This window comes from Streptomyces sp. NPDC033845, assembly GCF_055576225.1.
On sequence record NZ_JBVIRI010000003.1, the window covers coordinates 171,738 to 228,868 of the forward strand.

Here is a 57,131-nt window from a genome sequence, read left to right on the forward strand (position 1 = left end):
ATGCACCAGCTGGAAAAGGATCTCCAGCCCTTCGGACTCACCAACAACGACTACGAGATCCTGGTGAACCTCTCGGAGTCGGAGGACCACCGGATGCGGATGAGCGATCTCGCGACCGCCACCCTCCAGTCCAAGAGCCGGCTCTCGCACCAGATCACCCGGATGGAGGCGGCCGGGCTGGTCCGCCGGGTGAACTGCGAGTCGGACCGGCGCGGGCTGTACGCGGTGCTGACCGACGAGGGCATGGAGACCATGCGGAAGGTGGCCCCGCACCACGTGGCCTCGGTCCGCGCCCATTTCATCGACCTGCTGCCGCCCGAGGCGCTGGCGGCGCTGCGCGCCTCCCTCACCCCGGTGGCCGACCACCTGCGCGACCGCCGCGGCAAGGGCTGACCCCGCCCGGACGGGCGGGTGCGGCCCCCGCTCCCTAGACTGGCGTACGCCCCGAATCCCCGGAAAAGGGAGATCTGCGCCATGTCCAAGCGAGGGAACAAGCGACGGGCCCGCAAGAAGAAGGGCGCCAACCACGGCAAGCGCCCGAACACGTAGCCGCCCCGGACGGGGCCGCACCACCACGGTGCGGCCCCGTCCGTGCGTCAGGATTCCGTGAGGGTGGCCAGCAGGGCGTCCGAGGCCGCGTAGGGGTCCAGCTCGCCGACGGCCACCCGGGCCGCCAGCGCGTCCAGGTGGGCGTCCCCGCGCAGGTCCGCCAGCCGGGCCCGCAGCGCGGTGATCGTGATCGTCTCGATCTCGCGGGCCGCCCGGGCGGCCCGCCGCTCGGCCAGCACCCCGTGCTCGTCCATCCAGGCCCGGTGCTTCTCCAGCGCCTCGACCACCTCGTCGATGCCCTGGCCCCGGGCCGCCACCGTCTTGACGATCGGCGGCCGCCAGTCGCCGGGCCCCCGGGACTCCCCCAGGCCCAGCATGTGGTTCAGCTCGCGGGCCGTGGCGTCGGCGCCGTCCCGGTCCGCCTTGTTCACCACGTACAGGTCGCCGATCTCCAGGATGCCCGCCTTCGCGGCCTGGATGCCGTCGCCCATGCCCGGGGCGAGCAGCACCACGCAGGTGTCCGCCTGCGCGGCGATCTCCACCTCCGACTGCCCGACCCCGACCGTCTCGACCAGCACCACGTCGCAGCCGGCCGCGTCCAGGACCCGGATGGCCTGCGGGGCCGCCCAGGACAGGCCGCCCAGATGGCCCCGGGTGGCCATCGACCGGATGTAGACCCCCGGGTCCGAGGCGTGGTCGGACATCCGGACCCGGTCGCCGAGCAGCGCCCCGCCGGAGAACGGCGAGGAGGGGTCCACGGCCAGCACCCCGACCCGCTTGCCGGCCCGCCGGTAGGCGGAGACCAGGGCGGAGGTCGAGGTCGACTTGCCGACCCCGGGCGAGCCGGTCAGGCCCACCACGTACGCCCCGCCGGTGAGCGGGGCCAGCGCCGCCATCACCTCGCGGAGCTGTGGGGACGCCCCCTCGACCAGGGAGATCAGCCGGGCCACGGCCCGCGGTCGGCCCTCCCGGGCCTGGGACACCAGCGAGGGGACGTCCACCGTCATCGCGTACCGCTCCCTTACTTGCCGGCGCCCGCGCCCGGCACCCGGACGATCAGCGCGTCACCCTGTCCGCCACCGCCGCAGAGGGCGGCCGCGCCGACCCCGCCGCCGCGCCGCTTGAGCTCCAGCGCCAGGTGCAGGACCACCCGGGCGCCGGACATGCCGATGGGGTGGCCCAGGGCGATGGCGCCACCGTTCACGTTCACCTTTTCCGGGGTCACGCCGAGGTCCTTCATTGACTGCACGGCCACCGCGGCGAAGGCCTCGTTGATCTCGATCAGATCGAGGTCGGCGACCTCCAGGCCCTCCTTCTTCAAGGCGTGCAGGATCGCGTTCGAGGGCTGCGACTGGAGCGAGTTGTCCGGACCGGCCACATTGCCGTGGGCGCCGATCTCGGCGATCCACTCCAGGCCCAGCTCCTCGGCCTTGGCCCGGCTCATCACGACCACGGCGGCGGCGCCGTCGCTGATCTGCGAGGAGGTCCCGGCGGTGATGGTGCCGGCCCTGTCAAGGGCACCACCAGCGAAGGCCGGGCGCAGCTTGCCGAGGGACTCGGCGGTGGTCTCCGGGCGGATGCCCTCGTCCTGGGAGAAGACCACCGGGTCGCCCTTGCGCTGCGGGATCTCCACCGGGGTGATCTCCGCCTCGAAGACCCCGTTCTTCTGGGCGGCGGCGGCCCGCTGGTGGGAGGCGGCGGCGAACTCGTCCTGCGGGGCCCGCTCGATGCCGAGGCGGGTGTTGTGCTTCTCGGTGGACTCGCCCATGGCGATGTTCTCGAAGGCGTCCGTGAGGCCGTCGTAGGCCATCGCGTCGAGCATCTCGACCGCGCCGTACTTGTAGCCCTCGCGGGACTTGGGCAGCAGGTGCGGGGCGTTGGTCATGGACTCCTGGCCGCCGGCGACCACGATGTCGAACTCCCCGGCGCGGATCAGCTGGTCGGCCAGGGCGATGGCGTCCAGACCCGAGAGGCAGACCTTGTTGATGGTCAGCGCGGGCACGTTCATCGGGATGCCGGCCTTGACGGCGGCCTGGCGGGCGGGGATCTGGCCCGCGCCGGCCTGGAGCACCTGCCCCATGATCACGTACTGCACCTGGTCGCCGGAGATACCGGCCCGGTCCAGCGCGGACTTGATGGCGAAACCGCCGAGATCGGCACCCGAGAAGGACTTCAGCGAGCCGAGCAGCCGCCCCATGGGCGTGCGGGCCCCTGCGACGATCACTGAAGTGGTGTTGTTCGTTCCGGACATGAGGCACGGCCCCTTGGATGAGGAGTGAACGAGGGTTTACCTGAATGTACTGAGCGGTACCGGTGGCGTCACCGGGCCGTCGGTGTGATCGCGCGCACGTTGCGTAACCACCCTCGGTGGCAGTGCACTGGTCCCATGCTGACAAGAATCGACCACATCGGGATCGCCTGCTCCGACCTCGACAAGACCGTCGAGTTCTACCGTGCCACGTACGGGTTCGAGGTGTTCCACTCCGAGGTCAACGAGGAGCAGGGCGTCCGCGAGGCCATGCTGCGGATCAACGGCACCTCCGACGGCGGTGCCTCCTACATCCAGCTCCTGGAGCCGACCCGGGAGGACTCCGCGGTGGGCAAGTGGCTGGCGAAGAACGGCGAGGGGGTCCACCACATCGCCTTCGGCACCGAGGACGTCCAGGGGGACTCCGAGGCCATCCGCGGCAAGGGGGTGCGCGTCCTCTACGACGAGCCCCGCACCGGCTCCATGGGCTCGAAGATCACCTTCCTGCACCCCAAGGACTGCCACGGCGTGCTCACCGAGTTGGTCACCGCCAACCCCGACCACTGACCCCCCGATTCCCCGGCCGGTAGAGTGACGGTGGCTCGGCCGGGGTTCGGTGCGGAAGGGGTCGGGGCCTGTGACCCGTACCCCGCCATCTGACACCATTCCCCGGGGGCGTCGTTCAGCGGGCGGACGGCGCTCATTGGGAGTGAGCTTGCGACCAGGGGACGGATGGGACCGCGCTGTGCGGGGCTACGAAAGCCAGGAGAGCCATCAGGCCGAGGCCGATCATCTCTCGCTCTTCGAGGCCGAGATGGAGCGGCTGAAGAAGGAGCGCGGGAAGGCCGTCCAGCACGCCGAGGACCTGGGGTACCAGGTCGAGGTGCTGCGCGCCAAGCTCCACGAGGTGCGTCGCGCGCTCGCGTCCCGCCCCGCCTATGACAGCCAGGACCTGGGCTACCAGGCCGAGCAGCTGCTGCGGAACGCCCAGGTCCAGGCCGACCAGATGCGCTCGGACGCCGAGCGCGAGCTCCGTGACGCCCGGGCCCAGACCCAGCGCATCCTCCAGGAGCACGCCGAGCACCAGGCGCGGCTCCAGGCCGAGCTGCACTCCGAGGCGGTCAGCCGCCGTCAGCGGCTGGACCAGGAGCTCAACGAGCGCCGGCAGACCGTCGAGGCGCACGTCAACGAGAACGTGGCCTGGGCCGAGCAGCTCCGGGCCCGTACCGAGGCCCAGGCCCGGCGGCTCATGGAGGAGTCCCGGGCCGAGGCCGAACAGGCCCTGAACGCGGCCCGCGCCGAGGCCGCCCGGGTCGCCGAGGAGACCCGCCGCCGGCTCACCGAGGCCACCGAGGCCGGCCGGGCCGAGGCCGAGGCCACCCTGCTGCGGGCCCGCAAGGAGGCCGAGCGGCTGCTGGCCGCCGCCTCCTCGCAGGCCCAGGAGGCCACCGAGCACGCCGAGCGGCTCCGCTCCACCGCCTCCGCCGAGTCCGAGCAGACCCGCCGGCAGACCATGGACCTGGGCCGGGTCGCCGACCAGCGGGTGCAGGAGGCCGAGGGCGCGCTCCGCGAGGCCCGTGCCGAGGCCGAGAAGCTGCTGGCCGAGGCCAAGGAGGCGGCCACCCGCCAGGTGGCCTCCGCCGAGTCCGTGAACGAGCAGCGCACCCGCACCGCCAAGGAGCAGGTCGCCCGGCTGGTCGGCGAGGCCACCAAGGAGGCCGAGGCACTGAAGGCGGAGGCCGAGCAGCAGCTCGCCGACGCCCGCGAGCAGGCCGAGCGGCTGCGCACCGAGGCCGGCGAGCAGGCCCGCACCGCCGCCGCCGAGGACACCGCCGCCCAGCTGGCCAAGGCCGCCCGGACCGCCGAGGACGTCCTCAACAAGGCCTCCGAGGACGCCCGCGCCACCACCCGGGCCGCCGCCGAGGAGGCCGAGCGGATCCGCCGCGAGGCCGAGTCCGAGTCCGACCGGCTGCGCGCCCAGGCCGCCGACAGCGCCGAGCAGCTCAAGGGCGCCGCCAAGGACGACACCGCCGAGTACCGGGCCAAGACCGTCGAGCTCCAGGAGGAGGCCCGCCGGCTGCGCGGCGAGGCCGAGCAGCTGCGCGCCGAGGCCGTCGCCGAGGGCGAGCGGATCCGCGGCGAGGCCCGCCGCGAGGCCGTCTCGCAGATCGAGGAGGCGGCCCGGACCGCCGAGGAGCTGCTGAGCAAGACCAAGGCGGACGCCGACGAGCTGCGCCGCGGCGCCGGCGCCGAGAGCGAGCGGGTCCGCGCCGAGGCCATCGAACGGGCCGGCACCCTGCGCGCCCAGGCCGAGGAGACCCTGGAGCGCGCCCGGGCCGAGGCGGAACGGCTGCGGACCGAGGCCGAGGAGTCCGCCGAGGCGCTGCGCACCGAGACCGACGCCGCGGTGCGCGAGCGCCGCGAGGAGACCGACCGGGCGCTGGCCGCCCGGCGGGCCGAGGCCGACACCGAGCTGGAGCGGCTCCAGCAGGAGGCCGAGGCGAGGCTGGCCGGGGCCGAGCAGACGCTCAGTGACGCCCGGTCGGCCGCCGAGGGCATCCGCCGGGAGACCGGCGAGGACGTGGACCGGCTGCGGGCCGAGGCGGCCGAGCGCATCCGGACCCTCCAGGGCCAGGCCGAGGCCGAGGCCGAGCGGCTGCGCACCGAGGCGGCCGAGGACGCCGGGCGGGCCCGGGCGGAGGCCGAGCAGGCCGCCGTACGGCTCACCGGCGAGGCCGAGGCCGAGGCGGAGCGGGTCCGGGCGGAGGCCCAGGAGACCGCGGACCGGCTGCGCGCCGAGGCGAAGGCGGCCGCCGAGCGGGTCGCCCAGGAGGCCGCCGAGGCCCTCGGGGCCGCCCAGGAGGAGGCCTCGCGCCGCCGCCGGGAGGCCGAGGAGACCCTGTCGGGGGCCCGCGAGGACGCGGAGAGCGAGCGCGCCCAGGCCCGCGAGCAGAGCGAGGAGCTGCTGGCCGCCGCCCGCAAGCGGTCCGAGGAGGCGCAGGCCGAGGCCGCGCGGCTGGTCGAGGAGGCCGACCGGCGGGCCGCGGAGCTGGTGGCCGCCGCCGAGAACACCGCCCGGGAGGTCCGCGAGTCCGTCGCCGGGCTCCGCGAGGAGGCCGAGGAGGAGATCGCCGGCCTGCGCAGCGCCGCCGAGCACTCGGCGGAACGGATCCGCACCGAGGCGGAGGCGGAGGCCGAGCGGGTGCGCGCGGACGCGCACGCGGAGCGGGACCGGGCGACCGCGGACGCGGACCGGATCCGTACCGAGGCGCGGACCGAGACGGACGCCGCGAAGGCGCTCGCCGAGCGGACCGTCGGCGACGCGATCGCCGAGGCCGAGCGGCTGCGGACGGAGACCGCGGAGGAGACGGGCCGGCTGCGGGCCGAGGCCGCCACCGAGACCGAGCAGCTGCGGGCGGACACCGCCGAGTACGCCCAGCGGGTGCGGACCGAGGCCACCGACGCGCTGTCGGCCGCCGAACGGGACGCCTCCCGGACCCGGGCGGACGCCCGCGAGGACGCCAACCGGATCCGTTCCGAGGCCGCGGTGTCCCTGGAGGACGCCCGGGCCGAGGGCGCCCGGATCGCCGCCGAGGCCACGGCCGAGGCGGACCGGCTGACCGCCGAGACCCGGGCGGCCAACGAGGCCACCGTGGGCGCCGCCGCCGCCGAGGCCGAACGGCTGACCGGCGAGGCGGCCGCGGCCGCCGAGGCGACGCGGGCGGCGGCCGACGAGGCCCTGGAGGAGGCCCTCACCGAGGCCGCGAACGCGCTGGACGAGGCGCGGGCCGAGGGCAACCGGCTGCGCACCGAGGCCGCCGAGCAGGCGGACCGGCTGCTGGCCGAGGCCGCCTCGGAGGCCGAGAAGCTCACCGCCGAGACCGGGGCGGCCAACGAGGCCACCGTGGGCGAGGCGGCGGCCGAGGCCGCACGGCTGGTCTCCGAGGCCGAGCAGGCCCTGGAGCGGGCCCGGGCCGAGGCCGGGGAGCTGACCGCGCGGGCGGCCGAGACCCTGGCCGGCGCGGAGCGGGACGCCGCGACCACCCTGGCGGACGCCCGTGCCGAGGGTGCCCGGCTGATCGGCGAGGCCACCACCGAGACCGAGCGGATGACGGTGGAGACCCGGGCGGCCAACGACCGTACGGTCGGCGAGGCCACCGAGCGGGCCGAGGCGCTGAAGGCCGTCGCGGAGCGGATCCTGGAGGACGCCCGCAACGACGGCGGGCGGATCATCGGCGAGGCCACGGCCGAGGCGGAGCGGGTCACCCTGGCCGCCGCCGCGACCCTGGAGAGCGCCGAGCGGGAGTCCGAGCAGACCCTGGACGAGGCGCGGGCCGAGGGCAACCGGCTGCGCACCGAGGCGGCCGAGCAGGCGGACCGGCTCATCGGCGAGGCCGCCTCGGAGGCGGAGAAGCTCACCGAGCGCACCCGCAAGGAGAACGAGCGTACGGTCGGCGAGGCGGCCGCCGAGGCGGAGCGGCTGCGGGCCGAGGCCGCCGAGGCGCTGGGCTCGGCCCAGGAGCACGCCACCCGGACCCGGTCGGAGGCCGAGCGGGTCAAGGCGGACGCGGCCGGCGAGGCCGAGCGGGTCCGCGGCGAGGCCCGCGCCGAGTCCGAGCGGCTGCTGGACGAGGCCCGGGAATCGGCCAACAAGCGGCGCAGCGAGGCCGCCGAGCAGGCGGACCGGCTGCTCGCCGAGGCCGCCTCGGAGGCGGACAAGCTGACCACCGAGGCGCTCCAGCAGGCCCTGGCGGCGACCACCGCGGCCGAGGAGCAGGCCGACGCGATGGTGGACGGGGCGCGCAAGGAGGCGGCCCGGATCACCTCGGAGGCGACCGTGGAGGGCAACTCCCTGGTGGAGCGGGCCCGTACGGACGCGGACGAGCTGCTGGTGGGCGCGCGCACGGACGCCGCCGCCATAAGGGAGCGGGCGGAGGAGCTGCGCGGCCGGGTGGAGTCCGAGGTCGAGGAACTGCACGAGCGGGCCCGCCGGGAGTCGGCCGAACAGATGAAGTCGGCCGGCGAGCGGGTGGACAAGCTGGTGAAGGCCGCCACCGAGCAGAGCGCCGAGGCCGAGGCGAAGGCCAAGGAGCTGGTTTCGGACGCGAGCAGCGAGGCCTCGAAGGTCCGGATCGCGGCGGTCCGCAAGGCCGAGCAGCTCCTCAAGGAGGCCGAGCAGAAGAAGGCCGATCTGAGCCGGGAGGCCGAGGAACTGCTGGGCGAGGCACGGTCGGAGGCGGACCGGCTGGTCGAGGAGGGACGTCGGGAGCTGGAGGTGCTGGTGCGCCGCCGGGAGGACATTCAGGCGGAGATCTCCCGTGTCCAGGACGTTCTTGAGGCGTTGGAATCATTCGAGGCGCCTACCGGTGGCGGGAAGTCATCGGTGGGCGGCCAGGGTGCTGGTGGAGTGAAGGCGGGAGCGGCCTCGGGATCCACTCGTTCGGGTGGCAAGACGTCAGAGGGGTAGCCAAGACCCGTATGCATGTGCTCCTGATGGGAGTTCAGGCGGACGGGTGACCAGCATTCCGATGCCTTGCCACTCAAAAGGGGTGTCATTGTCCAGATCAAACGCGGATTGACTCGATGACACGCCGCTCCGGCGCCTAGGATTCCCCTTAACACCTCACGTAGCACCTCATCGGTCTCATTCGACAGGAACCCCATGAGCGACACATCCTCCCCCTTCGGCTTCGAGCTCGTGCGGCGTGGTTACGACCGCGGTCAGGTGGACGACCGCATTACCAAGCTCGTCGCCGACCGTGACAGCGCCCTCGGACGTATCAACTCCCTGGAGAAGCGCATCGAGGAACTCCACCTCGAAACGCAGAACGCGCAGGCCCAGGTCAACGACGCCGAGCCCTCGTACGCAGGGCTCGGCGCGCGCGTCGAGAAGATCCTGCGGCTGGCCGAGGAGGAGGCGAAGGACCTGCGCGAGGAGGCCCGTCGCGCGGCCGAGCAGCACCGCGAGCTGGCCGAGTCGGCGGCCCAGCAGGTGCGCAACGACGCCGAGTCGTTCGCCTCCGACCGCAAGTCGAAGGCGGAGGACGAGGGCGTCCGCATCGTCGAGAAGGCCAAGGGCGACGCCACCACCCTGCGCGCCGAGGCCCAGAAGGACGCGGCCTCCAAGCGCGAGGAGGCCGACGCCCTGTTCGAGGAGACCCGCGCCAAGGCCGCCCAGGCCGCCGCGGACTTCGAGACCAACCTGGCCAAGCGCCGCGAGCAGTCCGAGCGCGACCTGGCCGGCCGTCAGGCCAAGGCCGAGAAGCGCCTCGCCGAGATCGAGCACCGGGCCGAGCAGCTCCGCCTGGAGGCCGAGAAGCTCCGCACCGACGCCGAGCGCCGGGCCCGCCAGACCGTGGAGACCGCGCAGCGCCAGGCCGAGGACATCGTGGCCGACGCCAACGCCAAGGCCGACCGGATCCGCAGCGAGTCCGAGCGCGAGCTGGCGGCGCTCACCAACCGCCGCGACTCCATCAACGCCCAGCTGACCAACGTCCGCGAGATGCTGGCCACGCTGACCGGCGCGGCCGTGGCCGCGGCCACCCCGGTGATGGACGACGAGCCCGTCACCCGCGGCGTGCCGGCCCAGCAGACCCGCTGAACCAGGCCGCCGCATCAGGCCGCCGGGCCACAGCTCGGTCTCGAAGGCCCCGTCCCACCGTTTCACGGTGGCGCGGGGCCTTCGGCCGTTCTAGCGTGAACCGCATGATCGAGCTTGAGGGACTTACCAAACGATTCGGCGCGAAGACTGCTGTCGACAACCTCAGCTTCCAGGTCAGACCGGGGGTGGTCACCGGCTTCCTCGGCCCCAACGGGGCCGGGAAGTCCACGACCATGCGCATGATGCTCGACCTCGACAACCCGACCAGTGGCACGGTCAGGATCGACGGCAAGCACTACCGGGACCTGCCGGAGCCGCTGAAGTACATCGGAGCACTCCTCGACGCCAAGGCCATGCACGGCGGCCGCAGCGCCTACAACAACCTTCTGTGCCTCGCCCAGTCGAACCGGATTCCGCAGAGCCGGGTCGGCGAGGTGCTGGACCTGGTCGGACTGACGGCCGTGGCGAAGAAGAAGTCGAAGGGCTTCTCGCTGGGCATGGGCCAGCGGCTCGGCATCGCCGCCGCGCTGCTCGGCGACCCCGAGGTCCTGATGTTCGACGAACCCGTCAACGGTCTGGACCCGGAGGGAATTCTCTGGATCCGGAATCTGATGAAAGCGCTGGCGGCAGAGGGCAGGACGATCTTCGTTTCCTCCCATCTGATGAGCGAAATGGCACTGACCGCCGAGCATTTGATCGTGATCGGACAGGGTCGGCTGCTCGCCGACACCTCGATGTCGGATTTCATCCAGCAGAACTCGCGGAGTTTCGTCCGACTGCGCTCGCCGCAGCAGGAACGTCTGCTGGACGTCTTGAACGACGAAGGAATTCAGGCCATCAGCGTTCCCGGCACCGGGACCCTGGAGATCGACGGGTCGACCGCCGAACAGCTCGGTGAGCTGGCGGCACGGCACCAGATCGTGCTCCACGAACTGAGCCCGCAACGGGCCTCACTGGAGGAAGCGTTCATGCGCATGACGGCGGACGCGGTCGAGTACCACGCCCACGCCCCCGGATCCGGCGGCGCACCGCGCCCCGGCACGGCGGCCGACAACCCGGCCCGCCCCGCCGACGTCCCCGCCTGGGGCGCCGGCTTCGACGCGACCCGCAAGGGCGGCGAGTGACCATGAGCATGACCGCCGTCCTCAAGTCCGAGTGGACCAAGATCCGCACGGTCTCCTCCACCAGCTGGAGCCTGGCCCTCGTCTTCCTCGTCACCGTGGGCTTCTCCGCGCTGTTCAGCGCCACCATCGACCCGAAGGCCACGGAGGGCTTCGACCCCACCGCGCTGAGCTTCAGCTCCATGCAGTTCGGCCAGCTGGCGATCATCGTCTTCGGTGTGCTGGTGGTGAGCACCGAGTACAGCACCGGCATGATCCGCACCTCGCTGGCCGCGGTGCCCAACCGCAGCACCTTCCTGCTCGGCAAGCTGGCCGTGGCCACCGGGCTGGCCCTGGCCGTCGGCCTGCTGACCAGCTTCGTGTCCTTCTTCCTCACCCAGGCCCTGCTCGGTGACGACGGGATCGGCCTCGGCGAGGAGAACGTGCTGCGCGCCGTGGTCGGCGCCGGCCTCTACATGGCGCTGCTCGCGCTGTTCTGCATGGGCGTGGCCGCCATCCTGCGCAGCTCCATCGCCGCGATCAGCATCCTGATCCCGTTCTTCCTGATCCTCTCGAACGTCCTCGCGGGCTTCGAGGCGACCCGGACCGTCGGCCAGTACCTGCCCAGCAACGCGGGCTCGCGGATCATGCTGGTCGTGCCCGAGGCCTTCGGGTCCGTCGAGACCCCCTACGGTCCCTGGGGCGGGCTCGGGATCATGCTGCTCTGGGTGATCGCGGCCGTGCTCGGCGGACTGCTGGTGCTGCGGAAGCGGGACGCCTGAGGAACCCCTGGTCCGGGCCGGTCTCAGGGGTGTCTCAGGGATACCTCCGGGATCCGGTCCGGGACGGAACCGCACGGCACTCGATATCCTCTTAAGCCTTACTCGGGTGAGAGCCGCCCGGCCGGCAAGGGGCAGAGCATGATCGAGGCAGTCGGACTGACCAAGCGCTTCGGCGCGAAGACAGCCGTCGACCAGCTGTCCTTCCAGGTCAGGCCGGGTCAGGTGACCGGCTTCCTGGGCCCCAACGGGTCCGGCAAGTCCACCACCATGCGACTGATCCTGGGCCTGGACCGGCCCACCTCCGGCCGGGTGACGATCAACGGCCACCCGTTCCGGGAGCTGCCGCACGCCCAGCGGAACGTCGGCGCCCTGCTCGACGCCAAGGCCGTGCACGGCGGCCGGCGGGCCCGCAGCCACCTCCTCGCCCTGGCCCAGCTCTCCGGCATCCCGGAGCGGCGGGTGGACGAGGTCCTCGGGGTGGTGGGCCTCCAGGAGGTCGCCCGGCAGCGCACCAAGGGCTTCTCCCTGGGCATGGGGCAGCGCCTGGGCATCGCCGCCGCCCTGCTCGGCGACCCGCAGGTGCTGCTGTTCGACGAGCCGGTCAACGGCCTCGACCCGGAGGGCATCCTCTGGGTCCGCAATCTGATGAAGCAGCTGGCCGCCGAGGGCCGGACCGTGTTCGTCTCCTCACACCTGATGAGCGAGATGGCGCTGACCGCCGACCAGCTGATCGTGATCGGCCGCGGCCGGCTGCTGGCCGACATGGGCGTGCAGGAGTTCATCGCCCACAATTCGGCCGGATTCGCTCGGGTCCGGACCGCCGGCACCGACCCCGGCGACCGGCAGGTGCTGGCCACCGCGCTCGAAGAGGCGGGCGGCCGGGTGCTCCAGGAGCCGGACGGGGCGCTGCGGGTGACCGGGCTGGAGCTGCCCCGGGTCTCCGACCTGGCGCACGCGGCCGGGATCCGGCTCTGGGAGCTGTCCCCGCACCGGGCCTCCCTGGAGGAGGCGTACATGCGGCTGACCCAGGGGGCCGTGGAGTACACCTCCACCGACGACCCGCGGGCCGAGCTCCTCGCGGAGGATCCGCTGGCCCTGCCGCCCTGGCAGGACGGTACGGCGGCGGAGCTGCCGGCCACCGCCGCGGCGAACTTCTTCGCCCCGCCGCCGCCCGGCGCGGCCGCCGCGCCCTTCCTGATGCCGGGCAGTCCCGGCGAGCTGGCGGGCACCCCGGGCGGCTCGGGCGGCTCCGGCACCCCGGGTGCCTCCGGGACCGCGACCGAGACCCCGACCCCCGCGACCCCCGCGAAGGACAGCAGATGACCGGCCGCCCGGCGGACACCGCCACCCAGGACCGGCGGGTCCCCTACCGCTCCCAGCTGCCGGCCCCCCGGCCCAGCCTGGCGCACGCGCTGGCCTCGGAGTGGACCAAGCTGATCTCGGTCCGCTCCACCGTGCTCACCCTGGCCTCGCTGGTGGTGCTGGTCGTGGGCATCGGCGGGATCGCCGTGGTGCAGACCCGGGCCATGGACTACGAGCAGATGCCGTTCACCGCGCCCGCCATGTTCGGGCTGATGGTCGGGCAGGTGTCGGTGATCGTGCTCGGGGTGCTGACCATCTGCCCCGAGTACGGCACCGGGCTGATCCGCTCCACCCTGACCGCGGCCCCCGACCGCTACCGGGTGCTGACCGCCAAGTACCTGGTGTTCGCCGCGGTGGCGTTCGCCACCGTGCTCGGCTCGGTGGCCCTGGTCGGCTTCTGGTCCGCCCTGATGCACTCGGGCCCCGGCTCCGGGGTGCACTCCGCGAGCGAGTGGTTCGGGGTGTTCGGCGGCAGCTTCTACGTCACCATGCTCGGGGTGCTGTCGGTGGCCGTCGGCGCACTGCTGCGGCACTCGGCCGGCGGGATCGCCGTGATGCTCGCCGCGGGGACGGTGCCGCCGATCCTGGGCGCCATGCTCTCCGCCTGGGACGCCACCGCCTCCCTGGGCGCGACCCTGGTCAACTACAGCTCGCCGGTCGCCCTGATCCAGCTGTTCGGGGCCAACGGGGAGCTGGACGGCAAGCCGATGCCCGGCGACCTGGCCCAGCTGGGGCTGGTCAGCCTGGTGGCGGCGGCCGCGGTGGCCGCCTCGTACGTGGTGGTGGGCCGCCGGGACGTCTGACCGCCCCGCCCGGCGTCAGTGCCGGGGCGCGTTCCGGGACCGCTGCACCTTGGTGGTGCGGCGGTCCTTGGCGTTCCAGCAGGCCTTGTGCCAGTGCCGGCGGTCGTCCACCCCGCCGTACTCCGGCCAGGCCACCAGGTGCGGGGTGCCGGAGGGGATCTCCTGGTCGCAGCCCGGGCAGCGGTACCGTTTGCCGACCGTGCTGGCGCCGGCCACGTGTCTGATCTTCCAGTTCTCGCCCTGCCACTCCTCGCTGTTCTCCAGCCCGAAGCGGCCGAGCTCGCCGCGGGGGCCGTCGGCAGGGTTCTCGCCGCCCCTGGGGCGGTTGTTGCGCGGTGACACGTATACCTCACGAAGCAGCGTGCGGACGGGACTTTCCTCCAGACTACGCGGAGCGGGGTGGCCGGGCCCCAAAGTGTCCACAAGGGTGTGGAACCCCCGCTGACCGAACCGACAATCTCAATAACCTTCCTGCCAGGCCGTGCCTTTGGCACGTGTCAGACGTTGTTGCCAGGGAGGGGGAACCCGCGTCAGCCGCGAGGAGGCAGAGGGCGATGCGCGTAGGAGCGTTTGTACTGGCGGCCCAGTTCCCGGGCCAGGGGCAGGGGGAGGCACTGCACCGCGCGGTGCGGTCCGCGGAGGTGGCGGAGGAGGCCGGGCTGGACTCGGTCTGGCTCGCCGAACATCATTTCGTGCCCTACGGGGTGTGCCCGTCCGCGGTGACCCTGGCGGCCCTGCTGCTGGGCCGGACCCGCCGGCTGCGGGTGGGCACCGCGGTGAGCGTGCTGCCCAACACCCACCCGGTGGCCCTCGCGGAGCAGACCGCGCTGCTCCACCTGACCTCCGGCGGCCGGTTCAGCCTGGGGGTCGGCCGGGGCGGGCCCTGGGTGGACCTGGAGGTGTTCGGCGGCGGCCTGGAGGCGTACGAGGAGTCCTTCCCGGAGGCCCTGGACCTGCTCCGGCGCTGGCTCGCCGAGCCCGCCGTGGGCGCGGACGGGGAGCGCTACCGGTTCCGCGAGGTGCCCGTGGTGCCCAGCCCCGCGGAGTCCCTCAGCGCGGACGGGAGTCGTCCGGAAGTGATCGTCGCGTGCACCTCCCCCGGCTCGGTCCGGCTGGCCGGCGCCCGCGGACTCCCGATGCTGCTGGGCATGCACTGCGGGGACGAGGACAAGGCCGCCATGGTCGCGCTCTGGCGGGAGACCGCCCGGGCGGCCGGCCACGACGAGGAGTCCGTCCGGCGGGCCGGCCACGTCTCGGCGGGCGTCTGCCAGCTGGCGGACCGCACCGAGGAGGCCCGGGAGACCCTGCTCAAGGCCATGCCGGGCTGGCTGCGCACCGGCCTGGACGCCCATGTGACCGTGGACGGCCGGCAGCGCGCGATGCGGGACCCGGTGGCGTACACGGAACTGCTGTGCGCGCTGCACCCGGTCGGCACCCCGGAGCTCGCCGCGGACCGGCTGGCGGCCACCGCCGAACGGACCGGGATCACCCGCTTCGCCCTGCTCACCGAGGGTTCCGGCGACCTCGCCGGAACAGAGGAGAACATCCGGCGGCTGGGCGCCGAGGTCCTGCCCCGCCTCGGCACGGCCTGAACGCCTCGGCACGGCCTGAACCACGGCACGGCCCGAGCCGCGGCCGCCGCTCCGGTGCGGTCCACACCCCCCTGAGATCCGGAGCGACGACGCAAGAGCCTCGGGACCCGTGGGCGGCTAGCAGTCCCGGAGTTCCGGGGACTGGTTCAGCAGCTGCCCCCGGATCGACGTGAACTTGGCGTGGCGGTCGTCGGAGGCGGCGTCCAGCGGGAACACCGCCACCCGGTGACAGTTCTGGAAGGCGAGCCGCACCCCGAAGTGCCGCTGCAGCGCACCACGTATCGCGTCACTCGCGAGCGCGCGCAGCAGCTGGCCGCGCGCCTGCTCGTCCGGCGGCGGCGTCTGGTTGTCGGCGAACTCTCCGCCGTCGACCTTCAGCTGGGCCACCAGCGAGCTGACCATCTCCCAGGCGTAGGGCAGGGAGGTCCGGACGCAGTCGACGAAGGCGGCTTCGTCGACCTCGCCTCGCTCGGCCTGTTCGAGTAGGGCCGGTGAGACGTCGAGCGACATGGGTTCTCCTCTCGCGACCCCGGCCGTTTCGGTGACCGGAGTCTTACGGGCAGGGAAAGAGGACCGCGACGCGCGGCAACGCAGTGTGCGCGTTCGGCAACCTCCTGCTCACCACGGTAGGCGTCCCATGGGGTGCGCACCAGGAGAATGCGCATACAACGCGCCATCCGCGAAGGGGGCTTTCGGGGGCGAATCGCGTGCGGGCCGCTCCGTCGAGTAGCGTTGCCGACCATGCGTCTCGTCATTGCCCGCTGCTCCGTCGACTATGCGGGCCGGCTCACCGCCCATCTGCCCTCCGCGCCCCGTCTGATCCTCGTGAAGGCGGACGGGAGCGTCTCCATCCACGCGGACGACCGGGCGTACAAACCCCTCAACTGGATGTCGCCGCCGTGCACCCTCAAGGAGGGGAAGGGCGATGAGGCCGGCGTCTGGACCGTCGTCAACAAAGCGGGCGAGAAGCTCATCATCACGATGGAAGAAGTCCTCCACGACTCCTCCCACGAGCTGGGCGTGGACCCGGGCCTGATCAAGGACGGGGTGGAGGCGCACCTCCAGGAGCTCCTCGCGGACCGCATCGAGACCCTGGGCGAGGGCTACACCCTGATCCGCCGCGAGTACATGACGGCGATCGGCCCGGTGGACATCCTGTGCCGTGACGCCTCCGGCGCCACCGTGGCCGTGGAGATCAAGCGGCGCGGCGAGATCGACGGGGTGGAACAGCTCACCCGCTATCTGGAACTGCTGAACCGGGACCCGCATCTGGCCCCGGTCCGGGGCGTGTTCGCCGCCCAGGAGATCAAGCCGCAGGCGCGGGTGCTGGCCGGGGACCGCGGGATGGACTGCGTGGTCCTCGACTACGACGCGATGCGCGGCATCGAGGACGACAAGCTCCGCCTGTTCTGAGGCCGGGTCCGGGCGGCCTTCCGGTCCGGGCCGTCTAGCCGGTGGTGTCCGACTCCCCGCCGGTGGCCGGTGCGGTCTCCGTCGGGGTGGCGACGGGCGTGGTCGGCGGCTCCGGGGACTCCGTGGGCTCCGACTCCGACGGGCTCGGGGTCAGGCTCGGGGACGGGGACTGCGAACCGGACTCGCCCGGGGACGGCCGCGGTGAGGTGGACCGCGAAGGGCTGGGCAGCGGACTGCCGGACGGGGACCGGGTCGCGGACGGGCTGCCGGACGGCGACCCCGAGGCCGAGGGGCTGCCGCTGTCGCTCGGCGAGGCCGAGGCCGAGCCGGAACCGGAGTCGGTGGGGGTGCCCTCGGTCCCCTCGGAGGGCTCGGGACCGGGATCGGTCCAGCCGCCGCCCGGGGACAGCGTGGCGGAGGTGCCGGTGCCGGGCCGCGGGCCCGGTGAGCCGCCGTCGCCGGAGGTGAGCATCAGGCTGGCGGCGGTGCCCAGCAGCGCCACCACGAGCACGGCCGCGCCGGCCAGCACCACCGGGTCCCGGCGGCTTCCGCGACCGCGGGCCGCACCGGCGGGCCCGGGGGCGCCGGGTCCGCCGGGCGGACCGATACGGACCTCGTCCTCGGCCTTGGCCACCGCCGCCGCGGGTACCGCCGAGCTCATCAGCGGCACGATCTGTGTGACGGCCTCGCCGCCGCCCGCTCCCCCGCTCGCGGGCCGCGGCACCACCGGCCAGCCCGTCTTCGGTCCGGCCGCCGGGCCGGTGCGGCCCGGTTCGGCGCGGGTCCCCGCGGCGTCGGCCGCCGGGGACCGTGCGGGCGCGGGCTCTTCCGCGGGGTCCGGCCAGCCGGCGGGCCAGCCCGCCGGGGTGCCGCCGCTGCCGGCCGGGGTGCCCGGGCGGGCGGTGGACGGCGGCGGGGTGGCGGCGGGCAGCCGGGTGGTCCGGGCCGCCCGGCCCTCGGCCTCCCGTCCCGGGAGGGCGTCGGCCGGTGCCGGATCGGCGGGTGCGGCGGCGGCGTCCGCCCCGACGGGTCCGGCCGCGGCGGTGGGGCCGGTGGCCGGTGCGCCGGCGGGCCCGGTGGCGGGTGCTTCCAGCCGGAGCGGCGGGGAGAGCTCGGCGCCGCCGCGCTCCCGGTCGGTCACCAGTGCCAGGGCGCGCCGGCCCGCGACCGTGCCGTGCTTGTCGGCCAGGGCGCCGCGCAGCCCGATGGAGGCCTCCAGCTCGGCGCGGGCCCGGTCCAGCCGGCCGCCGCAGAGTGCGAGGACTCCCAGTTCGTGGTGGAAGTAGGCCTGTTCGGCGACCTCGCCGGCCGTGCGGGCGGCCTCCGATCCGGCCCGGAGCACCCGTTCCCAGGCGCCCCAGTGGAGGGAGGCGGCGAACGCGGGGGCGGCCGTGCGGGCCAGCATCACCCCGGCGACCACGTCCGCGCCGGCCAGGGCGGCCAGGACGGCGTCGGCCTCGGCGGCGACCCGGTCCGGGGTGACCGAGGCGTGTCCGGTCCACCAGGCGTAGTGCCGGGCGGCCGTACGGGCCTCCTCGGCGGGCTCCCAGCCCGCCTCGGCGAGCTGCCGGGCCACTCCGGCGGCCAGCCGGTAGCGCGGTCCGGCCGGGGTGAGCAGTCCGCAGGCGAGGAGTTCTCCGACGGCGGTGTCCGCGTGGGTGTCGCCGACCAGGGCGGGCAGGTGCGCGTGGTGCGGCATCTCGCCGCCGAGGGCGCAGGCGAGGCGGAGGGCGGCGCGGGCGGCCTCGCCGGCCCGGGCGGCCAGCAGTTCGGCCGGGGCGGCGGCCTCGGCGAGGGTGGGCAGCGGGACCTCCGCCGGGTCGCGGGGCCGCTCCTCGAAGACTCCGGGTTCCTCCTCGTCCTCCTCCGTGCGCGCCGCCCGGCGGTTGAGCTCGTCGCACTGCCGGAGCAGGGCGGCGGCCTGGACGAAGCGGAGCGGCAGCCCTTCCGAGGCGAACCGCAGATCGCCCGCCCAGGCGGTCTCGGCTTCGGTGAGGGGCCGTCCGGTGGCGGCGGCGAGGAGTTCCAGGCAGCCGGCCCGGCCGAGGCCGGCCAGGAAGACCTCCTCCAGATGGGAGTCCTCGGAGGGGGCGGGGGTGTCGGGGGTGGCGGCCAGCAGGAAGGCGCACTCGGGGGTGGCGCGGAGCAGTTCGTCGAGGGCCGTGCCGCCGAAGTCGAGGTCGTCGACGAGCACGACCGCGCCTATCTCCCGGACCCGGGCCAGGAGTTCCTCGCGGCCGGGCCGGAGCTGGTCGGCGCGGTAGACGTGGGCGTAGAGGGAGTGCAGGAGTTCGGTGGTGCTCTGCCGCTGGCCGGAGAGGCGGACGACCCCGTCGGGGGCCAGACCGGCGCAGTCCTCGGCGATGGTGTCGAGCAGCCGGGTGCGGCCGGAGCCGGACGGGCCGGTGAGGCGGACGGAGCGGCCCCGGCCGAGCAGCCGGACCAGGCGTTCGCGTTCCTCCTCGCGTTCCAGCAGCGGGAGCGCGGGCAGGGCGGGGCCCGGCGGGACCGGCGGCCGGGCGGCGGCGGTACGGGCGGCCCGGGCCTCGGCGGTGCGCCGGGCGACCGGTTCCGCGGCGGTCCCGTCGGCGGCGGTGCGGTCGGTGCCGGGGGTGCGGTCGGTGGCGGGGCGGTGCGGTTCTATCTCGCTGCCGTCCACCGGGTTCACGGTGAGGGAGAAGCCCCCGGCGATGAGCCGGACCACCCGTGCGGGCCCGCCGCCGGGTCCGGGAACCTCGGCTCCGGGCGCCGGCCCCGACGCGTCGTCCGGCGGGGCGGGCACGGCGGACGGCGGCCCGGCCGGACCGCTTCCCGGACCGGCCGCCGGTTCCTCGCTGCCGTGTCCCTGTGTGCGGTCCATGCCCCAGCCCCCCGATCGCGTCGTGCGGCCCAAACCTAGACGGTGGGCGTTACACCGGGAACCGCAGGGTGGCCATCACCACCGGACCGTTACGTTTCGCCCGGGCCGGGCTCCGGTCCGGGCTCGGCACGGGGTCCGGTCCGGGAGCCGGGGCCGGGCTCCGGAGGGGGTTCAGGCGCGGGGCAGGGATTCCGCTTCGAGGCCGCCCTCGATGGCGAGGATCCGGTGCAGCCGGGTGGCCACCAGCAGCCGCTGCATCTGCGCCGGGACCCCGCGGAGCACCAGCCGCCGGCCGCTCCGGCCGGCCCGCCGGTGGGCGCCCATGATGACGCCGAGTCCGGTCGCGTCCCAGGAGTCGAGCGCCGTGAGGTCGAGGACGAGGTCCCCGGCGCCGTCGTCGAGGGCGGAGTGCAGGGCCGTCCGGGCGTCCGCCGCGCTGCGCACGTCGAGGCGGCCCCCGACAGCGAGTTGGGCGTGGTCGCCCCTGATGTGCATGTGTGCTCCCCGGCAAGACTGCGTACGCGTGCAACTCTCACTGCAACTGACTGCCGCACGGGCAGGGAAGTTGCCGACCGTGAGCGAACCGATACCTAATTCACCCCGGGGGGTGAAGGGAACCGAACAGAGGTCCGCCCGCCCGTGCGCCCCGTACCGGCGCTCAGTGCTTGTAGAAGCCCTGGCCGCTCTTGCGGCCGATGTCGCCCGCGTCCACCATGCGGCGCATCAGCTCCGGCGGCGCGAACTTCTCGTCCTGGCATTCGGTGTAGATGTTGGACGTGGCGTGCAGCAGGATGTCCACGCCGGTCAGGTCGGCGGTGGCCAGCGGGCCCATCGCGTGACCGAAGCCCAGCTTGCAGGCGATGTCGATGTCCTCGGCGGAGGCCACGCCCGATTCGTACAGCTTCGCCGCCTCGACGACCAGCGCGGAGATCAGACGGGTCGTCACGAAACCGGCGACGTCACGGTTGACCACGATGCAGGTCTTGCCGACGGACTCGGCGAAGGCCCGGGTGGTGGCGAGGGTCTCGTCGCTGGTCTTGTAGCCGCGGACCAGTTCGCAGAGCTGCATCATCGGGACGGGCGAGAAGAAGTGCGCGCCGACCACCCGCTCCGGACGCTCCGTCACGGCCGCGATCTTGGTGATCGGGATGGCGGAGGTGTTGGAGGCGAGCACGGTGTCCTCGCGGACCAGCTTGTCGAGGGCGCGGAAGATCTCGTGCTTGACCTCCAGCTTCTCGAAGACGGCCTCGACGACGATGTCGGCGTCGGCGGCGGCCTCCAGTTCGGTGCTGGTGGTGATCCGGCCCAGGGCGGCCTCGGCCTCCTCGGCCGTCAGCCTGCCCTTGGCGACGAAGCGGTCGAAGGAGGCCTTGATGCCGTCGGTGCCACGGGTGAGGGCGGCGTCGGTGACATCGCGCAGCACGACGTCCCAGCCCGCCTGAGCGGACACCTGAGCGATCCCCGAACCCATCAGCCCGGCCCCGATGACGGCAAGCTTCCCAGCCACAGCACACCCCTAGTCGTCGTTGCGTCTCCGGCGGAGAGTAGCGAACGGGCCGGGCCGTGTGACCGTGAAGTAACACGCGTCACGTCTCAGATGACGGACATCACACCGGGACGGCCCACCGGGCGGCGGGGGCCGCCCAGTTCACCCCGGCGGGTGTCTACGCTGGCCGCATGGTGAACCTGACGCGCATCTACACCCGTACCGGCGACAAGGGCACGACCGCCCTCGGCGACATGAGCCGGACCGCCAAGACCGATCTGCGGATCTCGGCCTACGCCGACGCCAACGAGGCGAACGCGGCCATCGGTACGGCGATCGCCCTCGGGCAGCTGCCCGAAGAGGTGGCGGCGGTGCTGGTCCGCGTGCAGAACGACCTCTTCGACGTCGGCGCGGACCTGTGCACCCCGGTGGTGGAGTCCCCGGAGTACCCGCCGCTGCGGGTGGAGCAGTTCTACGTGGACAAGCTGGAGGCGGACTGCGACCGCTTCAACGAGCGGCTGGAGAAGCTGCGCAGCTTCATCCTGCCCGGCGGCACCCCGGGAGCGGCCCTGCTGCACCAGGCGTGCACGGTGGTCCGGCGGGCCGAGCGGTCCACCTGGGCCGCCCTGGAGGTGCACGGGGAGACGATGAACCCGCTCACCGCCACCTATCTCAACCGTCTTTCCGACCTCCTGTTCATCCTGGCCCGTACGGCCAACAAGGAGGTCGGGGACGTGCTGTGGGTGCCGGGCGGCGAGCGCTAGCGGATGGTGGCGGCCTTGGCGTCCGCAGGGGCCTTTTTCGGCCAGATCGTGTAGCAGACCGCGATGGCCGCGTGGATGCCCAGGACCCGGAGCGCGGCGTACTGCCAGGAGGTCAGCGAGCTGGTGTCGCCGGCGTCGCCCACGTACCAGACGGCGCCCTGGAGCAGGGCCCAGGCGACCCCGGCGGCGATCGCCGTACGGACCACCAGCTTCCACTCGTGGGCGGCCCGGGCCGCGCCGTAGCCGGCCCCGGGCGGCTGGGGGCCGCCGGCGAAGCGGTGCGCGGCATGGCCGTCCAGCCATTTGACGGTGTAGTGCCCGTAGGCGACGGTGTAGCCCAGGTAGAGGGCGGCCAGGCCGTGCTTCCAGTCCGGTTCGGCGCCGTTGCGCAGGTCCAGGGTGGTCACCACGAGCAGGACCAGCTCCAGCAGCGGTTCGAGCAGCAGGACGGCGGCGCCCAGCCGGGGTCTGCGCGCGAGGTAGCGCAGGGCCAGACCGGCGGCCAGCAGCACCCAGAAGCCCACCTCGCAGGCGATGATCAGGGTGACGATCACGGTTGTCTCCTCTTTCCTTTTGCTCGACCCTTCCAGGCTCGCCGCCGGACGGGCCGCCCGCGTCGTCTGCGCGCAGGAGCCGGGACTGCATCCTTCGATGTAGTGCGGGCGTCCGAATCGGCACCGCCGCCGAGGCCGGGGCCCGGGCGCACCGTGTTGGATGAGGAGCGTGCATCCGTCCCCGTTCCGCCCCCACCTCCATGACGTGCTGCTCGCGGTCGCCGGTCTGCTCTCGGGCCTGCTCCTGTGGGTCCTCGGCCTGGGCACCACGGTCTTCCGGGACGGGCCCGCCTGGCTCGCCCTGCTCCCCCTGGCCCTGATGGGCGTACTGGAGCTGTTCCGCAGGACGGCCCCCCGGACGGTGCTGGCCCTCGGGACCACCGCCCTGGTGGCCGACCAGTTCACCATGGGCAATCTGGCCACCCCGCTGATGTTCACGGACCTCATGTACGCGTCCGTGGTCTACGGCCCCCCCGCCATGGCCCGGCGGATGCCCGTCGTCACGGGGGTGGTCACGGTGGCCGTCACCACGGCCGTGCTGGCGTGGCTGCGCACCCCGGAGGCCCTGCTGGTGGGGGTGCTGACCGGGCTGGTCTGCTTCGGTCCGGCGCTCACCGGGGCCACCCTGCGCAACCACCGCGAGGCGGCGGAGGCCGCCCGGCTGCGGGCCGAGCAGACGGCGCTGCTGGCCGAGATGGACCGGAAGGCGGCCGTGGTGGCCGAGCGGGCCCGGATGGCCCGGGAGCTGCACGACATGGTGGCGAACCACCTGTCGGCGATCGCCATCCACTCGACCGCCGCGCTGTCCATCGACACGGTGGAGACCAGCCGGGAGGCCCTCGGGGTGATCCGGGAGAACAGTGTGCAGGGGCTGGCCGAAATGCGTCGGTTGATCGGGCTGTTGCGGCGGACCGGGGAGGAGCAGGAGCCGACGGCCGTTCCCTCCCTGGACGGGCTGCCGGCCCTGCTGGCGCAGGCCGGGGCCACCGGGGCGGCCGGCGGGCTGGAGTTCGTCCTGGAGGACGGCCGGCCGCGGGGCGCCGAGCCGCTGCCGGCCCCGGTGGAGCTGGCGGCGTACCGGATCGTGCAGGAGTCGCTGACGAACGCGCTCAAGCACGCGGTGCCGGGCACGGTCCGGGTGGTGCTGGGTTGCTCCGGCGAGCTGTTGACCGTACGGGTGGACAGTCCGTACGGGGACCGGCCCGGGCCGCGGGCCCCGGGGTCGGGGGCCGGGCTGATCGGGATGCGGGAGCGGGTGGAGCTGCTCGGCGGGGAGTTCGGGGCCGGCCCGGCCGACGGGACGGCCGGGGCGGACGGGGTGTGGCGGGTGCGGGCGGTCCTGCCCGCCGAGGAGAGGGCGGTGCGGTCGTGACGATCCGGGTGCTGGTGGCGGAGGACCAGGCGGCCGTACGGGCCGGTCTGGTGCTGATCCTGCGGAGCGCGGGGGACATCGAGGTGGCCGGGGAGGCGGCGGACGGCGAGGCCGCGGTCCGGCTGGCCCGGGAGCTCCGTCCGGACCTGGTGCTGATGGATCTTCAGATGCCCTTGCTGGACGGGGTGTCGGCGACCCGGCAGGTGGTCGGGGAGGGGCTGGCGGACGTCCTGGTGCTGACCACCTTCGATCTGGACGAGTACGTGTTCGGGGCGCTGCGGGCGGGGGCGTCCGGGTTCCTGCTGAAGAACACCGGGGCCGGGGAGCTGATCGAGGCGGTCCGGACGGTGGCCCGCGGGGAGGGGCTGATCGCCCCGGCGGTGACCCGGCGGCTGATCGCGGAGTTCGCGGCGCCCGGGGCGGGGCGGCCGGCCCGACGGGCGGAGGAGCCGGCGGCGGTGGCGGCGCTGACCCGGCGGGAGCGGGAGGTGCTGTCCTGTCTGGGCGAGGGCCTGTCGAACGCGGAGGTGGCGGTGCGGCTGGACATGGCGGAGGCGACGGTGAAGACGCACGTCAGTCGGCTGCTGGGCAAGTTGGAGTTGCGGAGCAGGGTCCAAGCGGCCGTGTTGGCGCAGGAGTTGGGGATCTAGAGCAAGAACGGAGCGTTGGTCTGGACCTCTTGACGGTTGGTCCAGACCTTTCTACTCTCACGGCCATACTGTGGTGAGCGTCTCATGGTGATGCGCTCACGGGCGGCGCAGGTCCCACCCCCATGCCCCCGTCGGAACCCCCCGGCGGAGGCGGACCTACGGAGGAGCACCCTTGAGCACAGCATCCCCCCCACGCACCCGACTCTTCTCCCGGCTCGCGGCCACCGTGGCCGCCTTCGCCCTCCCCATCGCCGGACTCGTCACCCTGGCCTCCCCCGCCCAGGCCGCGACCTCCGCGACGGCGACCTACACCAAGGTCTCCGACTGGGGCAGCGGCTTCGAGGGCAAGTGGACGATCAAGAACACCGGCACCACCGCCCTCAGCAGCTGGAACGTCGAGTGGGACTACCCCGCCGGCACGGCCGTCACCTCCGCCTGGGACGCCACCGTCACCAGCTCCGGCACCCACTGGACCGGCAAGAACCTCAGCTGGAACGGCAGCCTCGCCCCCGGGGCCACCATCAGCTTCGGGTTCAACGGCACCGGCGGCGGCGCCCCCAGCGGCTGTAAGATCAACGGCGGTTCCTGCGACGGCGGCACCGTACCCGGTGACAACCCGCCCTCCGCCCCCGGCACCCCCACCGCCAGCGGAGTGGGCCAGACCTCGCTGACCCTCGGCTGGTCGGCCGCCACCGATGACAAGGGCATCAAGAACTACGACGTCTACCGCGGCTCCACCAAGATCGCGACCGTTACCGGGACCACGTACGCCGACTCCGGCCTGACCAAGGGCACCACCTACACCTACAGCGTGGTGGCCCGCGACACCATCGACCAGACCGGCCCCGCCTCCGGCAGCCTGACGGTCACCACCACCGGCGGGGTCGTCGACCCGCCGCCGCCGGGCGTGGTCAAGCTCGGCTACTTCACCAACTGGGGCGTCTACGGCCGCAACTACCACGTGAAGAACCTGGTCACCTCCGGCACCGCGTCGAAGATCACCCACATCAACTACGCGTTCGGCAACGTCCAGGGCGGCCGCTGCACCATCGGTGACGCCTACGCCGACTACGACAAGGCCTACACCGCCGACCAGAGCGTCGACGGCAAGGCCGACACCTGGGACCAGCCGCTGCGCGGCAACTTCAACCAGCTCCGCAAGCTGAAGGCCCAGTACCCGAACATCAAGATCCTGTGGTCCTTCGGCGGCTGGACCTGGTCCGGCGGCTTCGGCCAGGCCGCGGCCAACCCGACGGCCTTCGCCCAGTCCTGCTACGACCTGGTCGAGGACCCGCGCTGGGCCGATGTCTTCGACGGCATCGACCTGGACTGGGAGTACCCGAACTCCTGCGGCCTGACCTGCGACACCTCCGGCCCGGCCTCGCTGAAGAACATGATGCAGGCCATGCGGGCGAAGTTCGGCACGGGCAACCTGGTCACCGCCGCCATCTCCGCCGACGGTTCCAACGGCGGCAAGCTGGACGCGGCCGACTACGCGGGCGCCGCCCAGTACGTCGACTTCTACAACGTCATGACCTACGACTTCTTCGGCGCCTGGGCCGCCCAGGGCCCGACCGCCCCGCACTCCCCGCTGACCGCCTACGCGGGCATCCCGCAGGACGGCTTCAACTCCGAGGCCGCCATCACCAAGCTCAAGGGCAAGGGCGTCAGCGGCAGCAAGCTGAACCTCGGCATCGGCTTCTACGGCCGCGGCTGGACCGGCGTCACCCAGGCCACCCCCGGCGGCACCGCCACCGGCCCGGCCCCGGGCACGTACGAGCAGGGCATCGAGGACTACAAGGTCCTCAAGAACACCTGCCCGGCCACCGGCACCATCGCCGGCACCGCCTACGCCAAGTGCGGCAGCAACTGGTGGAGCTACGACACCCCCGCCACCGTCGCCAGCAAGATGGCCTGGGTCAAGAGCCAGGGCCTGAAGGGCGCCTTCTACTGGGAGTTCAGCGGCGACACCGCCAACGGTGAACTCGCCAACGCGGTCCACACCGGGCTCCAGTAGGCACGACGAAGCCGGGGTGAACGGGTCCGTCCCCCGTTCACCCCGGCTTCTCCATGCTCTGACGCCCTGGCGTCCTGGCGTCCCGAGGTCCCGGTCCCCCGCGCCGGCCTCAGGCCACGTTCACCCGCTGGCCGGGGGGCGCCGCCTCCAGCCAGGCCAGGAAGCCGGTCAGCGCGTCCTCGCTCATCGCCAGTTCCAGCCGGGTCCCCCGGTGCACACAGCCCAGCACCACGGCGTCCGACAGCAGGGCCAGCTCCTCCTCGCCCTCCGGGGCGCGGCGGGCCAGCACCTCGATGGAGTCCCGCTCCAGCAGCCGGCGCGGCCGCGGCGAGTACGAGAACACCCGGAACCACTCGATCCGGTCACCGCTGTAGCGGGCCACCCCGTACACCCAGCCCTTGCCGGACACATCGGGTTCCTCCGCCACGCCCCAGCGCAGCGAACAGTCGAAGGTGCCGCCGGACCGCTGGATCAGCCGCCTGCGCAGCCCGAAGACAAACAGGCCGACCACCACCAGGGCTACGACCAGGCCGCTCACAAGCAGAGCGAGGAGCATCTTCACCGACCTCCTCGCTCATCGAGTCCCGCACAGGAAAATTCAACCAGCATCGCCTCAGCCGCGACCCGTCCCGGAAAACTCCGGACGGGCCGCGGCTGAGGTTTCACACTCTCCGGTTACGGGGAATCAGGTCCCCGTCACCGCGCGCAGCCGGACATCGGCGCGACGCTCGGCGGCCCCATCGGCCTCCGACTTCGCGCGCTCCAGTGCCCGCTCCGCCCGCTGGACGTCGATCTCGTCCGCGAGCTCGGCGATCTCGGCCAGCAGCGACAACTTGTTGTCGGCGAACGAGATGAAACCGCCGTGCACCGCGGCGACGACCGTGCCGCCCTCGCTGGTACGGATGGTCACCGGGCCCGATTCCAGCACACCGAGAAGCGGCTGGTGACCGGGCATGACGCCGATGTCGCCGGACGTGGTGCGGGCGACAACAAGGGTGGCCTCGCCGGACCAGACATTGCGGTCCGCCGCGACCAGCTCGACGTGCAGCTCAGCAGCCAAGGTGGCTCCTCGGGTCACCACCCGGCGGGTCGGCCGGGTGTTGGGTCAAATTCTAATGGGCGTGGGGAGAGGGACGGGACACACCCGCCCCTCTCCTTGCGAAACCTGCGAACCGGATGCGCTCCGGGAGGAGCGCGCCGGATCAGGAGACGCCCAGCTCCTTGGCGTTGGCCTTCAGGTCCTCGATGCCACCGCACAGGAAGAACGCCTGCTCGGGGAAGTGGTCGTAGTCACCGTCGCAGATCGCGTTGAACGCGGTGATCGACTCGTCGAGCGGGACGTCCGAGCCGTCGACACCGGTGAACTGCTTCGCCACGTGGGTGTTCTGCGACAGGAAGCGCTCCACGCGACGGGCGCGGTGGACGACCAGCTTGTCCTCTTCGCCCAGCTCGTCGATACCGAGGATCGCGATGATGTCCTGGAGGTCCTTGTACTTCTGCAGGATCCCCTTGACGCGCATCGCGGTGGCGTAGTGGTCCGCCGCGATGTACCGCGGGTCGAGGATGCGGGACGTCGAGTCCAGCGGGTCCACGGCCGGGTAGATGCCCTTCTCGGAGATCGGACGGGAGAGAACCGTCGTCGCGTCGAGGTGGGCGAAGGTGGTCGCCGGCGCCGGGTCGGTCAGGTCGTCCGCGGGGACGTAGATCGCCTGCATCGAGGTGATCGAGTGACCACGGGTCGAGGTGATGCGCTCCTGGAGGAGACCCATCTCGTCGGCCAGGTTCGGCTGGTAACCCACCGCGGAGGGCATGCGGCCGAGCAGGGTCGACACCTCGGAACCCGCCTGGGTGTACCGGAAGATGTTGTCGATGAAGAACAGCACGTCCTGCTTCTGCACATCGCGGAAGTACTCCGCCATGGTCAGACCGGCGAGCGCGACGCGCAGACGGGTGCCCGGGGGCTCGTCCATCTGGCCGAAGACGAGGGCCGTCTTGTCGATGACGCCCGAGTCGGCCATCTCCTCGATGAGGTCGTTGCCCTCACGGGTACGCTCACCGACGCCCGCGAACACCGACACACCGTCGTGGTTGTTGGCGACGCGGTAGATCATTTCCTGGATCAGAACGGTCTTGCCGACACCGGCACCACCGAACAGACCGATCTTTCCACCCTTGACGTACGGGGTGAGGAGGTCGATGACCTTGACGCCGGTCTCGAACATCTCGGTCTTCGACTCAAGCTCGTCGAAGCGGGGCGCCTTGCGGTGGATCGGCCAGCGCTCGGTGACGTTGGCGTTCTCCTCCGGGTAGTTCAGCACCTCACCCAGGGTGTTGAAGACCTTGCCCTTGGTGAAGTCACCGACGGGGACGGTGATGCCCTCGCCCGTGTCGGTCACCGGGGCCCGGCGGACCAGGCCGTCGGTCGGCTGCATCGAGATGGTGCGGACGAGTCCGTCACCGAGGTGCTGCGCGACCTCAAGGGTCAGGGTCTTCAGCGCGCCGTCTTCGGCCGGGTCGGCGACCTGGACCTTGAGGGCGTTGTAGATGTCGGGCATGGCGTCGACGGGGAACTCCACGTCGACGACCGGGCCGATGACCCGGGCGACGCGGCCCGTGGCGGCGGCCGTCTCAACAGTGGTCGTCATTACTTGTCACTCCCCGCGGTCGCGTCTGCCATGGCGCTGGCGCCACCGACGATCTCGCTGATTTCCTGGGTGATTTCGGCCTGGCGGGCCGCGTTGGCAAGCCGGGAGAGGCTCTTGATCAGGTCTCCCGCGTTGTCGGTGGCCGACTTCATCGCACGGCGGCGGGCGGCGTGCTCGGAAGCGGCCGCCTGGAGCAGTGCGTTGTAGATGCGGCTCTCGACGTATCGCGGCAGGAGGGCGTCGAGGACGTCCTCCGCCGACGGCTCGAAGTCGAACAGCGGAAGGATCTCGTCCTTCTTGCCGCCCGCGGCCTGAGCCGCTGATGTCTCAGACTCCTCCGCCCCAGCCCCGTCGAGGCTGAGCGGCAGCATCCGGCCGTCCACCGCGTTCTGCGTCATCATCGACACGAATTCCGTGTAGACGATGTGCAGCTCGTCGACGCCGCCCTCGGCCGTCTCGTTCTGGATGGCCTCGATCAGCGGCGCCGCGACGCGCTTGGCGTCGGCGTAGGCCGGGCTGTCCGTGAATCCGGTCCACGAGTCCGCGACCTTGCGCTCACGGAACGCGTAGTAGGCCAGCCCCTTGCGGCCGACGATGTACGTGTCGACCTCCTTGCCCTCGCCGCGCAGCCGCTCGGTGAGCCGCTCCGCCTGCTTGATGGCGTTCGAGGAGTAGCCGCCGGCCAGACCGCGGTCGCTCGTGACGAGCAGGACCGCGGCGCGCACCGGCGCCTCGACCTCGGTGGTCAGGGGGTGCCTGGTGTTCGAACCGGTCGCCACCGCGGTCACCGCACGGGTGAGCTCGGTCGCGTACGGCATCGACGCCGCCACCTTGCGCTGCGCCTTGACGATGCGCGAGGCGGCGATCATCTCCATCGCCTTGGTGATCTTCTTGGTCGCCGTGACGGCACGGATGCGACGCTTGTAGACCCGGAGCTGCGCTCCCATGAGTCAGGTCCCTTCCGTCGTCACTTGGAGACGTTGACGGCCGGCGCGTCCTCGCCCAGGAGCTTGCCGTCCGAGGTCTCGAACTGCAGCTTGAAGCTGGCGATGGCGTCGGCGATGGACGTCAGGGTGTCGTCCGACATCTTGCCGCCGTCGGCGATGGAGGTGAGGAGGTCCTTGCGCTCGCGGCGCAGGTGCTCCAGCAGCTCCGACTCGAAGCGACGGATGTCGTTGACCGGGACGTCGTCCATCTTGCCGGTGGTGCCGGCCCAGACGGAGACGACCTGCTCCTCGACGGGCATGGGCTGGTACTGGCCCTGCTTCAGCAGCTCGACCAGGCGCTTGCCGCGCTCCAGGGAGGCCTTGGAAGCGGCGTCCAGGTCGGAACCGAAGGCGGCGAACGCCTCCAGCTCGCGGTACTGGGCGAGGTCCAGGCGCAGACGGCCGGAGACCTGCTTCATGGCCTTGTGCTGGGCGGAGCCACCGACGCGGGAGACCGAGATACCGACGTTCAGCGCCGGGCGCTGGCCCGCGTTGAACAGGTCGGACTCCAGGAAGCACTGGCCGTCGGTGATGGAGATGACGTTGGTCGGGATGAACGCCGACACGTCGTTCGCCTTGGTCTCGACGATCGGGAGACCGGTCATCGAACCGGCGCCCATGTCGTCGGACAGCTTCGCGCAGCGCTCCAGCAGACGGGAGTGCAGGTAGAAGACGTCGCCCGGGTAGGCCTCGCGGCCCGGCGGGCGGCGCAGCAGCAGCGACACGGCGCGGTAGGCGTCGGCCTGCTTCGACAGGTCGTCGAAGATGATCAGGACGTGCTTGCCGGCGTACATCCAGTGCTGGCCGATGGCCGAGCCGGTGTACGGCGCCAGGTACTTGAAGCCGGCCGGGTCGGACGCCGGGGCGGCGACGATGGTCGTGTACTCCAGGGCACCGGCGTCTTCCAGGGCGCCGCGGACCGACGCGATGGTCGAGCCCTTCTGGCCGATGGCGACGTAGATGCAGCGGACCTGCTTGTTCACGTCGCCCGAGCGCCAGTTGTCGCGCTGGTTGATGATCGTGTCGACGGCCAGCGCGGTCTTGCCGGTCTGGCGGTCGCCGATGATCAGCTGACGCTGGCCGCGGCCGACGGGGACCATCGCGTCGATGGCCTTGTAGCCGGTCTGCATCGGCTCGTGAACCGACTTGCGGATCATGACGCCGGGGGCCTGCAGTTCGAGGGCGCGGCGGCCTTCGGTGACGATCTCGCCGAGACCGTCGATCGGGTTGCCGAGCGGGTCGACGACGCGGCCGAGGTAGCCCTCGCCGACGCCGACGGAGAGCACCTCACCGGTGCGCTGCACCGGCTGGCCCTCCTCGATTCCGTTGAACTCGCCGAGGACGACCGCACCGATCTCGCGCTCGTCGAGGTTCAGGGCGAGACCGAGGGTCCCGTCCTCGAACTTCAGCAGTTCGTTCGCCATGGCGGAGGGCAGGCCCTCCACCTTCGCGATGCCGTCGCCGGCAACGCTGACCGTTCCGACCTCCTCGCGCGAGGCCGCGTCCGGCTGGTACGACTGGACAAAGGTCTCCAGCGCGTCCCGGATCTCCTCCGGCCGGATCGTGAGCTCCGCCATCTGGGTTCCCTGCTCTCCTTGTTGGGCCTGAAGCTTCATAGGGGTCTGGGGGCGACCCCCAGGAATCTTCTGCAAGTTCTGCACGGCCCAACCGGGCCGCTGGAAATGCTTCTTCTTAAGTTGGGTGGCCTGGGCCTGATCAGCCGGCCATGCGACGGGACGCCTCGGAGAGGCGCTCCGCGATGGTGCCGTCGATGACCTCGTCACCGACCCGCACCTCGATACCGCCGAGGACCGCGGGGTCCACGTCGAGGTTGAGGTGCATCTCGCGGCCGTACAGCTTGGCCAGCACCGCGCCGAGACGCTGCTTCTGCACGTCGCTGAGCGGAACCGCGGTGGTCACGGTGGCGACCATGCGGCTGCGGCGCTCGGCGGCGAGCGTGGAAAGGGAGTCGAGTCCCGCTTCCAGGCTACGTCCACGCGGCAGCGCGACCAGCCGGTCGACCAGCCGCTCGGTGACGGCCGCGGCCTTGCCGCCGAGCAGGCTGCGGAGCAGCTGGCTCTTGGCGGCGGTGGTGGCGCCCTTGTCGGTCAGCGCGGCCCGCAGCTCGGTGTTCGAGGCGACGATCCGGCCGAAGCGGAACAGCTCGTCCTCGACGTTGTCGAGGGTGCCGTCCTGCTGGGCGGCCGTGAGGTCGGCGGTGTTCGCCAGCTCCTCCAGCGCGTCCACCAGGTCACGCGACTGCGACCAACGGGACCGCACCATGCCGGACACCAGGTCGAGGGTCTCCCCGCCCACCTGGCCACCGAGCAGACGCCCGGCCAGCTCGGCCTTGGCCTCGCCGGACTGCGCCGGGTCGGTCAGGACCCGACGCAGCGAGACCTCGCGGTCGAGCAGCGCGGTGACGGCGGCCAGCTCACCGGCGAGCTTCGCCGCGGCGACGGACGTGTTGTCCGTCAGCGCGTCGAGGCGCTCGCGCGCGGCGTGCAGCGCCTCGCGGCTCGATCCGTTCATCGGGCGGCCTCGGCCTTCTCCTCAAGGTCTTCGAGGAAACGGTCGATGGTGCGGCTCTGCCGGGCGTGGTCCTCAAGGGACTCGCCGACGAGCTTGCCGGCCAGGTCGGTGGCGAGCTTGCCCACGTCCTGGCGCAGCGCCTGCGAGGCGGCCTTGCGGTCGGCCGCGATCTGGGCGTGGCCGGCAGCGATGATCTCCTCGCGCTGCCGCTGGCCTTCTGCGCGCAGCTCTTCCTTGAGCGCAGTGCCCTGCTCCAGCGCGTCCTGGCGCAGGCGAGCGGCCTCGTGGCGGGCTTCGGCGAGCTGGGCCTTGTACTGCTCCAGGACGCTCTGGGCCTCGACCTGGGCGGCCTCTGCCTTCTCGATGCCGCCTTCGATGGCGTCGCGACGCTCGTCCAGAACCTTGTTGATGTTCGGGAGGAGCTTCTTCGCCAGGATGAAGAAGACGATCAGGAAGGCGACGAGGCCGACGATGAGCTCCGGGACCGGCGGGATCAGAGGGTTTTGAGGCTCCTCCGCGGCCAGGTGCACCAGGGAAATCACATCAGTGCCTTTCGTCGTTTTCGGACTGGGTGTGCGTTCGTCTTAGTAGACGAACGGCATGACCAGACCGATGAGGGCGAGCGCCTCACAGAACGCGAAGCCGAGGATCTGGTTGGACCGGATGAGGCCGGCAGCCTCGGGCTGACGGGCCAGCGCCTGGGTGCCGTTACCGAAGATGATGCCGACGCCGACGCCGGGGCCGATGGCCGCGAGACCGTAGCCGATGGAGCTGAGCGAGCCGGTGATTTCGGTAGCAGCGAGGATCTGGGACATGCCAGTTCTTCCTTCTCTTTCACGGACCGGTGGGGGTTGGCCACCGGACGAATGGGGGGTGTGCGGTGCGGGCCGTGGCTCAGTGGTGCTCGGCGAGCGCGCCCTGGATGAAGCTGCAGGCCAGGAGGACGAAGACGTACGCCTGGACAGCCTGGATGAAGAGCTCGAAGACGGTCATGCCGAGCACCATCACGAAGGACACGCCCGCGGCCGGGATGCCCCATCCGTTGAACAGGTACCAGCTGGCGACCGTGAAGAGGACGAGGAGGGTGTGGCCGGCGAACATGTTCGCGAACAGTCGGACCGCGTGCGTGAACGGGCGGACCAGGACGTTCGAGAAGAACTCGATGACCATGACCAGGGGGAGGACCCCGCCGAGGCTCTTGTCGTAGCCCGTGAGGTTCTTCAGACCGCCGACGAAGCCGTGGCGCTTGAAGGTCACGGACATCCAGATGCCGTAGACCAGCAGGGCCAGGGCGGCCGGGTACGCGATGATCGAGGTCACCGGGAACTGGGCCAGCGGGACGATCGACCAGACGTTCAGGATCCAGACGAAGAAGAACAGCGACACCATGAAGGGGACGTACTTCTCGCCCTCCTTCTTGCCCAGGGTCTCGTAGACGATGCCCCGGCGCACGAAGTCGTAGCCGGCCTCGGCCACCATCTGCAGCTTGCCGGGGACGACCTTCGGCTTGCGGAACGCGGCCCAGAAGAAGCCGAGGATGATGATCGAGCCCAGCAGGGCCAGCAGCATCGGCTTGTTGAGGTACCAGCCGTCCTTGTCTCCGGCGACGGGCTCGAAGATGAAGGACCACAGGCTGGGCGCCGGGAAGCCACAACCGGAGAAGAGTTGACAATCGGCCTCGAAGGCGAGCGTCATCGGGTCAGCACTCACCGCGGGCTCCTTCAGCGTGGCGCATAGGTACGGCAACCTCGTTGTGTCGGCGCGGCGCACAGCCGCGGTTCGGCACTGGACTGGTGTTACGGATGATGGGGCGGCGTTCAGGCATCGAGCCTCGCGATGGAACAGGCGTCAGTTCGGATGCCCGCGTCCGCAGTGCCGCAGTTGGCACCGGACGATAGCAGGAAGCCGAACGAGCACTTATCCCGGCCCTACCCTTCACGAGTTCGGCCCCGAGTTTCCGGGCTTCTCGCCCGGGACGGACTCGGGTTCCACATAAAGGATCTTGGCCTTCATGTGGGCGCGGGTCTGCGCGGCGATCCACACGAGGGTGGTGGCGACGAGCGTGATCGCGAAAGCCTTGGGCTGGAAGAGCGTGGTGTTCTTGAACGCGGCGACAAAGATGAAGAGCAGCAGGATCTGCGCCGCGTAGAGCATCAGCCCCATGGCCTGGAACAGATGCGGCAGCGACTTCGCCGTGCGCTGGAGCACGACGAACCCCATCCCCATGAAGAGGATCACGATCAGGGTCGCGACGACCGCGCCGACGGCCCCCTTGCCACCCGCGACCGCGCCGCTGATCGCGGCGGCTACAGCGCCGGCGACAGCGGTGGGTACGGCGGATTGCAGCAGGGATCGGACGTCATCAGACCGCATGGCGGATTGCTCCACGTGATGGTGGGGGCACGGGACTCGTACGGGGACGAGCGTAAGCCCGGTCCGAGTTCGAGCCTCGGGCCAATGGACCGTCGCACTACGGTCCTTCGGCTCTGTCGCCGGGTTTAGTGAACGGTATCACAAACTATTTGATGAGGTCTTTACCTGTGCGGTGTGCTGACTGTCACACATGAGGGCTAACGCGCCCGTGTGTGCAGGACACCGGGGTGTTCTGCCTGATATAGGACGATCGATCCCGTCGGGACCGGGTGGCGTCAGCGTGACGATTCGGCCTTACGCCGGTCGGGGAACCGCGAACGGGGTCCCACGGCGGTCGCTCCGTTGACGCCGGACACCCCCCCGGCGAGGACCCGCACCGGTTCGGTGTCCGCCCCCTCCGCCGCCGGGCCCTCCCGCAGCGCCTCCGCGGCCGCTCCGTCGGCACCCCGGTCCGCGTGCCGGTAGCGGGGCGGCACCAGGCCCTCGGCCCACTGCGGGGCCCGCGGGGTGAACCGCGGGAGCAGCAGCAGGAGCAGCCCCACCCCGCTCAGGGCGGCGATCCCCAGCACGATCCACATCGAGGTGGAGTTGACCGAATAGGCCACCGCCCCGAAGGCGATCAGCGCCGACCAGAAGTACATGATCAGGACGGCCCGGCTGTGCGAGTGACCGATCTCCAGCAGCCGGTGGTGCAGGTGCCCGCGGTCCGCGGCGAACGGGGACTGGCCGTTCCAGGTGCGCCGGACGATCGCCAGCACCAGGTCCGCCACCGGCAGCGCGATGATCGTCAGCGGCAGCAGCAGCGGGATGAACACCGGGAGCATCGCGTGGGTGGCGTTGCGCTCACCGCCGGCGAACAGGGCCAGCGCGTCCGGGTCCACCTGCCCGGTGATGGAGATCGCGCCGGCCGCCAGGACCAGCCCGATCAGCATCGAACCGGAGTCGCCCATGAAGATCCGGGCGGGATGCATGTTGTGCGGCAGGAAGCCCAGGCACATGCCCATCAGGATGGCCGCGAACAGGGTGGCGGGGGCCGCCGCCTCGATGCCGTAGCCGTACCAGATGCGGTAGGAGTACATGAAGAACGCGGCGGCGGCGATGCACACCATGCCGGCCGCCAGACCGTCCAGGCCGTCCACGAAGTTCACCGCGTTGATGGTGATGACCACCAGGGCCACCGTGAGCAGATTGCCCTGCCAGGGGCTGAGCAGCACCGTGCCGACGAAGGGCACCGGCAGCCACAGGATGGTCAGGCCCTGCATCACCATCACGCCGGCGGCGATCATCTGGCCGCCCAGCTTGATCAGGGCGTCGATCTCGAACTTGTCGTCGAGGACGCCGATCAGCCAGATCAGGGCCGCCCCGGAGAGCAGCGCCCGCGGCTCGTTGGAGAGCTCGAAGACCCCGTTGAGGTTCTGCAGGTGGTCGGCGACCAGCAGGCCGGCGCACAGTCCGCCGAACATGGCGATGCCACCGAGCCGCGGAGTCGGCTCCCGGTGCACGTCACGGGCGCGGATCTCCGGCATCGCACCGGCGGCGATCGCGAACTTCCGCACCGGTCCGGTCAGCAGGTAGGTCACCGCGACCGTGACGCAGAGCGTCAGCAGATATTCACGCACGGGCTGCCCCAGATGTATCGCCGGCCATCTCAGCCCCACACATTAGCCGCGATGTCGTCGGTGAAGAGGACGCGAGGGGGGCCTATCGCGGTTGCGGTACATCCCGTTTGCCGCTCTTACTCCCCATAAGGAGGAAAACGCGATGTCAGCTCGGCGACCTCCGAACGGGTCGTGGCCGGATCCCCGCGCAGTGCCCCGCCGAACAGCCGGGCGATCTCCGTCATCTCCCCGGCCCCCATCCCCTGGGTGGTCACGGCGGCCGTACCGAGCCGGATGCCGCGCTGGTCCCCGTACGGGAGGGCGCAGGTGTCCAGGACCATCCCGGCGGCCGCCAGCCGGCCGCGGGCGGCCTTTCCGTCGGTGCCCAGGGCGGCCGGGTCGGCGGTGATCAGATGGGTGTCGGTACCGCCCGTGGTGACCGCGAAGCCCTGCTCGGCGAGGGCCCCGGCCAGGACGCGGGCGTTGTCGACCACCCGGTGCGCGTACGAGGCGAAGGCCGGGCCGGCCGCCTCCCCGAAGGCCACCGCCTTGGCGGCGATGGTGTGCATCTGGGCGCCGCCCTGGGTGAACGGGAACACCGCCCGGTCGATCCGGTCGGCGAGCCCGGCCCGGCACAGCAGCATGCCGCCGCGGGGCCCGCGCAGGACCTTGTGGGTGGTCGCGCAGACCACGTCCGCGTACGGCAGCGGGCTGGGCGCGGCCCCGCCCGCCACCAGCCCGATCGGGTGCGCGGCGTCGACCACCAGCTGGGCCCCGACCTCGTCGGCGATCTCGCGGAACGCGGAGTACTCGGGGTGCCGCGGGTAGCAGATGGAACCGCAGACGATCACCCGGGGGCGGTGGGTGCGGGCCAGCTCCCGGACCTGCCGGTAGTCGATGAGCCCGGTCGCCGGGTCCAGCCCGTAGCCGACGAACTCGAAGCAGCGGCCGGAGAGGTTCGCCGGGGAGCCGTGGGTGAGGTGGCCGCCCTGGGTCAGGCGCAGGGCGAGGACGGTGTCCCCCGGGCTCAGCAGGGCGGCGTAGGCCGCCAGCACGGCGGCGGAGCCGGAGTGCGGCTGCACGTTGGCGTGCTCGGCCCCGAACAGGGCGCGGGCCCGCTCCACGGCGATCCGCTCCGCGTGGTCGGCGTACTCGCAGCCGCCGTGGTGGCGGGCGCCGGGGTAGCCCTCGGCGTACTTGTTGGCGAGCACGGAGCCGAGGGTGGCCAGCACGGCGGGCGAGGTGAAGTTCTCGGCGGCGTTGAGCTGCAGGGTGCCGGCCTGGCGGCGGCCCTCCCCCGCGAGGACGTCGGCCATCTGCGGGTCCTGCCGGCGCAGCAGGTCCACCGCGGGCTCGGTGATGACGGACATGGCGCGCTCCCGAGCAGTGGGGTTACCGGCACCCCCATCCTCTTTTGGACCCGCCCCACGCGCCACTCGGCCCTGCGGCCGGGCGGGTCAGCGGTGGGAGGTGACACCCGTCAGGGCGGTGACCACCGGGTCCAGGGCCTGGCTGAGCCCCTCCTCCGAACGCGCCCCTCGCGCCACTCGGCCCCCGGGGGGCCTCCCGGGCTTCGGCACGCTGCGCCGGCCTCCGGCCGCCGGTGGCAGGCGGGTCAGCGGTGGGAGGTGACACCCGTCAGGGCGGTGACCACCGGGTCCAGGGCCTGGCTGAGCCCCCCTCCGAACGCGCCCCTCGCGCCACTCGGCCCCGGGGGGCCTCCCGGGCTTCGGCACGCTGCGCCGGCCTCCAGCCGCCGGTGGCAGGCAGGTCAGCGGTGGGAGGTGACACCCGTCAGGGCGGTGACCACCGGGTCGAGGGCCTGGCTGATCTCGTCGCCGATGGAGCGGAAGAAGGTGATCGGGGCGCCGTACGGGTCGTAGACCTCGTCCGCGTCCGGGGAGGGCGCCAGCAGCCAGCCGCGCAGTGCCGCCGCGGCCCGGACCAGGGCGCGGGCCCGCTCGGCCATCCCCTCGTCCAGCGGGGGCAGGGTGGCGGGGTCTATGGCGCGGACCAGGCGGGTGAACTCCTTCAGGGTGAAGGTGCGCAGGCCCGCCGAGTGGCCCATCGAGATGACCTGGGCCCGGTGGTCGCGGGTGGCGGTCAGGACCAGGTCGGCCCGTATGACGTGCTCGTCGAGGAGCTCCCGGCCGGTGAACCCGCTGGCGTCGGCGCCGAAGTCCGCCAGCACGGCGGCCGCGTTGGCCTCCATGGGGGCGCCCTCGTGGCCCCAGGTGCCGGCGCTCTCCACGATCAGTCCGCCGGTGGCGGCCCCGCCGAGCCGGTCGGTCAGGGCATGCCGGGTCAGCCGCTCGGTGATCGGCGAGCGGCACACGTTGCCGGTGCTGACGTGGAGTATGCGGAAGGGATCCCCTGCTATGCCACGCCCCTCAGGGCTCACGGGGCGACCTCAAGGTCGGGTACGACCTCCCTGAGCTGGTCCGCGGTGAGGGCGCCCTCGCGCAGCAGGACCGGGACCTTGCCGGTGACGTCGACGATGGAGGAGGGCTGGATGCCCGGGGTGGGGCCGCCGTCCAGGTAGACGGAGACGGAGTCGCCGAGCATCTCGCGGGCCGCGTCGCAGTCCTCCGGCGCCGGGTGGCCGCTGAGGTTGGCGGAGGAGACGGCCATCGGGCCGACCTCGGTGAGCAGCTCGATCGCGACCGGGTGCAGCGGCATCCGGACGGCGACCGTGCCGCCGGTCTCGCCGAGGTCCCAGGCCAGCGAGGGCTGGTGCTTGGCGACAAGGGTGAGGGCGCCGGGCCAGAACGCGTCCACGAGCTCCCAGGCCTGCTCGGAGAAGTCCGTGACCAGCCCGTGGAGGGTGTTCGGGGAGCCGATGAGCACGGGGGTGGGCATGGTGCGGCCCCGCCCCTTGGCGGCCAGCAGGTCGCCCACGGCCTCGGCGCTGAAGGCGTCCGCGCCGATCCCGTAGAGGGTGTCCGTCGGCAGCACGACGAGCTCGCCCCGGCGGACGGCGGATGCGGCTTCACGCAGACCGGTCTTGCGGTCCGTCGCGTCGTTGCAGTCGTATCGCCGGGCCATCAGCGGGCCTCCTCGTGCGGCTGGGGGGTGGCGGGAAGGGGGGCGCGGGAGCTCACGGCAGGGCCTTGCGGGCGGTGGCGAAGCGCGGGCGCCGGTTGAGGTCGGGGTGGTCGGCGGCGTCGGCCCAGCCCCGCTCCTCGGCGAAGATCCACGGCACCTGGCCGCCCTGGGTGTCGGCGTGCTCGACGACCACGATGCCGCCGGGCCGCAGCAGCCGGTGGGCGGTGCGCTCGATGCCCCGGATGGTGTCCAGGCCGTCCTCGCCGGAGAACAGGGCCATCTCGGGGTCGTGGTCCCGGGCCTCGGGGGCGACGTACTCCCATTCGGTGAGCGGGATGTACGGCGGGTTGGAGATCACCAGGTCGACCTGGCCGTCCAGCTCGGGCAGGGCGCTGAGCGCGTCCCCCTGGTGGACGGTGACCCGGGAGCCCTCGGCGTTCTTCCGGGTGTAGACCAGGGCGTCGTCGGAGAGCTCCACGGCGTGCACCCGGGAGCGCGGCACCTCCTGGGCCATGGCCAGGGCGATCGCGCCGGAGCCGGAGCACAGGTCCACGATCAGGGGCTCGACCACGTCCATGGCGCGGACGGCCTGTATGGCCCAGTCGACCACCGATTCGGTCTCCGGCCGGGGGACGAACACCCCGGGTCCGACCTGGAGCTCCAGATAGCGGAAGAAGGCCCGGCCGGTGATGTGCTGGAGGGGTTCGCGGGCCTCGCGGCGGGCGATGGCCTCCCAGTAGCGGGCGTCGAAGTCGGTGTCCTGGACGTGGTGCAGTTCCCCCCGCTTGACGCCGTGCACCCAGGCGGCGAGCTCCTCGGCGTCGAAGCGCGGTGACGGCACGCCGGCGGCGGCCAGCCGCTGGGTGGCCTGGGCCACCTCGGCAAGCAGCAAGTTCATCTGCGCTGGTCCTCCGGGCTGCTGTCGTACGGGGGGTGGTGCGGGGCTTTACTGCGCTGCGGCGAGCTTCGCTGCCGAGTCCGCGTCGACGCAGGCCTGGATGACCGAGTCGAGGTCTCCGTCGAGCACCTGGTCCAAGTTGTACGCCTTGAATCCGGTGCGGTGGTCGGAGATGCGGTTTTCCGGGAAGTTGTACGTACGGATCTTCTCGGACCGGTCCACCGAGCGCACCTGGCTGCGGCGCACGTCGGAGGCCTCCTGCTCGGCGGCCTCCTGGGCGGCGGCCAGCAGCCGGGAGCGCAGGATGCGCATGGCCTGCTCCTTGTTCTGGAGCTGGCTCTTCTCGTTCTGGCAGGAGGCGACCACACCGGTCGGCAGGTGCGTGATGCGCACGGCCGAGTCGGTGGTGTTGACGGACTGGCCGCCGGGGCCGGAGGAGCGGTAGACGTCGATCCGCAGGTCGTTCATGTTGATCTCGACCTCGACCTCCTCGGCCTCCGGGGTGACGAGCACGCCGGCGGCGGAGGTGTGGATGCGGCCCTGGGACTCGGTGGCGGGCACGCGCTGGACGCGGTGCACCCCGCCCTCGTACTTGAGCCGGGCCCAGACGCCCTGGCCGGGCTCGGTGGCCCCGTTGCCGCCCTTGGTGCGGACGGAGACCTGGACGTCCTTGTAGCCGCCGAGCTCGGACTCGGTGGCGTCGATGATCTCGGTCTTCCAGCCCACGCGCTCGGCGTAGCGCAGGTACATGCGCAGCAGGTCGCCCGCGAAGAGGGCGGACTCGTCGCCGCCGGCGCCGGCCTTGACCTCCAGGAGCACGTCCTTGTCGTCGCTGGGGTCGCGGGGGACGAGCAGCAGGCGGAGCTTCTCGGTGAGCTCCTCGCGCTGGACGGCCAGGTCCTTGGCCTCGGCGGCGAAGTCCGGGTCGTCGGCGGCGAACTCCTTGGCCGTCTCGATGTCCTCGGCGGTCTGCTTCCACGCCCGGTAGGTGGCGACGATCGGGGTCAGCTCCGCGTAGCGCTTGTTCAGCTTGCGCGCGTTGGCCTGATCGGAGTGCACCGATGGGTCGGCGAGCTTCTTCTCAAGGTCGGCGTGCTCGCCGACCAGTTCCTCGACCGCCTCGAACATCGGGGGACTCCTGGGGTGAAAGTGCGAAAGGGCTACGGACTGCGGGACGACAAAGGCGCCGGCCCGGCCGCCCCCGCGTGTTCAGGGGGCGGCCGGAGACCGGCGCCGGGGTCGCGCTACTTCTTGGCGGCCGCAGCCTTGCCGAAGCGGGCCTCGAAGCGGGCCACGCGGCCACCGGTGTCGAGGATCTTCTGCTTGCCCGTGTAGAACGGGTGGCACTCGGAGCAGACCTCGGCACGGATGTTGCCGTTGGTGAGGGTGCTACGGGTGGTGAACGACGCGCCGCAGGTGCAGCTGACCTGGGTCTCGACGTACTCGGGGTGGATCTCGCGCTTCAAGGTGTCTCCTAGTTTCGGGAGGGCGCCGGGTCGCAGGACGCGGAATTGCTCCATGCGTGAACCGGGGCCGACGTACCAGTCTGCCAGGACTGGCCCGCCTGACAAAATCTCGATGACGCCGCTTACAACAGGGCGGGGCGCGGGTCTATTCCGGCCCGGATCCGGTTCGCGTCCGGCGCGGATCCGGTTCGCGTCCGGCTCGCGTCCGGCCCGTGCGCCGCCTAGCGGACGACGGTGCCGGCGGTGCCCTTGTCGCCCGCCGAGTTCCTGGTGGCCTCGGCGGGGATCGGCCGGTCGGCCAGCAGGGCCTCCCACACCAGCCCGGACTCCTTGCGGAGCGGGACGACCCGGTTGGGGTCGATGGTGTCCCCCGCCACCGGCAGCGTGATCATGTGCATGTCCTGGGAGTCGATGCCCTGGAGCCCGGAGGCGAAGCCCATCAGCGACTTCACGTCGCCGAGCTTGGAGTCGGTGGTGATCGCCTTGGTGGCGGTGTCGGCGAGGCCCAGCAGCCGGCTGGGGTTGTCGAACACCCCGACCCCCTTGACCTGCTTGATCAGCGCCTTGATGAAGGCCTGCTGGAGCTGTATTCGGCCCAGGTCGCTGCCGTCGCCGACGCTCTTGCGGGTGCGGACCAGGCCGAGGGCCTGCTCGCCGTTCAGCTTGTGGGTGCCGGCCTGGAGGTCGAGGTGGCTGGCCCCGTCCTTGATCGGCTTGGTGGTGGTGAGCTCGACCCCGCCGAGCTTGTCGACGATCTCCTTGAAGCCGGTGAAGTCGACCTCCAGGTAGTGGTCCATCCGGATCCCCGACAGCTGCTCCACGGTCTTGACCGCGCAGGCGGCCCCGCCGACGGTGAAGGACTCGTTGAACATCCGGCGCGGGCCGCCGGGGTCGGTCCGGCCGTCGTCCGTCCTGCAGGAGGGCCGGGTGACCAGGGTGTCCCGGGGTATCGACACCACGGCGGCCTTCTGGTGGCCCTCGTAGAGGTGGACGATCATCGCGGTGTCGGAGCGGGCGGAGCCGCCGTCGTCCCTGCCGTACGAGGAGTTGTCGCCGCCGCGCGAGTCCGAGCCGAGGACCAGGATGTCCATCGAGCCGTTGTCCACGTCGGCGGGCCGGTCGGTGCCGAGGGCGGCGTCGATGTCCACGCTCTTGATGTTGCCGTTGAACTTCACGTAGAAGTACCCGAGGCCCGCCCCGCCGAGGACCAGGACTCCGGCGGCGCTCCACGCGGCGATCCGCAGGCCCTTGCGGCGCTGTCCGGGCGCCCGCCTTCGCCGGCCTCCCGCGGCCCGGTGGCCCCGGCCCCTGTTGTCCTCGCTCATGAGCTCCTCAGTCCTGTCCCGTGTCCCTGTCCCTGACTCCCCGCTTGCCTCTGACACAGACGGCGGACGCCTTCCAAGGGTTCCACGGGCGGCCGGGACACGACTGTGCCCACCGTGCGGACACGGTGGGCACAGGAGGGACGCCGCAGCGTCGCCGTTTGCCGTCTTACCTGCGGTTTCAGCCGAAAAGGTTGAACTGCTTCCAGCCGGTTCCCAGGCTCTGGCGTGTGGCGAAGGTCGCACCCGTGGACTTCCCGGTGCCCGGGTACAGCCACAGGGTGTCGCCCTCGCGGGCGATCAGGTCGGCCTTGCCGTCCTTGTTCACGTCGCCCGGGGTGGCCAGGGCCGTGAACGCCGATCCCATGGTGGCGATCTGGACCCGCGGCGCGAAGGTGCTGAGGCCCGCGGTGCCGGTGCCCTTGTACAGGTAGACCGCGCCGGCCGGGGTGCGGGCGATGAGGTCCGCCTTCCCGTCGCCGGTCAGGTCCCCGTGGCCGCGGATCTCGGAGTAGATCTGCCAGCCCGGCCCGCCGTCCATCTCGGGGGCGAAGCCGCCCTTGGCGTTGCCCGGGTGGATCCGGAGCCGGCCGGCCGCGTCGACGGTGACCAGGTCGGGGGCGTCGTTGCCGGTGACGTCGCCGGGGGCGACGATCGCCCGCCGGGTCTGCCAGCCCTTGGTGACCAGGGTCTGCTGCCAGCCCTTGCCCGCCACCTGGTGGTTCCAGTACAGCTCGCCGGTGGAGACCCGGCGGACGATGTCCTGGACCCCGTCCATGTCGAGGTCGGTCTGGACGGCCGTGTTGGTGGACTTGAAGTCACCGGTGACGGCCGCCTGGGCGGTCAGGCTCTTGCCCTTGGACTGGTACGGGATGAGCTTGCCGTCCGAGGCCCGGCGGGCCAGCAGGTCGGCCATGCCGTCCTGGGTCCAGTCGGTGTCGGCGACCCGGGCCCGGATCACGCCCGCGTAGGTGCTGACCTTGGCGTAGGCCGCGTAGGAGCCCTTGTAGACGCAGCCCTCGGCGCCCCAGGAGACCACGCCGATCAGCCGGCCGCCCAGGACGAGCGGGCCGCCGGAGTCGCCGTTGCAGGTGATGGTGGTGCCGGTGTCGGAGCCGGTGGCGGGCTTGCCCGCGCAGGTCATGTGGCCCGTGATGAACTCGCCTCCCCAGAATCCGGCGCAGGTGGCGTCGGAGACCAGCGGGAGGGTGGCCTTCTTGAGCGCGGGCGACAGGGCCTGGCTCTTGGAGGTGTGCCGGCCCCAGCCGTAGACGTCCGCGTTCGCGCCCGCCTTGTAGAGGCCGGTGTCACTGCTGCGGGCGATCGGCAGCGGCTTGACGCCGACCGGCTTGCTCAGGGTCAGCACGGCCACGTCGTTGTCGAGCGAGTACGGGTCGAACCCGGGGTCGAACCACTGGCGGCGGACCGTGACGGGGGTGCCGCCGTGCCAGTCCGTGACCCCGCCGGCGCCGGTGGTCGGCTGCTGGGTGGCACCGACCACGACCACGCTGTCCTTGGCCCAGTCGAGGCCCTCGACGCAGTGCGCCGCGGTGAGGATCTTCGTCGGGGCGACCACCGTGCCGCCGCAGAAGTAGGCCTCGTCGTCGCCGGTGGCGGGGGTGTTCTTGTCGTCGAGGTAGTGGAGCTGCGCCATCCAGGGCGCGTTCGCGATCGTCTCGGGCTTGCCACCGATGATCATCGGACTCGCCTTGGGCGGTCCGGACGGCTTGGGGGCGGGGCGCTTGGCGCCGCGCTCCAGCTGGTCGGCCGCCATCGACTTGGCGATGCGCTCGCCGAGTTCCCGCTGGGTGGGAGCGGGGTCTCCCGCGGCCTGCGCGCCGGTGGCCGTCAGTCCTGTACCGAACAGGGCGAGGACGGAGACGGCAACGGGGACCGCGAGGCGCGAAGTGCGTATGTGCACGCGCGTCATCCTTCTTTTCTGCCGTGGAGTTGGGCGGTCCGGTGATCCTATGACAGCGCCGCCCCCACCCGGTCGGGTGGGGGCGGCGCAGGGTGCGTCGGCGACGGGCCGTCAGTCGTCGTTCTTGCCGGCCGGGGTCGTCTTCGCGATCTGCATCAGGAACTCGGCGTTCGACTTGGTCTGCTTCATCTTGTCGAGGAGCAGTTCGATCGCCTGCTGCGAGTCGAGGGCGTGCAGCACCCGGCGCAGCTTCCAGACGATGGCGAGCTCCTCGCTGTTGAGGAGGATCTCCTCCTTGCGGGTGCCCGAGGGGTCCACGTCCACGGCCGGGAAGATCCGCTTGTCGGCGAGCTTCCGGTCGAGCTTGAGCTCCATGTTGCCGGTGCCCTTGAACTCCTCGAAGATCACCTCGTCCATGCGCGAGCCGGTCTCGACGAGCGCGGTGGCCAGGATGGTCAGCGAGCCGCCGTCCTCGATGTTGCGCGCGGCACCGAAGAAGCGCTTCGGCGGGTACAGCGCGGTCGAGTCGACACCACCGGACAGGATGCGGCCGGAGGCGGGCGCCGCGAGGTTGTACGCGCGGCCCAGACGGGTGATCGAGTCCAGCAGGACGACCACGTCGTGACCCAGCTCCACGAGGCGCTTGGCGCGCTCGATGGCCAGCTCGGCGACGGTGGTGTGGTCCTCGGCCGGGCGGTCGAAGGTCGAGGAGATGACCTCGCCCTTGACCGACCGCTGCATGTCGGTGACCTCTTCCGGACGCTCGTCGACCAGGACGACCATCAGGTGGCACTCGGGGTTGTTCGTGGTGATCGCGTTGGCGATGGCCTGCATGATCATGGTCTTGCCGGTCTTCGGCGGGGCCACGATCAGACCGCGCTGGCCCTTGCCGATGGGCGAGACGAGGTCGATGATGCGGGTCGTCAGCACACCCGGGTCGGTCTCCAGACGGAGCCGGTCCTGCGGGTACAGCGGGGTGAGCTTGTTGAACTCGGGGCGGCCTCGGCCGGATTCGGCGGCCATCCCGTTCGCGGAGTCCAGGCGGACCAGCGCGTTGAACTTCTCGCGGCGCTCGCCTTCCTTGGGCTGGCGCACGGCACCGGTGACGTGGTCGCCCTTGCGCAGGCCGTTCTTGCGGACCTGGGCGAGGGAGACGTACACGTCGTTCGGGCCGGGCAGGTAGCCCGAGGTCCGGATGAACGCGTAGTTGTCGAGGATGTCGAGGATGCCCGCGACGGGGATCAGCACGTCGTCGTCGGCGACCTGCGGCTCGTTCGGGCCGAACTCCTCGCGGCCACGGCGGCCACGGCGGTCGCGGTAGCGGCCGCGGCGGCCGCGACGGCCGTCCTGGTCGTCGAAGTCGTCCTGCGGACCGTTGTCCTGCCGGCCCTGGCCGCCCTGGCCCTGGGTCTGCTGGCCCTGGCCGCGGCCGCCGCCCTGCTGCTGGCGGTCGCGCTGGCCGCGCTCGGCGCGGTCGCCGCGCTCGGCACGGTCCTGCTGGCCGCCGCCCTGGGCGGCCTGCTCGCCCTGGCCGCGGTCGCGGCGGTCGCGCTGGCCGCGCTCGGCACGGTCGCCGCGGTCACGGCGGTCGCGGCGGCCGCGGCCCTCGCCGGCCTCCTGACCGGCGGTGGCGGTCTCGGTACGGGCCTCGGGCTGCGCGGTGGCGGCCTCGGTCTTCGCCTCGGTCGCCACCACGGTGGTGGCCGAGGTGGCGGACTCGGGGCTGCCGGAGGGGGCGGTGGCGCGGCGGCGGCGGCGTTCGCCGACCGGAGCGTCCTCGCTGGCGGGCTGGCCCGGGATCTCGATCTGGGCCTGCGCGGCCGGCTTCTCGGCCGGAGCCGCGACGGCCTTCTCGGCGGCGGGGGCGGCGGCCTCGCCGGTGCGGGCCTTGCTGGTGGCGCGCCGCTTCGGCTTGGTCTCGGCCGCCGGTTCCGCGGTGGCCTTCGGGGCGCCGCCGCTTCCGGCCTGCGCCTCCTTGATGACCTCGATCAGCTGGCTCTTGCGCATCCGCGCGGTGCCCCTGATACCGAGGCCGGAAGCGACCTGCTGAAGCTCGGCGAGGACCATGCCCTCAAGGCCGGTGCCGGAGCGGCGGCGCTTGGGTGCGGCGGCGCCCGCGGCGGGGGCACTGGTGTCGACGGAGGTGTCGGCAACGCCCATCAGATCGGTGGTGTCGCTCACGAAGGGTCCTTCCCTGGAGCGGACGTCGGCCTGTCTGGCTCGGCGACCGGTTGTGCTGTCCGACCGCGGTCCTAGGTGTGGACCGTGCCGGGGCGGTGGTCCGCCGCTATCGATACGTCCCGATACGGCGGAGGAGGTACGTGCAGGGGTTCCGGCGAGAAGCCCCCCAGCTGAAAGCGTGGGAATGTGTCACGCCGATTCCGGAGCGTGCTCGCAACTGCTTGGCAGCGATCAAAGCAGTTGGGGGGGCTCCCGGAAGAAAGGTGGTCCCTGATGGGGACACTGAGCACCGAGCCCTGGCGGCTTCGGATGCGCACTTGAGACTAACACTACCGGATCCAACAGACATTCCCCCTCTCACTCACCGGCAATCGCGCACTCCCGCACGGGCGGGTGGGGCGGACTGCCCGACCGCCCCGTTCCCGTGTCGGTCGTCAGCCGCCCTGGTTGCCCAGGGGGAGCACGCTCGCGCCCGCGGCGTCGAGGGCGAGCCGGTTGGCGGCCCATCCGTCGCCGGCGAGCTGCGCGACCTTGTCGGCCGCACCGTTGTCGACCAGCGCGAGGACCGTGGGGCCCGCGCCGGAGATGACCGCGGGGACTCCGTCCGCCCGCAGTCGGTTCACCAGGGCCACGCTCTCGGGCATGGCCGGGGACCGGTACTCCTGGTGCAGCCGGTCCTCGGTGGCGGGCAGCAGCAGCTCGGGGCGCCTGGTCAGGGCTTCCACGAGCAGGGCCGCGCGGCCCGCGTTGGCGGCGGCGTCCACGTGCGGGACGGAGCGCGGCAGCAGGCCGCGCGCGGTCTCGGTGAGCACCGGCTTCGAGGGCACGAAGACCACCGGAACGATGGAATCGGCGGGGTCCATACGGATCGCCTTGGCGCTGCCGCCGTCCATCCAGGCGAGGGTGAAGCCGCCGAGCAGGCAGGCGGCGACGTTGTCGGGGTGGCCCTCGATCTCGGTGGCGAGTTCCAGCAGGGCCGCGTCGTCCAGCTTGGCCTCGCCGCCTATGGTGACGGCGCGGGCGGCGACGATGCCGGCGCAGATGGCGGCCGAGGAGGAGCCGAGTCCGCGGCCGTGCGGGATCCGGTTGGCGCAGACGACCTCCAGGCCGCGCGGCTGTCCGCCGAGCAGGTCGAAGGCGGTGCGCATGGAGCGTACGAGGAGGTGGCTCTCGTCGCGGGGCAGCGTGTCCGCGCCCTCGCCGGCGATGTCGATGTTCAGGCCGGAGTCGGCCACCCGGACGACCACGTCGTCGTAGAGCCCCAGGGCCAGGCCCAGGGCATCGAAGCCGGGGCCGAGATTGGCACTGCTGGCGGGGACGCGCACCCGTACGGCGGCGGCGCGGAAGGCGGGACCTGCCATCGCTCGATGACACTCCTTGTGACTGTGCGAGATCTTGGGATCTTCCGCTGTGAATGTACTGGAGAACGACCGACACCCGAAGGCCCACGGGGCAGCACCGCGTCAGGTGCGCGGTGGCGGATGTAAGTACAGCCTATCGAAGGAAGGTTCTGTCGCGACATAGGGCGCACGGCGGGCGCACGATGCGTGTCGCGGGTCGTGGGGCGGCGGCCCGATGGTTTCGGCCGCGTACACACCCAATTGCCGGGTTCCGGCCCCCTGCCGGGAACCGGAACCCGGTCGGGTCAGACCAGGCCGAGCCGGATCGCGGCGGCCTCGGCGTCCACCGGGACGGTGACCGGCTGCGGTGCGCCGGCGATCGCCCAGTCGGGGTCCTTCAGGCCGTTGCCGGTGACGGTGCACACGATCTTCTGGCCCGGGTCGACCAGGCCCAGCTCGGCGGCCTTGAGCAGGCCGGCCACCGAGGCGGCCGAGGCGGGCTCCACGAACACGCCTTCCTGCGAGGCCAACAGCCGGTAGGCCGCCAGGATCTGACGGTCGGTCACTTCGTCGATGAAGCCGCCCGACTCGTCCCGCGCGGCCAGCGCGTAGTCCCAGGAGGCCGGGTTGCCGATCCGGATCGCGGTGGCGATGGTGTGCGGCTCCTTGACGACCTCCCCGCGCACGATGGGCGCCGAACCGGAGGCCTGGAAACCCCACACCCGGGGCGTACGGGAGGACAGGCCGTCGGCCTTGTACTCCTTGAAGCCCTTCCAGTACGCGGTGATGTTGCCCGCGTTGCCCACCGGCAGCACATGGATGTCGGGGGCGTCGCCGAGCGCGTCCACGATCTCGAACGCGGCCGTCTTCTGGCCCTCGATGCGCACCGGGTTGACCGAATTGACCAGCGCCACCGGGTAGTTGTCGGACAGCCGGCGGGCCAGCGTCAGGCAGTCGTCGAAGTTGCCCTCCACCTGGAGGATCTTCGCGCCGTGCACCAGCGCCTGGCCCATCTTGCCCAGCGCGATCTTGCCCTGCGGGACCAGCACCGCGGAGACCATCCCGGCCCGTACCGCGTAGGCCGCGGCGGAGGCGGAGGTGTTGCCGGTGGAGGCGCAGATGACCGCCTTGGCGCCCTCCTCCTTGGCCCGGGTGATCGCCATGGTCATGCCGCGGTCCTTGAAGGACCCGGTGGGGTTGGCCCCCTCCACCTTGAGGTGGACCTCACAGCCGGTGCGCTCGGAGAGCACCTGCGCGGGTACCAGCGGAGTACCGCCCTCGCGGAGCGTCACCACGGGGGTCTCCGCGGTCACCGGCAGGCGGTCCCGGTACTCCTCGATGATGCCGCGCCACTGGTGGGTGCGATTGCTGCTCATGGGTCCTTACTCCCCTTCAACACGCATGATGCTGGCGACACCGCGGACGGTGTCCAGCTTCCGCAGCGCCTCGACGGTCCCGGAGAGGGCGGCGTCGGGCGCACGGTGGGTGACGACGACGAGGGAGGCCTCACCGTCCTTCCCCTGCTGACGGACGGTGTCGATGGACACCCCGTGCTCGGCGAACACGGTCGCGACCTGAGCGAGGACACCCGGCTTGTCCGCCACATCGAGGCTGATGTGGTAGCGGGTGACGACCTCTCCCATGGGGCTGACCGGCAGCTGGGTGTACGCCGACTCGCCCGGCCCCGTTGCCTCGGCGAGCTTGTTGCGGCAGACGGCGACCAGGTCGCCGAGCACGGCCGAGGCGGTCGGCGCGCCGCCCGCTCCCGGACCGTAGAACATGAGCCGCCCGGCGGCCTCCGCCTCGACGAAGACCGCGTTGTAGGCCTCGCGGACGGAGGCCAGGGGGTGGCTGAGCGGGATCATCGCGGGGTGCACCCGGGCGGTGACGGACTCGCCGTCGGCGGCCCGCTCGCAGATCGCGAGCAGCTTGATGGTGCAGCCCATCCGCTTGGCGGAGGCGAAGTCGGCGGCGCTGACCTCGGTCATCCCCTCGCGGTGGACGTCGTCGAGGCGGACCCGGGTGTGGAAGGCGATGCCGGCCAGGATGGCGGCCTTCGCGGCGGCGTCGTAGCCCTCGACGTCGGCGGTGGGGTCGGCCTCGGCGTAACCGAGCGCGGTGGCCTCGTCCAGGGCCTCCTGGTAGCCGGCGCCGGTGGAGTCCATCTTGTCGAGGATGAAGTTGGTGGTGCCGTTGACGATGCCCATCACCCGGTTGATCTTGTCCCCGGCGAGGGACTCGCGCAGCGGGCGGATCAGCGGGATGGCCCCGGCCACGGCGGCCTCGAAGTACAGGTCGCGGCCGTGCTGCTCGGCGGCGGCGTGCAGGGCGGCGCCGTCCTGGGCCAGCAGTGCCTTGTTCGCGGACACCACGGAGGCGCCGTGCTCGAAGGCGGTGGTGATCAGCGTCCGGGCCGGCTCGATGCCGCCGATGACCTCGATGACCACGTCGATGTCCCCGCGTTTGACCAGGGCGGTCGCATCGGTGGTGACCAGGGCCGGGTCGATCCCGTCACGGACCTTGGAGGGGCGGCGGACGGCGACACCGGCAAGCTCGACGGGCGCGCCGATGCGGGCCGTGAGGTCGTCGGCGTGCGTCGTCATGATGCGCGCCACCTCTGAGCCGACCACTCCACAGCCCAGCAGCGCCACCTTCAGCGGACGCGTACGCATCATGAGACCTACGCCTTTCGATCTTTGATCGCTTCGATCAGCCCCGGCCCGCGGTGTTGCGGGCCGGTTTGTGTGAACCAGTCTCACTCAATGGACAGCGGATTCCATCCTCGGTCCATTGAGTGAGATGTCTATTTCATCATCCGAGGTCGAGGGACAGGAGATCTTCCTCCGTCTCCCTGCGGACGATCACCCGGGCACCCCCGTCGCGCACGGCCACCACGGGCGGCCGGAGCACATGGTTGTAGTTGCTCGCCATGGAGCGGCAGTAGGCCCCGGTGGCGGGGACGGCGATCAGGTCGCCGGGCGCCAGGTCCGCGGGCAGGAAGGTGTCCTTGACCACGATGTCCCCGCTCTCGCAGTGCTTGCCGACCACCCGGACGAGCATCGGCTCGGCCTCGGAGCGGCGGGAGACCAGGGCGACGCTGTACTCGGCGTCGTAGAGCGCGGTCCTGATGTTGTCGGACATCCCGCCGTCGACGCTGACGTAGGTCCGGAGCCCTTCGAGGGGCTTGATGGTGCCGACCTCGTAGAGGGTGAACGCGGTCGGGCCGACGATGGCGCGGCCGGGCTCCACGGAGATCCGCGGCGGGCGCAGGCCCGCGGACTCGCATTCGCGGGCCACGATCTCGTTCAGCGCCTTGGCGATCTCGTGCGGCTCGCGCGGGTCGTCGTCGGAGGTGTAGGCGATGCCGAGGCCGCCGCCGAGGTCGATCTCGGGGAGCTCGATGCCGTGCTCGTCGCGGACGGCGGCCAGCAGCCGCACCACCCGCTTGGCGGACACCTCGAACCCGGCCATGTCGAAGATCTGCGAGCCGATGTGCGAGTGGACGCCCAGCAGCTCCAGGCTGTCGTGCCCGAGGACCCGGCGCACCGCCTCGGCGGCCGAGCCGTCGGCGACGGCGATGCCGAACTTCTGGTCCTCGTGGGCGGTGGCGATGAACTCGTGGGTGTGCGCCTCGACGCCCACGGTCACCCGGATCTGCACGGGCTGGCGGACACCGAGCTCGCGCGCCGTGTGCGCCACCCGGGCGATCTCCTGGAAGGAGTCGAGGACGATCCGACCGACCCCGGCCTCGATGGCCCGCCGGATCTCGGCGGCGGACTTGTTGTTGCCGTGGAAGGCGATCCGCTCGGCGGGCATCTCGGCGGCCAGCGCGGTGGCCAGCTCGCCGCCGGAGCACACGTCGAGGTTGAGGCCCTCCTCCTTGAGCCAGCGGACCACGGCCTTGGACAGGAACGCCTTGCCGGCGTAGAACACGTCGGCGTCCTTGCCGAAGGCGTGCGCCCAGGCGCGGCAGCGCTGCCGGAAGTCCTCCTCGTCGAGGAAGTAGGCGGGGGTGCCGAACTCCTCGGCGAGCCGGGTGACTTCGATGCCACCGACCCGGACGACCCCGTCCTCGCCCCGCTCGACCGTACGGGCCCACACCTTCTCGTCGAGGGCGTTGAGGTCGGCCGACGGCGGGGAGTAGTGCCCCTCGGGCAGGACATCGGCGTGCCGGGGTCCGGCGGGGTGCGCTGAACGGCTCATGTTTCTCTCTCGCTACTCACGGGATCACTGATGGATCGGCCCCAAGGGCTGGGCTGGATCACTCACGGGATCAGATCTGACGCTTCCACGCCGAGCAGGGCCAGGCCGCCGGCCAGCACCGTCCCGGCGGCTTCGGCGAGGGCCAGCCGGGCGCGGTGGGCGGCCTCGGGTTTCTCGTCGCCGAGGGGCAGGACGGCGTACTGGAAGTCGAGCAGGGCGTCGGCGACCACCAGCAGCTGCCGGGCCACCCGATCGGGCTCCCGGTGGTGCGCGGCGGCCTCCAGGGCCAGCGGGTACTCCCCGAGGGCGGCGACCAGCGCCTCCGCGCCGGCGACGGGCACGCCGTCCTCGGCGGCCGGATCACCGGGCTCGCCCCGGAACCCGAGCAGCGCGGCGTTGCGGCCGAGGGCCCGGACCCGGTCGAGGGCGTACCCGATACGGAAGCAGGGGTTGCCGTCGTGCTGCACGGCGAGCCCGGCATGGATCTCCGGGGTCTCCCGGGGCGGTGTCGCCACCATGGCCCAGCGCACCGGCCCGGGGCCGAGGCGGCGCACGGCGTCGACGGAGTCGCGGCGCGCCAGGGGCGCGACGAGCAGGGGCTCCACGCGGGAGCCGTCCGTCCCGGCATCCGGCGGTGCACCGACGGCCGCCCGCCCCGCGATCCGCCGCAGGGCGGCCCGCACCACGGCCCCCCGATCCGCGTCGGCGGGCAACCCGCCCCCGGGGGCGACGGGCCCGGTGCCGGCACCGGGCGGGAATGGCCCGGGAAGCCCCCGGCCGCGGCCGATCTCACGAACCAGCTGCTCGGCGCGGCCGACGGGGTCGAGCTCGAAGTTCAGGAAGCCGGGTCCGGTGATGTGCACGGCCCGCAGCCCGGGTTCGCCGGCCAGCCGGCCGGCGATCAGCCGGGCGACCTCGGCGGGCGGCCGTCCGGCCGGCTTGGCGAGCCGGAGGGCGACGGCACTGGCGTACTCCCCCACCCCACCGGGCCGCGTCCGCTCGACCACGATCCGCTCGGGCACCTCCCCGCGCAGCTCCCCCTCGTCCACGGCACGCCGGACGGCGCGCGCGAGGGTACGGGAGAGGTCAGCGGGGTTCACGGACCCAGCGTAGGCGAGAGACCCCCACCGGACGCGAAGGGTTTCGCCATGTGAACGCGGCCCCTGGCGGGCACCGCCGAAACGCCGCCCGCAGGGGGCCGCGACCGCAAATCCTCCGGCCGTCCACCGACGGCCGGAGGGCCCTCTCAGGGGTTGGACCGCACGGGGGCGACCCGCTTCCGCTCGACCAGCCGCCGCACGATCATGACCAGCTCGGCCGGCTCGAAGGGCTTGGCCACGAAGGCGTCCACACCGGCGGCCGTCCCGGACTCCAGCTCGTACTGGGTACAGGCACTGACGATGGCGACCGGCAGATGCCGGGTCCGCGGATCGGCCCGCAGCCGGGCGGCGGCTCCCAACCCGTCCAGGCGGGGCATGACCACATCAAGAGTGATGACGTCGGGCCGCACCTCATGGACCACGTCCAGACACTCGGCACCATCGGCCGCGGTCACGACCTCGAAACCCTCCAGTTCGAGATTGACCTTGATCAGCTGCCGGATGACCTTGTTGTCGTCGACAACAAGCACTCGGCCCGAGGCGCCTGGCACAACTCGAGAGTAGGTCTCCCCGGGTCCCCGCGTCCGGGTTTTCCCCACTTCCACCCCCTCCGGGCGACCCCGCCCCCACAGCCCCCCAAACCCGTTCCTGATCACCCCCGGGAAGCTGGTAGGGTTCTACCCGTCGCCACAAAACAGCGACAACGCCCCCGTAGCTCAGGGGATAGAGCAACGGCCTCCGGAGCCGTGTGCGCAGGTTCGAATCCTGCCGGGGGCACTTCGCAGGAAGTGCCCGAAGACCCCGCCATCAGCGAGTTCGCTGAGGACGGGGTCTTGGCGTATGTGCAGCCGCATGCCAGGCGATGCAGCCCCATGACACCCCCTGCGGCCTATCCGTGGCCTGGAGTTCTCCACAACTGCCCAGGTCAGCCCAGGAACCACGAAGGCCCCCAGGTTTCCCCGGGGGCCTTCGGTCCGCAACAGCTCACCTCTCACTCGTACTCGCGGAGCAGCTCCTCGATCCGCCGGTTGCCGACTTCCTGCCGGCCGTCAAGGCACTTGGCGTACCGGCCGAGGAGAACCTCCACGCTGTTCCCCGCTCGCGCCGCTACCTCGGTCGGGTCGACCCCCGCGTTGAGCCACGTGGAGAGCGCGGAGTGCCGGAGATCGTACGGCCGCCGCGCAAGGGGGGAGGCGACAGCCGCCGGCGGGAGAGCGAGGAGCCGCGCCTCCTTCCAGGCGCGGTAGTAGGTCGAGGACGACACCACTCCCCCGCCCTCACTGAAGAAGAGCCGCCCGTCCTGGGCAGTCCCGAAGGCGTCGAGGTGCTCCTGGAGGACGGCGACGAGCTGGGGCGGGATAGGTACACGCCGCACCTCCTCGGCAGGCCGGTTCTTGAGCCCACGGTCGTCATGGCTCAGGCCGGAGTCGGTCCACTGCCTCCCGACGCTCGGCCGGGACCGGTTCAGCAGCGCCTCACCCCAGCCATCGGCCGGGAGGGTGAGGTCGGCCCGGGACAACCCCACTGCCTCGGCGGGCCGGAAGCCCCCGAAGTACATCCCGGCGAAGAGCCCGACCAGGCGCCGCCCCCGGGCCCGCTTGAAGCCACCGACATAGGACACGGCGCAGAGAAGCGACCGCGCCTGCTCCGGATTCGCCACAACCCGGGGGTCCACGTCGTTGGCGACCTTCGGCTTCTGCCAGCGAACGGCACCGAGGGGATTCTCCTGGAACTCACCGAGATCAACCGCATAGTGCATGGAATTGACCAGGGTCCGCCGCTTCCTGTGCACGGTCTCCGCTGCGGCAGCAGTCCCATCGAGCCTGACTTTCAGGGAGTCAAGCACAGCGCGCCCCACTACAGGATCCGCGAGATCTCCGAGAGGACGAGAAGCCTTGGAAACCCAATGCAGCGCTGCGGCGATATCATTCGGAATTTCCCGATCACCCGGCCCCGGAAGTACGAATGCCCAATTACGAAGAGCCCGCCTCAGGATCCTCTCCTCCGGGCGGCCGGGCCGGTCGTTCAGCAGGGCCAGGGTGACGGAAGTCAGCGACTCGTTGATCCCGTCACGAGTGTTCGGAGCCGCATGCGGCCACTTCATCGCGAGGTACTGCAACGCGAAGGAATACCAGCTCAGGGAGGCTCTGCGCTCCGCCATAGAGTCCGGCAGACCCGATGTCGTGTCGAACTCCTCACCATCACGCGCGGCACGAAGAAGCTTCGACCTGAAGCTGTCGGCGAGCGCCTTCGTCTTCCGAGTTTCGGAGAAGGGCAGGCCCGCGACCTTCCAACGGACCTCGTAGGAGGGGCGTTTCCCGGGTTTGACGCGAATGGACCAGATCCGCACATCCGTGGACTTCACGCGGCGACTCCCTCGCGGCTGCGGAGCCACGCGAGGAAGTCACTCCGCCAGACGCGCAGCTCGCCATTCGGAAGCTTGAGGGCTTCAGGTGCGAGCCCCAGCTCACGCCATCGGTAGAAGGTGCGGCGGGATATCCCTTTCAACTCGGCCAGGACTTCCGGGACCGTCATCAACTCGTCCTTCACTGTTCAGCTCCTTCCATGGCGCTCAAGGCTTCGCGGGCGGTCTGGCGGTTGATCTGGATGTCCCGGGCGATGGTGGCGGCGAGGACGGATTCGCCCGGGGTGTGGCCGTGGCCGGCGTACTGCCAGGAGGCGAGGACGAGCACGGTGTCCGGCTCGGTATCGGCGAGGCCGCGGGCTTCGCGTTCCTGGGCGGCGCGGTAGTCGGCGCGGGTCTCGCGTAGGGCGCCGAGGGTGGTGGAGTACTGCCGGGACTTGGTGGAGAAGTGGCCGCGGAAGCCGAGCATGTGCGACCAGGCGGCGAGGCGGCGGTCCGGGTAGAGCGGGTCCAGGTCCAGGCAGGCTTCGATCAGGCGGGCGGTGTGGTCCGGGACGTCGAGGAGGACCAGGGCCTCGCGGTTGCCGATGCGGCGGTCGAGGGTGCCCGTGTTCTCGGCGGCCTTGGTGGCGTACTTGGCGACGTAGGAAGCGACGGCCTGTTCGGTGATGTCGGACCCGTCGCCGAACGCCTTGATCGGGCGGACGTCGAGCTGGGTGCCCCAGCGGAAGGTGCGGGCGGGCTGGTCCTCTGCGGCGGGGAGGCTGACCGAGGTGTAGGCGTGGGCGACGGCAGCCCGGATGGAGCGGTCGAGAAGGTCGGTCGTGGCCCAGGCCGGTGGGGGCGTGTCGGGTCCATCGGGGCCGTCGAGGCGGATCACCGCATGGAAATGGACGGCGCCGCGCTTCTGGAACTCGGCGACCTTGCCGTAGGAGATCCGGGCGACGTCCCTCAGGGCGCGCTGGGACAGTCCGGCTGCGGCGGCGATCTCCCGGCGTAGGCG

The 57,131-nt window shown here is 71.9% G+C and carries 52 protein-coding genes and 1 tRNA gene (2 of these 53 cut by a window edge); 16 read left to right on the forward strand and 37 right to left on the reverse strand.

The genetic code is table 11. The features are described from left to right. Positions 1-393: the 3' portion of a MarR family winged helix-turn-helix transcriptional regulator gene (locus ACZ50K_RS07800; RefSeq protein ID WP_468899874.1), read on the forward strand. 84 nt of this gene lie to the left of the window's left edge; 393 of the gene's 477 nt are visible here — the last part of the coding sequence; its start codon lies off the left edge, out of view; it ends in the stop codon at positions 391-393. An 81-nt stretch (positions 394-474) separates the two neighbouring features. Beyond that, positions 475-549 (forward strand): 50S ribosomal protein bL37, encoded by a 75-nt coding sequence (locus ACZ50K_RS07805; RefSeq protein WP_372460710.1) that lies wholly within the window; start codon positions 475-477, stop codon positions 547-549. Positions 550-596: 47 nt separating this feature from the next. Here the strand turns inward: ACZ50K_RS07805 and meaB are convergent, their stop codons facing one another. Together meaB and ACZ50K_RS07815 are read right to left on the reverse strand one after the other, a co-directional pair. Then, the gene (gene meaB / locus ACZ50K_RS07810; protein WP_468898867.1) at positions 597-1,556 is read right to left on the reverse strand and encodes a methylmalonyl Co-A mutase-associated GTPase MeaB; all 960 of its coding nucleotides are present in this window, start codon (positions 1,554-1,556) and stop codon (positions 597-599) included. Between the two features lie 14 nt (positions 1,557-1,570). Beyond that, a complete protein-coding gene (locus tag ACZ50K_RS07815) occupies positions 1,571-2,800 on the reverse strand; it encodes an acetyl-CoA C-acetyltransferase (RefSeq protein WP_468898870.1) in 1,230 nt (409 codons plus the stop codon). 135 nt (positions 2,801-2,935) lie between these two features. Between ACZ50K_RS07815 and mce the strand changes: the two genes are divergently transcribed. The 7 genes from mce (at position 2,936) to ACZ50K_RS07850 (ending at position 13,445) form a co-directional block, all read left to right on the forward strand. After that, entirely contained in the window at positions 2,936-3,364 is a 429-nt protein-coding gene (gene mce, locus ACZ50K_RS07820; protein ID WP_468898872.1) for a methylmalonyl-CoA epimerase, read from the forward strand. 178 nt (positions 3,365-3,542) lie between these two features. Continuing rightward, positions 3,543-8,264, forward strand: coding sequence for a polarized growth protein Scy (scy, locus tag ACZ50K_RS07825; RefSeq protein ID WP_468898875.1), 4,722 nt, complete (start codon positions 3,543-3,545; stop codon positions 8,262-8,264). A gap of 195 nt (positions 8,265-8,459) precedes the next feature. Then, a complete protein-coding gene (locus tag ACZ50K_RS07830) occupies positions 8,460-9,398 on the forward strand; it encodes a cellulose-binding protein (RefSeq protein ID WP_468898878.1) in 939 nt (312 codons plus the stop codon). 104 nt (positions 9,399-9,502) lie between these two features. Beyond that, positions 9,503-10,522, forward strand: coding sequence for an ABC transporter ATP-binding protein (locus tag ACZ50K_RS07835; protein WP_468898881.1), 1,020 nt, complete (start codon positions 9,503-9,505; stop codon positions 10,520-10,522). A 2-nt stretch (positions 10,523-10,524) separates the two neighbouring features. After that, positions 10,525-11,280, forward strand: a complete 756-nt coding sequence (locus ACZ50K_RS07840; protein WP_468898883.1) for an ABC transporter permease — start codon at positions 10,525-10,527, stop codon at positions 11,278-11,280. A 138-nt stretch (positions 11,281-11,418) separates the two neighbouring features. Next, positions 11,419-12,603 (forward strand): ABC transporter ATP-binding protein, encoded by a 1,185-nt coding sequence (locus ACZ50K_RS07845; RefSeq protein WP_468898886.1) that lies wholly within the window; start codon positions 11,419-11,421, stop codon positions 12,601-12,603. Further along, entirely contained in the window at positions 12,600-13,445 is an 846-nt protein-coding gene (locus ACZ50K_RS07850) for an ABC transporter permease (protein WP_468898888.1), read from the forward strand. The genes ACZ50K_RS07845 and ACZ50K_RS07850 overlap by 4 nt, the downstream gene beginning before the upstream one ends. A gap of 15 nt (positions 13,446-13,460) precedes the next feature. On the opposite strand, the gene ACZ50K_RS07855 is transcribed toward ACZ50K_RS07850, so the two are convergent. Further along, positions 13,461-13,787, reverse strand: coding sequence for an ATP/GTP-binding protein (locus tag ACZ50K_RS07855; protein ID WP_468898891.1), 327 nt, complete (start codon positions 13,785-13,787; stop codon positions 13,461-13,463). A gap of 212 nt (positions 13,788-13,999) precedes the next feature. Here ACZ50K_RS07855 and ACZ50K_RS07860 point away from each other — a divergent pair, with 212 nt between their 5' ends. Next, a complete protein-coding gene (locus ACZ50K_RS07860) occupies positions 14,000-15,037 on the forward strand; it encodes an LLM class flavin-dependent oxidoreductase (RefSeq protein WP_468898893.1) in 1,038 nt (345 codons plus the stop codon). A 117-nt stretch (positions 15,038-15,154) separates the two neighbouring features. Here the strand turns inward: ACZ50K_RS07860 and ACZ50K_RS07865 are convergent, their stop codons facing one another. After that, on the reverse strand, positions 15,155-15,547 hold the full coding sequence (locus ACZ50K_RS07865; RefSeq protein WP_468898896.1) for an SCO5389 family protein: 393 nt from the start codon (positions 15,545-15,547) through the stop codon (positions 15,155-15,157). Between the two features lie 231 nt (positions 15,548-15,778). Between ACZ50K_RS07865 and nucS the strand changes: the two genes are divergently transcribed. Continuing rightward, positions 15,779-16,450 (forward strand): endonuclease NucS, encoded by a 672-nt coding sequence (gene nucS, locus ACZ50K_RS07870; protein ID WP_468898899.1) that lies wholly within the window; start codon positions 15,779-15,781, stop codon positions 16,448-16,450. A gap of 34 nt (positions 16,451-16,484) precedes the next feature. Here nucS and ACZ50K_RS07875 read toward each other — a convergent pair whose 3' ends face one another. From ACZ50K_RS07875 to ACZ50K_RS07885, 3 genes are all read right to left on the reverse strand, one after another. Further along, complete coding sequence (locus tag ACZ50K_RS07875) at positions 16,485-19,310, reverse strand: P-loop NTPase family protein (RefSeq protein ID WP_468898901.1); 2,826 nt, start codon at positions 19,308-19,310, stop codon at positions 16,485-16,487. 171 nt (positions 19,311-19,481) lie between these two features. After that, on the reverse strand, positions 19,482-19,805 hold the full coding sequence (locus tag ACZ50K_RS07880; protein ID WP_468898904.1) for an STAS domain-containing protein: 324 nt from the start codon (positions 19,803-19,805) through the stop codon (positions 19,482-19,484). Positions 19,806-19,968: 163 nt separating this feature from the next. After that, the gene (locus ACZ50K_RS07885) at positions 19,969-20,817 is read right to left on the reverse strand and encodes a 3-hydroxyacyl-CoA dehydrogenase family protein (RefSeq protein WP_468898907.1); all 849 of its coding nucleotides are present in this window, start codon (positions 20,815-20,817) and stop codon (positions 19,969-19,971) included. 170 nt (positions 20,818-20,987) lie between these two features. On the opposite strand from ACZ50K_RS07885, the gene ACZ50K_RS07890 reads away from it, so the two are divergent. Next, entirely contained in the window at positions 20,988-21,560 is a 573-nt protein-coding gene (locus ACZ50K_RS07890; protein ID WP_468898909.1) for a cob(I)yrinic acid a,c-diamide adenosyltransferase, read from the forward strand. On the opposite strand, the gene ACZ50K_RS07895 is transcribed toward ACZ50K_RS07890, so the two are convergent. Beyond that, on the reverse strand, positions 21,557-22,114 hold the full coding sequence (locus tag ACZ50K_RS07895; RefSeq protein ID WP_468898911.1) for a hypothetical protein: 558 nt from the start codon (positions 22,112-22,114) through the stop codon (positions 21,557-21,559). The two genes, ACZ50K_RS07890 and ACZ50K_RS07895, sit on opposite strands and share 4 nt — an antisense overlap. Positions 22,115-22,274: 160 nt before the next feature. On the opposite strand from ACZ50K_RS07895, the gene ACZ50K_RS07900 reads away from it, so the two are divergent. The 3 genes from ACZ50K_RS07900 to ACZ50K_RS07910 all read left to right on the forward strand — a co-directional run bounded on the left by ACZ50K_RS07900 (position 22,275) and on the right by ACZ50K_RS07910 (position 26,153). Then, positions 22,275-23,486, forward strand: coding sequence for a sensor histidine kinase (locus tag ACZ50K_RS07900; RefSeq protein ID WP_468898914.1), 1,212 nt, complete (start codon positions 22,275-22,277; stop codon positions 23,484-23,486). Continuing rightward, positions 23,483-24,136 carry a response regulator gene (locus ACZ50K_RS07905; protein WP_468898917.1) on the forward strand — a complete coding sequence of 218 codons (654 nt, stop codon included), beginning with the start codon at positions 23,483-23,485 and terminating at the stop codon, positions 24,134-24,136. The genes ACZ50K_RS07900 and ACZ50K_RS07905 overlap by 4 nt, the downstream gene beginning before the upstream one ends. A 172-nt stretch (positions 24,137-24,308) precedes the next feature. Continuing rightward, positions 24,309-26,153: a glycosyl hydrolase family 18 protein gene (locus ACZ50K_RS07910; protein ID WP_468898919.1), complete on the forward strand. Its 1,845-nt coding sequence runs from the start codon at positions 24,309-24,311 to the stop codon at positions 26,151-26,153. Positions 26,154-26,262: 109 nt separating this feature from the next. Here ACZ50K_RS07910 and ACZ50K_RS07915 read toward each other — a convergent pair whose 3' ends face one another. From ACZ50K_RS07915 to ACZ50K_RS08040, 26 genes are all read right to left on the reverse strand, one after another. Continuing rightward, entirely contained in the window at positions 26,263-26,709 is a 447-nt protein-coding gene (locus ACZ50K_RS07915) for a DUF2550 domain-containing protein (RefSeq protein WP_468898922.1), read from the reverse strand. A 129-nt stretch (positions 26,710-26,838) separates the two neighbouring features. Beyond that, the gene (locus ACZ50K_RS07920) at positions 26,839-27,213 is read right to left on the reverse strand and encodes a F0F1 ATP synthase subunit epsilon (protein WP_468898924.1); all 375 of its coding nucleotides are present in this window, start codon (positions 27,211-27,213) and stop codon (positions 26,839-26,841) included. Positions 27,214-27,355: 142 nt separating this feature from the next. Then, positions 27,356-28,798: a F0F1 ATP synthase subunit beta gene (atpD, locus tag ACZ50K_RS07925; protein ID WP_468898927.1), complete on the reverse strand. Its 1,443-nt coding sequence runs from the start codon at positions 28,796-28,798 to the stop codon at positions 27,356-27,358. Continuing rightward, the gene (locus tag ACZ50K_RS07930) at positions 28,798-29,745 is read right to left on the reverse strand and encodes a F0F1 ATP synthase subunit gamma (RefSeq protein WP_468898930.1); all 948 of its coding nucleotides are present in this window, start codon (positions 29,743-29,745) and stop codon (positions 28,798-28,800) included. The genes atpD and ACZ50K_RS07930 overlap by 1 nt, the downstream gene beginning before the upstream one ends. A gap of 20 nt (positions 29,746-29,765) precedes the next feature. Continuing rightward, positions 29,766-31,361: a F0F1 ATP synthase subunit alpha gene (gene atpA, locus ACZ50K_RS07935; RefSeq protein ID WP_468898933.1), complete on the reverse strand. Its 1,596-nt coding sequence runs from the start codon at positions 31,359-31,361 to the stop codon at positions 29,766-29,768. A 139-nt stretch (positions 31,362-31,500) separates the two neighbouring features. Further along, the gene (locus ACZ50K_RS07940; protein ID WP_468898936.1) at positions 31,501-32,316 is read right to left on the reverse strand and encodes a F0F1 ATP synthase subunit delta; all 816 of its coding nucleotides are present in this window, start codon (positions 32,314-32,316) and stop codon (positions 31,501-31,503) included. Further along, a complete protein-coding gene (locus ACZ50K_RS07945) occupies positions 32,313-32,858 on the reverse strand; it encodes a F0F1 ATP synthase subunit B (RefSeq protein ID WP_468898939.1) in 546 nt (181 codons plus the stop codon). Before ACZ50K_RS07945 ends, ACZ50K_RS07940 begins: the two co-directional genes overlap by 4 nt. Positions 32,859-32,900: 42 nt before the next feature. Beyond that, entirely contained in the window at positions 32,901-33,131 is a 231-nt protein-coding gene (atpE, locus tag ACZ50K_RS07950) for an ATP synthase F0 subunit C (protein ID WP_468898941.1), read from the reverse strand. A 79-nt stretch (positions 33,132-33,210) separates the two neighbouring features. Continuing rightward, positions 33,211-34,026, reverse strand: a complete 816-nt coding sequence (gene atpB / locus ACZ50K_RS07955) for a F0F1 ATP synthase subunit A (RefSeq protein WP_468898944.1) — start codon at positions 34,024-34,026, stop codon at positions 33,211-33,213. A 225-nt stretch (positions 34,027-34,251) separates the two neighbouring features. Continuing rightward, the gene (locus ACZ50K_RS07960; protein WP_468898947.1) at positions 34,252-34,689 is read right to left on the reverse strand and encodes a hypothetical protein; all 438 of its coding nucleotides are present in this window, start codon (positions 34,687-34,689) and stop codon (positions 34,252-34,254) included. 275 nt (positions 34,690-34,964) lie between these two features. Then, entirely contained in the window at positions 34,965-36,308 is a 1,344-nt protein-coding gene (locus tag ACZ50K_RS07965; protein ID WP_468898950.1) for an MraY family glycosyltransferase, read from the reverse strand. 116 nt (positions 36,309-36,424) lie between these two features. After that, positions 36,425-37,657 (reverse strand): serine hydroxymethyltransferase, encoded by a 1,233-nt coding sequence (locus ACZ50K_RS07970; RefSeq protein ID WP_468898952.1) that lies wholly within the window; start codon positions 37,655-37,657, stop codon positions 36,425-36,427. Between the two features lie 401 nt (positions 37,658-38,058). Continuing rightward, positions 38,059-38,688 carry an arsenate reductase/protein-tyrosine-phosphatase family protein gene (locus tag ACZ50K_RS07975; RefSeq protein ID WP_468898955.1) on the reverse strand — a complete coding sequence of 210 codons (630 nt, stop codon included), beginning with the start codon at positions 38,686-38,688 and terminating at the stop codon, positions 38,059-38,061. Further along, on the reverse strand, positions 38,685-39,332 hold the full coding sequence (locus tag ACZ50K_RS07980) for an L-threonylcarbamoyladenylate synthase (protein ID WP_468898958.1): 648 nt from the start codon (positions 39,330-39,332) through the stop codon (positions 38,685-38,687). The genes ACZ50K_RS07975 and ACZ50K_RS07980 overlap by 4 nt, the downstream gene beginning before the upstream one ends. A gap of 52 nt (positions 39,333-39,384) precedes the next feature. Beyond that, on the reverse strand, positions 39,385-40,230 hold the full coding sequence (gene prmC, locus ACZ50K_RS07985; RefSeq protein WP_468898961.1) for a peptide chain release factor N(5)-glutamine methyltransferase: 846 nt from the start codon (positions 40,228-40,230) through the stop codon (positions 39,385-39,387). Positions 40,231-40,278: 48 nt separating this feature from the next. Then, a complete protein-coding gene (prfA, locus tag ACZ50K_RS07990; protein ID WP_468898964.1) occupies positions 40,279-41,358 on the reverse strand; it encodes a peptide chain release factor 1 in 1,080 nt (359 codons plus the stop codon). Positions 41,359-41,474: 116 nt separating this feature from the next. Then, entirely contained in the window at positions 41,475-41,696 is a 222-nt protein-coding gene (rpmE, locus tag ACZ50K_RS07995; protein ID WP_468898967.1) for a 50S ribosomal protein L31, read from the reverse strand. A gap of 221 nt (positions 41,697-41,917) precedes the next feature. Continuing rightward, a complete protein-coding gene (locus ACZ50K_RS08000) occupies positions 41,918-43,021 on the reverse strand; it encodes an LCP family protein (RefSeq protein ID WP_468898970.1) in 1,104 nt (367 codons plus the stop codon). A 178-nt stretch (positions 43,022-43,199) separates the two neighbouring features. Then, a complete protein-coding gene (locus ACZ50K_RS08005) occupies positions 43,200-44,948 on the reverse strand; it encodes a trypsin-like serine protease (RefSeq protein WP_468898972.1) in 1,749 nt (582 codons plus the stop codon). 102 nt (positions 44,949-45,050) lie between these two features. Then, a complete protein-coding gene (gene rho, locus ACZ50K_RS08010; RefSeq protein ID WP_468898974.1) occupies positions 45,051-47,120 on the reverse strand; it encodes a transcription termination factor Rho in 2,070 nt (689 codons plus the stop codon). Between the two features lie 434 nt (positions 47,121-47,554). Continuing rightward, complete coding sequence (thrB, locus tag ACZ50K_RS08015) at positions 47,555-48,481, reverse strand: homoserine kinase (protein ID WP_468898977.1); 927 nt, start codon at positions 48,479-48,481, stop codon at positions 47,555-47,557. Positions 48,482-48,765: 284 nt separating this feature from the next. Further along, positions 48,766-49,836 carry a threonine synthase gene (gene thrC, locus ACZ50K_RS08020; protein WP_468898980.1) on the reverse strand — a complete coding sequence of 357 codons (1,071 nt, stop codon included), beginning with the start codon at positions 49,834-49,836 and terminating at the stop codon, positions 48,766-48,768. 6 nt (positions 49,837-49,842) lie between these two features. After that, a complete protein-coding gene (locus ACZ50K_RS08025; protein WP_468899877.1) occupies positions 49,843-51,132 on the reverse strand; it encodes a homoserine dehydrogenase in 1,290 nt (429 codons plus the stop codon). Between the two features lie 139 nt (positions 51,133-51,271). Beyond that, a complete protein-coding gene (gene lysA / locus ACZ50K_RS08030) occupies positions 51,272-52,663 on the reverse strand; it encodes a diaminopimelate decarboxylase (RefSeq protein ID WP_468898983.1) in 1,392 nt (463 codons plus the stop codon). 62 nt (positions 52,664-52,725) lie between these two features. Continuing rightward, the gene (gene nrtL / locus ACZ50K_RS08035; protein ID WP_468898985.1) at positions 52,726-53,763 is read right to left on the reverse strand and encodes an ArgS-related anticodon-binding protein NrtL; all 1,038 of its coding nucleotides are present in this window, start codon (positions 53,761-53,763) and stop codon (positions 52,726-52,728) included. 146 nt (positions 53,764-53,909) lie between these two features. Then, the gene (locus tag ACZ50K_RS08040; protein WP_468898988.1) at positions 53,910-54,362 is read right to left on the reverse strand and encodes a response regulator; all 453 of its coding nucleotides are present in this window, start codon (positions 54,360-54,362) and stop codon (positions 53,910-53,912) included. A 106-nt stretch (positions 54,363-54,468) separates the two neighbouring features. On the opposite strand from ACZ50K_RS08040, the gene ACZ50K_RS08045 reads away from it, so the two are divergent. Further along, positions 54,469-54,540: transfer RNA gene (locus tag ACZ50K_RS08045), tRNA-Arg, on the forward strand. Positions 54,541-54,754: 214 nt separating this feature from the next. On the opposite strand, the gene ACZ50K_RS08050 is transcribed toward ACZ50K_RS08045, so the two are convergent. The 3 genes in view from ACZ50K_RS08050 to repSA are tightly spaced (at most 11 nt apart) and all read right to left on the reverse strand, a layout consistent with a single transcriptional unit that may run on beyond the window. Further along, a complete protein-coding gene (locus tag ACZ50K_RS08050) occupies positions 54,755-56,128 on the reverse strand; it encodes a tyrosine-type recombinase/integrase (RefSeq protein ID WP_468898991.1) in 1,374 nt (457 codons plus the stop codon). Further along, positions 56,125-56,298 (reverse strand): helix-turn-helix transcriptional regulator, encoded by a 174-nt coding sequence (locus ACZ50K_RS08055; RefSeq protein ID WP_468899880.1) that lies wholly within the window; start codon positions 56,296-56,298, stop codon positions 56,125-56,127. The genes ACZ50K_RS08050 and ACZ50K_RS08055 overlap by 4 nt, the downstream gene beginning before the upstream one ends. A gap of 11 nt (positions 56,299-56,309) precedes the next feature. Further along, positions 56,310-57,131: the 3' portion of a replication initiator protein RepSA gene (repSA, locus tag ACZ50K_RS08060; RefSeq protein ID WP_468898993.1), read on the reverse strand. The gene runs 549 nt beyond the window's last position; the window shows 822 of its 1,371 coding nt (coding positions 550-1,371); its start codon lies beyond the right edge, outside the window — the gene reads right to left on this strand; its stop codon occupies positions 56,310-56,312.

Coding starts and splice junctions, on each gene's coding strand:
- ACZ50K_RS08000 (WP_468898970.1), bottom strand. CDS start 43,021: ATGAGCGAGGACAACAGGGGCCGGGGCCACCGGGCCGCGGGAGGCCGG.
- ACZ50K_RS07915 (WP_468898922.1), bottom strand. CDS start 26,709: ATGCTCCTCGCTCTGCTTGTGAGCGGCCTGGTCGTAGCCCTGGTGGTG.
- ACZ50K_RS08005 (WP_468898972.1), bottom strand. CDS start 44,948: ATGACGCGCGTGCACATACGCACTTCGCGCCTCGCGGTCCCCGTTGCC.
- ACZ50K_RS07900 (WP_468898914.1), top strand. CDS start 22,275: ATGAGGAGCGTGCATCCGTCCCCGTTCCGCCCCCACCTCCATGACGTG.
- prmC (WP_468898961.1), bottom strand. CDS start 40,230: ATGAACTTGCTGCTTGCCGAGGTGGCCCAGGCCACCCAGCGGCTGGCC.
- ACZ50K_RS07970 (WP_468898952.1), bottom strand. CDS start 37,657: ATGTCCGTCATCACCGAGCCCGCGGTGGACCTGCTGCGCCGGCAGGAC.
- atpD (WP_468898927.1), bottom strand. CDS start 28,798: ATGACGACCACTGTTGAGACGGCCGCCGCCACGGGCCGCGTCGCCCGG.
- ACZ50K_RS07815 (WP_468898870.1), bottom strand. CDS start 2,800: ATGTCCGGAACGAACAACACCACTTCAGTGATCGTCGCAGGGGCCCGC.
- ACZ50K_RS07875 (WP_468898901.1), bottom strand. CDS start 19,310: ATGGACCGCACACAGGGACACGGCAGCGAGGAACCGGCGGCCGGTCCG.
- ACZ50K_RS07840 (WP_468898883.1), top strand. CDS start 10,525: ATGAGCATGACCGCCGTCCTCAAGTCCGAGTGGACCAAGATCCGCACG.
- ACZ50K_RS07850 (WP_468898888.1), top strand. CDS start 12,600: ATGACCGGCCGCCCGGCGGACACCGCCACCCAGGACCGGCGGGTCCCC.
- ACZ50K_RS07845 (WP_468898886.1), top strand. CDS start 11,419: ATGATCGAGGCAGTCGGACTGACCAAGCGCTTCGGCGCGAAGACAGCC.
- ACZ50K_RS07880 (WP_468898904.1), bottom strand. CDS start 19,805: ATGCACATCAGGGGCGACCACGCCCAACTCGCTGTCGGGGGCCGCCTC.
- prfA (WP_468898964.1), bottom strand. CDS start 41,358: ATGTTCGAGGCGGTCGAGGAACTGGTCGGCGAGCACGCCGACCTTGAG.
- ACZ50K_RS07930 (WP_468898930.1), bottom strand. CDS start 29,745: ATGGGAGCGCAGCTCCGGGTCTACAAGCGTCGCATCCGTGCCGTCACG.
- mce (WP_468898872.1), top strand. CDS start 2,936: ATGCTGACAAGAATCGACCACATCGGGATCGCCTGCTCCGACCTCGAC.
- thrC (WP_468898980.1), bottom strand. CDS start 49,836: ATGAGCAGCAATCGCACCCACCAGTGGCGCGGCATCATCGAGGAGTAC.
- meaB (WP_468898867.1), bottom strand. CDS start 1,556: ATGACGGTGGACGTCCCCTCGCTGGTGTCCCAGGCCCGGGAGGGCCGA.
- lysA (WP_468898983.1), bottom strand. CDS start 52,663: ATGAGCCGTTCAGCGCACCCCGCCGGACCCCGGCACGCCGATGTCCTG.
- ACZ50K_RS07940 (WP_468898936.1), bottom strand. CDS start 32,316: ATGAACGGATCGAGCCGCGAGGCGCTGCACGCCGCGCGCGAGCGCCTC.
- ACZ50K_RS08025 (WP_468899877.1), bottom strand. CDS start 51,132: ATGCGTACGCGTCCGCTGAAGGTGGCGCTGCTGGGCTGTGGAGTGGTC.
- ACZ50K_RS07835 (WP_468898881.1), top strand. CDS start 9,503: ATGATCGAGCTTGAGGGACTTACCAAACGATTCGGCGCGAAGACTGCT.
- ACZ50K_RS07980 (WP_468898958.1), bottom strand. CDS start 39,332: ATGGCCCGGCGATACGACTGCAACGACGCGACGGACCGCAAGACCGGT.
- ACZ50K_RS07960 (WP_468898947.1), bottom strand. CDS start 34,689: ATGCGGTCTGATGACGTCCGATCCCTGCTGCAATCCGCCGTACCCACC.
- nucS (WP_468898899.1), top strand. CDS start 15,779: ATGCGTCTCGTCATTGCCCGCTGCTCCGTCGACTATGCGGGCCGGCTC.
- ACZ50K_RS07830 (WP_468898878.1), top strand. CDS start 8,460: ATGAGCGACACATCCTCCCCCTTCGGCTTCGAGCTCGTGCGGCGTGGT.
- thrB (WP_468898977.1), bottom strand. CDS start 48,481: ATGGCAGGTCCCGCCTTCCGCGCCGCCGCCGTACGGGTGCGCGTCCCC.
- ACZ50K_RS08055 (WP_468899880.1), bottom strand. CDS start 56,298: ATGACGGTCCCGGAAGTCCTGGCCGAGTTGAAAGGGATATCCCGCCGC.
- ACZ50K_RS07860 (WP_468898893.1), top strand. CDS start 14,000: ATGCGCGTAGGAGCGTTTGTACTGGCGGCCCAGTTCCCGGGCCAGGGG.
- atpE (WP_468898941.1), bottom strand. CDS start 33,131: ATGTCCCAGATCCTCGCTGCTACCGAAATCACCGGCTCGCTCAGCTCC.
- atpA (WP_468898933.1), bottom strand. CDS start 31,361: ATGGCGGAGCTCACGATCCGGCCGGAGGAGATCCGGGACGCGCTGGAG.
- ACZ50K_RS07890 (WP_468898909.1), top strand. CDS start 20,988: ATGGTGAACCTGACGCGCATCTACACCCGTACCGGCGACAAGGGCACG.
- ACZ50K_RS07865 (WP_468898896.1), bottom strand. CDS start 15,547: ATGTCGCTCGACGTCTCACCGGCCCTACTCGAACAGGCCGAGCGAGGC.